Origin of the sequence: Micromonospora sp. CPCC 205546 (genome assembly GCF_036902715.1) — a bacterium.
Classification (GTDB): Bacteria; Actinomycetota; Actinomycetes; order Mycobacteriales; family Micromonosporaceae; genus Micromonospora.
Genome location: NZ_JBAKHL010000019.1, coordinates 1 through 57,249 on the forward strand (window position 1 = coordinate 1; position 57,249 = coordinate 57,249).

The following is a 57,249-nucleotide window of genomic DNA, read 5'->3' on the forward strand; positions in this document are numbered from 1 at the left end:
CCCCGCGCCCGGGCCGCCGACCCCCCGGGCCCGGGGGGTGGCGGCATCCCCCCCCCCCTGGCCGGCCGGGCGGCGAGCCTGGCGCGGTCCCGGTCGCGTGGCCGACGGCGTCGAGCGGCTGGCCGGTCGGCCCGTGACATGATGGCGCCCATGGGGAAACAGCAGGACGTCGGCGGGCCCGACCGTCACAGTGGGTCGGACGCCGCCGCGGACGGTGCGACGGGTGGCAGCGTCGACGCGCGGCTCGCCGTCGCGCAGGACCCCACCACGGCACAGATGACGCTCATCGACCTGGCGTCCGATCCGTCGGCCGTGGTCCGCAAGGCCGTCGCGACCCGCGCCGACGCGCCCGCGCAGGCGTTGCGACCGCTGACCCGCGACCATGATCGTAATGTCCGCGAGGCCGTGGCGAGGAACCCCTCGACCTCGATCGGTAATCTCCTGCTGCTGGTCAAGGACGCCGACCGATGGGTCCGCTGGGCGGTCGCCGGCAACCCGGCCTGCAACGAGTCGGTCCGCCGGGTGATGGCGGAGGCTCCCGACAAGGAGCTTCGCGGCCTCCTCGCGGAGACGCGCGACCTGGAGCCCGAGCTGGCCGCGCGGTTGGCCGACGACGTCTCACCCGAGGTGCGGGAACGTCTCGCCACCCACACCCACCACCCCGATGTGATCACCGCACTGCTGGCCGACCGCACCGCCCGCGTACGCAAGGGGCTCGCCCGGAACCCGCGGACCACCGCCGCCCAGCGCAGCGCGCTCGCCCAGGATCCCGTGGTGGACGTCCGCGCCGCGTTGGTGCTCGCGGTCGAGCTGGACGAGGCGGATCTGCGACGCCTGGTCGACGACCGCTCGGTGCAGGTGCGGATGGCGTTGGCGACGTCGGAGCTGGTTCCGCCGCACATCCGGCAGGCGCTGGAGAGTGATCCCGACGAGATGGTCGCCGGCGCGGCGCGGGACTTCCGCCCCGGGGCGGGAAACGCCCAGGTGGTACGCGCTCCGCGCATCGGTCACCGGGCCGGCGGAACCGGCCGGGGTCGGCCCGGCGGCGCCCGGCGCTGAGGCCGGCGGAGCCGCCACCCACCGCGCGTCCCGACGCACTGCACGACCCCCGCGGCTGCCCCGGAGGCGCCGAGGCGCGGCTGCTGTCACCCTATGGACGATTTCTGCAAAAATCTGGACTTTTGAATCGTGCTGGATGCCCAAATAGGAGCATAATATTGAACCCGGGGCCGTTCACACGAGGTGACGGTTGACGGTCGCGACGCATTCAGTCTTATGAGCACCGTGTCTCACCGGTGGGTCGATGGTGATCAACCCGCAGACGCACTACGGTAGGCCGTCGCTTCATGTGTTCGCCTGGCGCGCACACGATTACCTAAGGAAGACTCATGACAACCGCACCCATGCGTCAGGACGAGCCCCCGGTGTCGCTCGGCAGGGTTCTCGAGGAGCCGCTGGACCGACTCTCCGCCGCGGACACCTCGCCGATCGTGCGCCGGGTGATGGCGGCTCACCTCGATCAGACCAGGGTCCCCGTGGCGAAGTTCTCGTCGTTCATCTGATCCGCGATGTCCCCCGGGCCGGCCCGTGCGGCGCTGACCGAGTTCGTCCTCAAGGTCCACTCCAGGTGTGATCTGGCGTGTGACCACTGCTACGTCTACGAACACGCCGACCAGAGCTGGCGTCGGCGCCCGACGTGGATGACGCCCGAGGTGCTGCGGGCCGCGGCGGACCGGATCGCCGAACACGCCACCGCGCACCGCCTGTCGAGCGTCTCCGTCGTTCTCCACGGCGGGGAACCGCTTTTGCTGGGTCCCGAGCGGATGCGCCGGACCGTCGCCGATCTCCGGCGCGTCATCGACCCGGTCACCCGGCTGCGGATCGGCATGCAGACCAACGGGGTGCTGCTCTCCGAACGGTTCTGCGACCTGCTCGCCGAATACGACGTCGCGGTCGGCGTCTCGCTGGACGGCGCTCGCGCCGCCAACGACCTGCATCGGAGGTTCCGGAACGGGGCCAGCAGTTACGACCAGGTGCTGCGGGCCCTCGCCCTGCTCCGCCGCCCGGCCTACCGACGGCTCTGGTCCGGCCTGCTGTGCACGGTGGACGTCCGCAACGACCCGGTCGGAGTGTACGAGTCGCTGCTCGCCCAGGAACCGCCCCGGATCGACTTCCTGCTTCCCCACGCCACCTGGGACGCCCCGCCGTGGCGGCCGGGGACCGGCGGCACCGCGTACGCCGACTGGCTCCGCGCCGTCTACGACCGCTGGCGCGCCGACGGCCGTCCGGTTCCGGTGCGCCTCTTCGACTCGCTCCTGTCCACCGCCCGGGGCGGCCCCAGCGGCACCGAGTGGCTCGGTCTCGACCCGATCGACCTGGCCGTGGTCGAGACGGACGGCGAGTGGGAGCAGGCGGACTCGCTCAAGACCGCGTACGACGGCGCGCCGGCCACCGGCATGACCGTCTTCTCCCACCCGGTCGACGACGTCGCCGCCAGCCCGGAACTGGCTCGCCGCCGCTCGGGCCGCGCCGGGCTCAGCGGTGAGTGCCGGCGGTGCGCGGTGGTCGACCAGTGCGGCGGCGGCCTCTTCGCCCACCGGTACGGCGCCGGGCACTTCGACCATCCGAGCGTCTACTGCGCCGATCTGAAGGAACTGGTCGTGCACGTGAACGAGAACCTGCCGGCGCCCGTGCCGGTGCGGCTCGACGCCGACCTGTCCGACGGCCTCGTCGACCGCGTCGCGGCCTCCACCGGTGACGGTGACGGGGACGCCATCCGCCAGCTCGTCGAGGCGCAGACCGCCATCGTCCGCGCGCTGCTGCGCGAGGTGGCCGGCGGCCTGCCCGACGGGGGACTCGGAGCGGACGGCTGGGCCGCGCTGACCGAACTCGACCGGCGCGCGCCGGGATCCGTCGCCCGCGTCGCGGCGCACCCGTACGTGCGCACGTGGGCGGTCGACTGCCTGGCCGGCACGGGCACCGGCGCCCGGCACGGGCCCGGCTACCTGGGCGCGATCGCCGCCGCCGTCGCGAGCGACGCCGGCGTGCCGGTACGCGTGACGGTGCCGGTACGGGCCGGCCGCCTGCACCTGCCGACCGTCGGCACCGTGCTGCTGCCCGAGGTCGGCGACGGCACGGCGCAGGTCGACGTCGGCCCGGGCTCCCTGAAGGTGAGCGCCGGGGACGTGACGGTGGCGGTCCGCACCGACGCGGGCGAGGACACGCCCCGGTGGCAGCCGACCCGGACCCTGGTCGCGGACGACATGACGGTGCTGCTGGAGGACGGGGATCCGCACCGGGACTGCCACCGGCTGCCCGTCGGTGAGCGGCTGGACGACGCGGGCGCCACCCGCTGGGCCGCCACCTTCGCGGCGGCCTGGGGGATCGTCACGGACGAGGTGCCGGGCCACGCCGAGGAACTGCGGGCCGGCCTGCGGGCCCTGGTGCCGTTGCGGCGCAGCGGCGACGGCGTGAGCGAGGCATCGACCGGGCGGCAGGCATTCGGCGGTGTCGCGGCGACGGAGACGGACGCCGGGTCCCTGGCGGTGCTGCTCGTGCACGAGTTCCAGCACAGCAAGATGAACGCCCTGCTCGACATCTGCGACCTGGTCGACCGCACCCGGACGACCGACATCGTGGTCGGCTGGCGGCCCGACCCGCGCCCCGTGGAGGCCGTCCTGCACGGCATCTACGCGCACGCGGCGGTCGCCGACATCTGGCGGATCCGCGCCGACCGCCAGCTCGACGGGGCGCAGGCCGTCTACCGGCGCTACCGCGACTGGACGGCCGAGGCGATCGGTGCCCTCGAAACGGCGGACGCGCTCACCCCGGCGGGCTCGCGGCTGCTCCGGCTGGTCGCCCGATCGATGGCCGGGTGGCCGTCGTGACCACCGCCGTCTGGACCGGACACCGGCTGGGTACCCTCACCGCCGAGCTGCGCTCGCTGGGGCTCGGCCCCGGCGACGTCGTGCTCGTGCACTGCGCGATGCGCGCCGTCGGGCCGGTCGTCGGTGGCGTGGACACCCTGGCCGAGGCGCTCCGCGCGGTCGTCGGGCCGACGGGCACCGTCGTGGTGCCGGCACAGACCCCCGACAACTCGGTCAGCAGCGCGGCGTACCGTGCCGCGACCGCCGGGATGACCGACGACGAGCGCCGGGCCTACGAGGAGCGGATGCCCGGCTTCGACCCGGCCGTCACGCCGTCGTTCGGGGTGGGCGCGCTCGCCGAACACGTACGCCGGCTGCCCGGGGCGGTGCGCAGCCGGCACCCGCAGACGTCGTTCAGCGCGTGGGGCCCTCGGGCGGAGGCGCTGATGCGCGTCCACGACCTCGACTCCCACCTCGGCGACCGGTCTCCGTTGGCCGCGCTGGAGGCCGTCGGCGCCTGGACCCTCCTGCTCGGCGTCGGTTACCCGGCGTGCACCGCGTTGCACCTGGCCGAGTACCGGTTGAGCCGGCCGCCGGTGTGCCGTCCCTACCGCTGCTACGTGCTGCGCGACGGTCGCCGGGAACGGGTGGACTTCCACGCCCCGCACCTGGACGCGGCCCCGTTCGCCGCGATCGGCGAGGAACTCGACCGGGCGGACTTCACCCGCCACGCGACGGTCGGGGACGCCATCGCCCGCCTGCTGCCGATACCCGCGGCGGTACGTACCGCGGTCACCTGGATGGACCACCACGCCGTACGGTGAGGCCCTGGTCACCGGCGGGCAACATCTCTACTCTGATCGATACACTCCACATCGTGTCGACTGGAGAGCAGCGCGTGATCATTACCGGTTGGCGGTCGGACGCTCTTTCCGCGCTGAACGGGTCGTGTCGACGTGAGTCATGAGAGGCCCGTCCTCGCCGGCGCACGATACTTCTTCCTGAGCTACGTCCCCCCGCCGACGCACAACGACCGCACTCTCGGCGACCACTGGGTCCGCCGCTTCTACCACGATCTCAACCTGGCGATCGACGGGCGACCGGGCGCCCGGCTGCGCCGGCGGGGTTTCGCCGACTTCACCGTGCGTCCCTCGGAGGACCGGACGGAACAGAAACGCATGGCGCTCGCCGAGGCCGAGGTGTTCGTCCCGCTGTACTCACCGGACTACCTCAACCGGGACGACTCGCGCCGGGACCGGGAGTGGTTCCGGCAACGGTTGCTGCGGGCCGGTCGTCCGGCCGACGGGGACAACATCCTCCCGGTCCTGTGGACGCCGTCGCCCGCGGCCGTCCACGCGCCCGACCAGGCCCGGGCGCTGGCGATGGCCGCGGACGTGGACGCCTACGCCGTCAACGGCATGAGCGCGCTCTGCCGGCTGCAGATCTTCCAGAACGCCTACAAGGAGGTCCTGGAGCGGCTGGCCCAGCACATCGTCGACACCGCGGAGCAGACCCCGCTGCAACCGGCCGAGCCGCCGTCCGGGCCGACCGACATGCCGGCGTCCCCGACCAGCGAGGTGCCCTTCCGGGCCGTGGTCATCGCCCCCGGGCAGCCGCCGGGCCCGGGTCGGCTCAACGGGCGATCCGACACGCACGCCGGTCGGTGGCGGCCGTTCCGCGACCGGCCACCGGTCGTCGACGACGTGACCGACGCGGTCCAGCGGCTGCGGATGCCGATCGACGTCCGGGACTTCGTGCCGGACGCCGGCCTGTTCGAGGGCTGTCCGGGCGTCCTCATGGTCGACCCACGGGTGGTCGAGACCGAGGACGGCACGGAGGCCGTCCGCGCGGCCGTCGACTGCCTGCACAGCTGGGTGGGCGTCGTGGTGATCGTCGACGACTCCGTCCCCGACCGCCGCTTCCACGGCACGGTGCTGCTCGATCGGGCGGTGGCGCTGTTCCCGGCGACGGCACGCCCGCTGACGGTCACGACGTACGACGACTGGCGCGCCGGGATCCACGGCCTCGTCGACCGGATGCGACGCCGCTACCTGGACGCGAGGCCGGCCTACCCGCCGCCGGGACGGCCGATCAGCAAGCCCCGGCTCTGGGAGAGCCCGCCGCCCGACGAAGGAGTGGACAATTGACCCGAGGCGAGGGACAGGTCGTCACCTTCTATTCCTACAAGGGCGGTACCGGCCGGACCATGGCGCTGGCCAATGTCGCCTGGATCCTCGCCGCCAACGGCAAGCGGGTCCTGGCTGTCGACTGGGATCTCGAGTCTCCCGGGCTGTCGCGCTTCTTCGCGCCGTTCATCGACCGCGACGCGCTGGAGAGCACCGGCGGCGTGATCGACCTGATCCGGGAGTACGAGTGGGCGACCACCACCAAGCAGGACAAGGGCGACGAGCGCTGGCACGAGCAGTACGCCCGCGTGCACAAGTACTCGTTCTCGCTGAACTGGTCCAACTTCCCGGGTGACGGGACCCTCGACTTCCTCTCCGCCGGCCAGCAGAACAACGACTACGCCGGCGCGCTGGCCGGGATGAACTGGGACGAGTTCTACGAGCGGCAGGGCGGCGGCCACTTCTTCGACGCCCTGCGCGCCGACATGAAGCGCAACTACGACTACGTCCTGATCGACAGCCGCACCGGTTTCTCCGACGTCGCCGACATCTGCACCATCCAGCTGCCGGACGTGCTCGTCACCTGTTTCACCCTCAGCGAGCAGGGCATCACGGGGGCGGCGAAGGTGGCCCGGCTGGTCGAGCACCGCTACGGCTCCCGGCGCATCCGCGTACTGCCCGTGCCGATGCGGATCGATCCCGCGGAGAAGGTCAAGGCTGACACCGGGCGGACCGTGGCCCGCCAGCGCTTCAGCGGCCTGCCGAGCGGACTGGGCGAGGCCGCACGCGACCGGTACTGGGCCCGGATGCAGGTGCCCTACCAGGCGTTCTACGCGTACGAGGAACTGCTGGCCACCTTCGCCGACCAGCCCGGCGTCAACGGCTCGCTGCTGTCGGCGTACGAGGTCCTGGTCGGTGAGATCACCGGGGGCGAGGTGGAGTCGCTGCCCCCGATGAGCAGCGCCGTACGCGACCGGATCAACGCCCGGTTCACCCGCACCTCCACCTCGGTGGAGAACGAGATCCTGCTCCGGCACGCCCCCTACGACCGGGTGTGGGCGGAGTGGATCGGCCACCTGCTCGTCTCGGCCGACATCCGGGTGACCGACCCGTGGTTCGCCGACGACGAGGCGCCCCGCACGGCCCGGGAGCTGATCATCGTCTCCGAGGCCAACGCCACCGAGGAGGCCGTGCTCGCCGCGCCGGACCGGTCGCCCGACCAGGTGCCGCTGGTCGTCTACGTGGCGGACGTCCGGCGGCTCGCGGACGTCCCGGCGGCGCACACCGTCTCGGTGGCCGGGTTGGAGGCCCGCACGGCGGCGGTCCGGATCCTCCGCCTCGTCGGCCGGGAGGGAGCGTCGGCCGACATCGAGCTGCCGACCGCGCCCCGGTTCCCCGGCCGCGACAACACCGCCTTCGAGGTGCCGGGCCGCAACAAGCGCTTCACCGGCCGGGAGGACGACCTGCGGGAGCTGCGTACGCTGCTGCGCAGCAGCCCCAAGGTGGTGTTGGCCGGCACCGGCCCGGTGGCGTTGCAGGGCATGGGTGGCATCGGCAAGAGCCAACTGGCGCTGGAGTACGCCCACCGCTACCGCGCCGCCTACGACATGGTGTGGTGGATCGACGCCGATCAGGTGCCCTTCATCGAGTCCGCGATCGGCGACCTGGCGCCCTACCTGGGCGTGTCCTCGTCGGACTCCAACCGGGAGAACGCCCGGCTGGTGCTTCAGGCGTTGCGTCACACCGAGCTCCGGTGGCTGCTCATCATGGACAACGCAGACGAGGTCGAGGGCGTTCTGCCATACGTGCCGGACGGCAAGGGCCACGTGCTGATCACGTCGCGGAACCTGCAGTGGGTCGAGCGGGCCACCACCGTGCAGGTCGACGTGTTCAAGCGGGCGGAGAGCATCCAGCACCTCACCGGTCGGGTGCCGAACGTGCGGGCCGACCAGGCCGACAGGATCGCCTCCCTGCTGGGTGACCTGCCGATCGCGGTCACCGCCGCGGCGGCCTGGCTGGCCGACACCGGCCACTCCGTCGACAGCTACCTCGCCGAGATCGCCCGCTTCGGTCCGGGCGCGGTGATGGAGCCGCACAGCAACGTCTCGGTGGAGGCCACCTGGGAACTCTCCCTCAACCACCTGCGGACCAGGAACCCGGCGGCCTACCGGGTGCTGCAACTCTGCTCGGTGTTCGCGCCGGAGATCTCGGCCGACCTGGTCTACAGCGACGAGTTCGCCGAGGCGCTGGTCCCGTTCCATCCCCAGGCCAAGGAACGGCTGGTCCGCCAGCAGTTGGTGCAGCAGGCGAACCGGCTCGCCCTGGTCCGGGTCGACCTGCGGGCCGAGTTCCCGTCGGGCGGCGAGCGGGGCCGGGGCGGACTGGTGCTCATGCACCGCCTGCTGCAGCACGCCGTCCGGTCCCGGATGACGGAGCAGGAACTCGACGAGGCGCGCCGCCAGGTCCACCTGGTGCTGGCCGCCGCCCGGCCGGAGGGCGAGGTCGACGACCCCGAGGGGTGGCCCCGGTTCCGGGTCATCTGGCCGCACCTGGAGGCGTCGAAGGCGTCGCTGAGCCGGAAGGTGGAGGTGCGGGCCCTGATGATCGACCGGGTCCGCTACCTGCAGTTGCGGGGCGACCTGGAGACCGGCCGCAACCTCGGGGAGGAGGTCGCCCGGACCTGGGAGCAGATGCTGGCGGAGGAGACCGACGCGCGGGAGCGGGAGGACCTGCGCCGGCAGTTGCTGCACCTGCAGTTCAACCTCGCCAACATCCTCGCCTTCCTCGGGCAGTTCACGCGGTCCCGGACGCTCGACGAGCAGGTGCTCACGGCCCAGCGGGAACTGCTCGGCGAGGACCACCCGCACACCCTCATGACCGCCGGCGGGCTGGCGCGCGACCTGCGCGGCATGGGCATGTACAGCGAGGCGCTGCGCCTCGACGAGATCACCTTCAACGCCTGGAAGCGCAACTTCACCGAGGAGCACCCGCGTACCCTCGCCGCCCTCAACAACCTCGCCAGCACCCAACGCCTGATGGGCGACTTCCGGGAGGCCCGCAAGAACGACGAGATGGTGCTGGCCGGACGCCGCGCCATCCTGGGGGAGAGCCACCCGGACACGCTCGCCTCCTCCGCCTACGTCGGCATCGACATGCGCGACGCCGGCGACTACGAGCAGTCGATCGCCCGGCTGAGGAGCGTCCACCGGGACCTGCTGCACACGGCGGGGGCCGAGCATCTGATAACCCTGCGTACGCAGACGAACCTGGCGGTGTCGCTGCGGGCGGCCGGGCACGCGGTCGAGGCGGGCAAGCTCCTCGAGGCCGCCTACGAGCTGCTGACCGAGCGGTTCGGGCCGGACAATCCCGAGACCCTGACCTGCCGGCTCAGCCTGTCGATCAACCTGCTCACCGTCGACCTCTTCCAACGCGCCAGCCGGGAACTCACCGAGGTGCACCGCATCTACCAGCGCAATCTCGGCCCCGAGCACCCGTTGACCCTGGTCTGCCTGGTCAACCTGGCCATGGTCGCCCGCCGCGCCGGCGACCTCGCCGAGGCCCGGCAGCTCGCCGGCAGGTCGGCGGACGCGCTCGCCGCCGTACTGGGCGGCGACCACCCGTACGTGCTCTCCGGCGCGATGAACCTGGGCATCTGCATCGCCGAGCAGCCGGACCCGCCGGAGGGCCGGGAGGCGGCCGACCGGGAGGCGCTGAGCCTGCTGCGTCACGCCTACGACGGCCTCGCCCGCACGCTCGGTCGGGACAACCCCAACGCGCTGCGCTGCCGGGCGAACCTGGTGCTGATGCAGGAGCGGACGCAGTCCGGCCGGCGGGCAGAGGTCGAGGCGGTCACCCGCGACCTCGCCTACCGGCTGGGCGAGAACCACCCGGCGGTCGAGGCCGTGCGCCAGAACCGGCTCCAACGGCGCATCATCGACCCGCATCCGATCTGAGCGGGGCCCGCTGTGACGGGCGGGTCAGCCAGGCGAGCGTCTCCGGCAGCACCTCGACCGCGCCGAAGTGCGCGCTGCGTCGCTGCACGTGCAGCTGCGCGCCGGGAATCTGCTCGGCCAGCCACCGGGTGTGACTGGCCGGGGCGAAGTTGTCGTCGGCGCCGTGCCACAGCCGCACCGGCATCCGGATCTGCGCCAGCGTGATGCCCCAGTCGGCGCGCAGCGCGAGGACGTCGTCGATCCAGCCGTCCGGCCCTCGACGCAGCGCCTCGGCGTAGGCGTCGGTCAGTTGCCGGCGGATCGGCACGCCGGCCACCACCCGGCGGTCGGCCTCGGTCATCTGCTCGACCAGCAGCGCGAGCAGCGAACCGGGGTCGTCGATCGTCCGTTCGGCCCGCAGGCGCAACTGCTCGGCGAGGACCAGCACGTCGTGTTCGGCGGTGCCGTAGTCGCGGACGTTGGCCTGCGTCATGCCGCCGAACCAGTCCAGCCCGGCCGCGCCGGCCGGGGCGAGGCCGACCAGGACCGCGGTGCGTCGTACCCGCTCCGGCAGCAGGGCCGCGCAGGCCAGGCTGTGCGGGCCGCCACCGGAGCGGCCGACCACCGAGAACTCGTCGATGCCCAGGTCGTCCGCGATGGCCGCGACGTCGGCGGCGGCGTCGGCGACCCGGCGACCCGGCGACCGGCTGGAACCGCCGTAGCCGGGCCGGTCGTAGGAGATCAGCCGGACGCCGAGCCGGTAGAGCACACTCGAGCGCGGTCGCGGCCCGTTGCGGCTGCCCGGCGTGCCGTGCATCAGGAACACCGGCCAGCCGCGCTCGGCGCCGGCGATGTCGACGGCCAGGGTCCTCCTTCCGGCTCGGACGATGTGCTCGCGGTGCGTGGGCGGTGGGGACAATCGGGGCCTCCGGACGGGTGGTGACGGCTCGGGTGGCACCCCCGGCCGAGCGTGTGGTCAGACCGGGTCGGCGGTCGGGGCCTGGTCGGTCGCCGCCAGGGCGCGCAGCGTGTCGAGAGCGCCCGTCAACGTGACCCTCGCGGGCACCCGGCCGTGCGCCCGCAGGTAGTCGAGGAGCAGCCGGCAGAGGCCCGTCTCGTCGAGGAACTCGTCCGGCAGCCGGTGGGCGAGCAGGTCGGCCATCGTCCTGGGCGGGATCTTCCGCCACGCGAGGTCGGCGTACTCGCTCAACGCCATCAACAGCCACAGCGCGGTGCGGTTGTCGACGCGTGCGGCGGCGAACTGCTCGGCCATCTCGGCCGAGACGACGCCGTCCTCCAGGGGCAGCTCGGCGAGTCGTCCCTCGATGTCGGCGAGCACCGCCCGCACCCGGGGCACGTACCGCCGCGGCAGCCGGTCGAGCCCGTGCCGGAGGATGAGCGCGTGCAGCACGGCGTGGTCATCCGGCGTGCCGATCGAATCGAGCAGCTCGGGAAACTCGTCGATCAGGTACGGGCACGAGATGATCAGCTCGGGTGGCGCGGTCACGGACCTGGGCAGCCGGGTCAGCGCCACCCGGGTCAGCCCGCAGACCACCTCGCGGGGCAACTGCGCGCCGTCCTCGGCGAGGCACTCCAGCAACACGGTGGCACTCGTCCTGGACACCGCCTCCGGACACTCGACGGCACGATCCCACAGCCGCCGATAGCTCCGCTCGTCGTAGAGGATGAGCTGCGGCAACGACGGCACCGGCCAGCGCCGGGTGGCCAGCGACACCAGGTCGGCGTGGAACGAACCGGCCTCGAAGCTGTCCGGCTGCCGCCCGCGCCACGTCCTCGCGCCGGCCTCCAACTGGCCGTACGTCGTGATGTCGCCGAGCAGCCGGGCCTCCTCGGCGGCCACACTCGCCGTCTCCCCCCGGCGTTCGCGCCGCCGCTCGACGGTGATGCGGCTGTCGGCGTCCCGCCGCAGCCAGCTGATCATGGCCAGTTGGCCCTTCTCGTCCAGACCCGCCCGCCACAGCCTTACCGTGGAGGCCCAGGTCCCGTCGTCCATCAGATCGGTGTACGGCACGCCGTCGCCGCACACCAGCGCGGCCAGCGCGACCAGGTTGGCGGTGTAGGCGGCGAGCAGCCGCACGGGGTCGTACGGGGACGGTCGGTAACCGTCCACCCCCGCCAGGTTGCCCCGCTGTCGTGCCTCGGCCAGCAGCGCGGCGATGGTCTCGACGATGGCGCCGCGCTCCTGCGGATGCCGGGAGCTGAGTTCCTTGGCGAACCCGACCACCGCCTCCCGTTTGACCAGGGGCTGGTGGGAGAGCAGCGCGCGGAACTGGCCGGTGTCCAGCTGGTAGCCGAACCCGGCCGGGGTGCGCGTACGCCGGCGCAGCTCGGTCAGCTCCCGCAGCGACCCGACGACGTACTCGGCGATCAGGAAGTCGCCGATGGTCGCGTGCAGGAACTCGTACGTCCGGCGGGCGTCCTCGCCCTGCAGGTCGTCCGGGCCGTACACCACGAAGAAGGCGGCGGTGACCAACTGCTCCGGGCCGAGCACGTCGCCGAGCTCGAACCGGGAGCCGTCGGCGCCGGAGCCGAAGCAGTCCAGGTCGGCGCGGAGCGCGGCCCGGTTGACCAGCTCCCGGTTGCGGTTGAACATGGCGAACGCGGTGATGGCCAGGTCGCGCCGCAGCCGGTGTTCGCGGGCCTCCCGTTCGTGCTGCCCGAGGGCGCTGGGCGCCTTCTCGCCGATCTGCCGGCGGATGAAGGCGGTGAGCAGGCCGGTGAACAGGTCGGAGCGGGAGATGCCGAGGTCGGGACGCCGGTCGACGCGGTGTTCGTCGTAGTAGATCGCCAGCAGTGTCAGCAGCAGGGGCTGGCGGGCCAGCTCGCCGTGCGACAGCAGGTCCCGCGCCGACAGCCGACGGTAGCCGGAGCGGTCCTCGTTGGCGCCGTTCACGGCCGACACCCAGGTCGTCACCTGCGCGTCGGTGAGGTCCTCGAGACGGACCAGCACCGTGCCCTGGGGCACGCTGGCGCGGTCCATCACCAGCACCCGCGACGTGATGATCGGGATGACCGAGTAGCCCAGGTCCCACTGGGCCTCCTGGAACTCGGCCACGCGCTCGATGTACTGGGAGTGGGAGGTGCCGGTGACCTGGACGAGTTCGTCGAACCCGTCGAAGATCACCACGACGGTGGTGGTGCTGGTGGCCCGGCGCAGGTCCGCCCAGCGGATGCGCTCGTCCATCAGCTGCTCGATCGCGGACTCGATCTGCTCCGTCGGCGACGTGTCACCGGACATCCGGCGCAGCGGTACGACGATCGCGGTGAACCGGTTCGCCGGCAGCCGGGCCGCGATCACCCTGGTCAGCAGCGTCTTGCCGGCACCCGGCTGGCCGAGGAGGAGCAGCGGGCGGTGCAGGCTCGCCGGATCGGTCAGGTAGTCGGAGAGGAAGCCGACGAGGTCTCCGCTGCGCGGCTGCTCCTCCCACCAGCGCTCCCGCTCCGGCGCGGCGTGCTTGCCGTGCTCGGCGACCCGGAAGTCGGGGCTGATGAAGCCACGCTCCACGGTCGGCAGCCGCAGGTGGAAGTCGATGTCCTTGATCCTCAGCAGCGGCTGCCGGAACACCGCGGTCAGCGACCCGGCGAGCCGGTCGAGGGACTCGCGGAGCAGGTCGGGCCGGTCGGCCGGGGCCGGCCCGGCCAGGCCCGCCAGGTTGTGGGACAGCTTCGCCAGCGCGTCCAACCGCTGCGCGACCTCGGTGGTCAGCTTCCGGTTGTCGACCAGGCTGTGCTCGATCGCCTGCCGGATCATCCGGAACCCGAACTCCGGGAGGTCCGCGGCGAGCCGGTCGAAGCGGTCCTCGTAGTGCTCCATGCTGCGGGCGACCACGCGGGACCGCAGCGACGTGAGGTCGAGTCCGCGCCGCACCGCCGGCCAGGCGGCGAGGCCGTCGCAGAAGGCGATGGTGGCGTCGTAGAGGGTGACGTAGGCGATCTTGACGTCACGACGGGTGTCGTCCATGCCGTGGACCGAGGACGGCAGCGGGAAGTATCCGCTGTCGATCTCCTGCGGCAGGGTGTGCTGACGCCGGTCGACCGGCACCATGGCGACCTTCTCCGCGTCGGTCAGTTCCAGCCGGTCGAAGCCCGACCCCACCTCGTCGCGGAATCCGTCGAAGAACGCGGAGAGCGCCAGCACCGTGTGGCTGGCCTCCAACAGCTCGTAGTACGACTTTCCGCCGGAGGAGCGGATGCGGCCGGCCTGATTGCCGGTGGCGTCGCGGACGAGCTGCATGAGCGCGTTCTTCGGGCCGAGCAATGCGAGCGCCGCACCGTGGGAGAGCGCCCCGGCGCCCAGGATTCCCGCGCTGACGACCTTGTCGGTCTCGGTGATGCGCGCGCTGCCCGGAGCCAGCAGTCGTAGCGCATCTCGATAACTGAGGCTCGAACGGCGCGGCATGCCGCCCCTTCCGCTGCTGGCGATCGGATCCATTGAGGATACGGAACTTCAGTGACGGAAAGCCATCGGTTCCTCACCGGTCGGCAACTTGGAGACGATTCGCCGCTCGCTAATGGCATTTATCCCGGTAAATCTGCGAAAAGTGCTGAAGTTGGTCACTCCATGACTGGTCGGAAACATCCGGCCGGCCGCACGCCGGGTGCGTCGGTCGGCCGAGGACCGGGTGAGGGGCGGCGGACGGTGCTGTCAGTGGTTCCCGCCGGCGCCGGTCGAACGCGGCGACCGTTCCGGCGGCTTGCGCAACCACAGCCTGACCCCCGTCGGCAGGCCCGCCGCGCCGAGGAACGCGATCGCCGCCCCGGCCGGCTCAGGCGGCGTAGATGTACTTGTTGTTCCCCACCGCCAGTACGGCCGCCGTGGAGCCGCGGACCCCGCTGTTCAGATTGCGCCAACCGTTGTTGCTGGCCGTCTCGTGCACGTAGCCGCCGGCGACGCTGTAGACCAGCTTCGTCCCGTTGAAGTGCAGCGCGGCCAGGGCCGTGCCCTGTGCGCCGGAGACGCCGGTCCACAGGTTGCGCCAGCCCGCGTTGCTGGCCGCCTCGAAGATCCGGCCGCCGTCGAGGGTGTAGACGATCTTCGTGGTGCCCGCCGCGATCGCCGCCACCGCCGAGCCCGGAATGCCGGTGCTGATGTTGCGCCAGCCGTTCGCGCTGCTCGCCTCGTGCACGTGGCCGCCGACGATGCTGTAGATGTACTTGATCCCGCCGATCTCGATTGCCGCGATCGAGGAGGAGCTCACCCCACTGATGCCCGTGCTGATGTTGCGCCAGCCGTTGCCGCTGCTCGCCTCGTGCACGGCGCCACCGACCACGCTGTAGACGAGCTTCACGCCCTTCCAGTTCAGCGCGGCCAGCGCGGTGCCCTGTGCGCCGGAGACGCCGGTCCACAGGTTGCGCCAGCCCGCGTTGCTGGCCGCCTCGAAGATCCGACCGCCGTCGAGGGTGTAGATGATCTTCGTGGTGCTCACCCCGATCGTCGCCACCGCCGACCCGGTGACCGCGCCCTCGCTGCCGGAGACCGGTAGGGCCCGCCAACCGTTGAAGCTGGGCGCCTCGAACACCTGACGCGACCGTTGGCCCGGATTCTGCGCGATGTAGACCAGCGGGCTGATCCTGGTGCCCGACGGATCGATCATGTGCCAGTGCAGGTGCGGGCCGGTCGAACTACCCGAGCCGGGTGCGCCGGCGGCACCGCCGGACCGCCCCACCACGGTGCCCGCGCCGACGCTGGCGCCGTCGGGGAGCAGGAACTGCGACAGGTGCATGTACTGACTGCGGTAGCCGTCGCCGTGGTGGATCGTGACGGTGTGCCCGCCGGTGCCGTTGTAGGGGATGTTCTGGATGGTGCCCGCGCCGCAGGCGGGCAGCGCCGTGCCCACACCCATGCCGTAGTCGATGCCGCCGAGCGAACCGCGGCGCAGGTGGCCCTCCCAGGTGTCGGTGACCGGGTACGCGGTGAACGGGTTGTAGATCGTCGGCGCGGCGTGCGCGGTTCCGGGGATCAGCACCCCGCCCACGGTCATGGCGCCCGCGCCCCACGCCGCCGCACGCAACACGGCTCGGCGGCTGATGCCCGGTACGGCTTCGTCGCCGCCTCCGCAGCAACCGGATCCGTCGTCCTGGTTCATGGCACTCCCTCGGTGGTCACGGGTCCACGCGTCCACGACCACGGTGGGTCGACGGCGCGTGGTGCTGGTTCTGGTCTGTGGGCGCCCCCGCCCCGGGCGATGCGCGGGTCCCGGTAGACCCGCTCGGATCCTCGTGGACCGCGCGGCGCCGGAGCCGTCGGCCGATCGATCATAGTCAGTGCCATTCCCGGGGCTGACGGCGTGCCGGGCGCCGGTCGTCGCCGACCTCGACCCGACCGCCGACACCGGTGGCTGACGTTCGTCACCGCCCGCCGGTGACGGATCGGGGCGGAGGCGCCACCGGCGCCCGGCCGTCAGGTGTTTGCTATCCACATGAGCTTCCCGTCCCACCGGCAGCGTCGTCGTCGGTCGTCCCGGCGCCTGGTGGCGCGACTGGACGCCGATCGCTACATGCTGCTGATGCTGATCGGTTTCGGCGGCGCGGTCCTCGGCACCCGAGCGTTCCTGGCGCTGACCGGATATCCGCAGGTCGGGGGCGGTACGTTGCACATATCGCACGCCCTGTGGGGCGGGCTGGCGTTGTTCGTCGCCTCGCTCGTCCCGCTGCTGGTCGTCAACCGGGCCGCGCTGCTCTGGGCGGCGCTGCTGGCCGGGATCGGTGCGGGACTCTTCATCGACGAGGTCGGCAAGTTCATCACCGCCGACAACGACTACTTCTTCCCGGCGGCCGCGCCCATCGCCTACGCGGCCTTCCTCATCGCCGTGTGGCTGTACGTGCGCGCCCGGAGCACGCGGGTCGAGGGCACCCGTGCGCAACTGCACGCCGCGCTGGAACTGCTCGGGGAGGCCGTCGACGCGAGACTCGGCGAACGGGACCGGGCGCAGCTGCGCCGCCGCCTCGGCATCGCCGCCGCGAGTCCGGACGGCGACCGGCTGCAACCGCTGGCCGCGGCGCTGCTGGAGCTGACCGGGCCCGGGGTGCTGCCGCCGTACGAGCACCGGTCAGCGCGGATCGCCCGCACGGCGGTCGCCGTGCGGGCGTGGGTCGCCCGGTCGTTGACCCGGGGTCGGCTGCGCGTCGGGCTGGTCGTGGCACTCGGGCTGCTGGGCTTCGCCGCCCTCAGCGACCTCACCACGATCGTCGCCGTCGCTCTCGACCTGCGGGACGGAACCACCGGTGGGGTGCTCACCACCGCCAACGAGTTCGCCCGCGTCGACATCGAGGACCGCCGCGAGGTGCTGCTCCTGCTCGTCCGGGCGCTGCTGGACGCCTGCGTGGGAACGGCGCTCGTCGTGGCCGCCGGACTGCTGCTGCGCGGCGTGGCCCGCCGCGCCGTCGAGATCGCCCGGGCCGGTCTGGTCACCTCGCTGAGCGTGGTGAACCTGCTGGTGTTCTACCTCGACCAGTTCGCCGCCGCCGTCAGCGCGCTCGGTCAGTTGGCGGTCCTGCTCGCGGTGCAGCGCTACCAGCGGCTCTCCGAGCAGCCGGCGGACGCCGACCCCTGCGGCGGCCGCGACGGCGACTGAACGTCAACACCGCGCCGAAGGCGCTGCGGGCAGGTCACCGGGGGCGCGGGCACCGCGGCTCAGCCTCCCGACCGGTACGCCCTCACGGCCTCGCCCATGCGGGTGACGGCCTCGGTGAGGATCGCCGGCGAGGTGGCGAAGTTGAGTCGGACGAAGCCCTCCCCGCCGGTGCCGAAGACGTGCCCGGAGCTGAGGGCGACCCGTGCCCGGTCGAGGAACATCCTCGCCGGCCCGGCGACGTCGCTGACCACGCCGGCGTCGGTCGGCCGCTGCGTGGCGACGCCCAGCCCGGTGCAGTCCAACCAGGCGAGGTAGGTGCCCTCGGGACGGTGGTGCGCGACGGACGGCAGGTGCTGCGCGAGCAGCGTCGCGAGCAGCGTGCGGTTGCCGTCCAGACCGTCGAGGAGGAGGTCGAGCCACGGGCCACCGGCGCGGAACGCGGCGGTGTGTGCGACGACCCCGAGATGGCTGGGCCCGTGGCTGACCTCCTCCGGCATGCGGCGCAGGTCGGCGGCGGCCCGCGGGCCGGCGACCGCGAGCGCCGCCTTGAGGCCGGCGAGGTTCCACGCCTTCGAGGCGGAGGTCAGGGCGAACGCGTTCTCGGCGCCGGCCACCGTGAGGTACGGGGTGAAGTGCGCCCCCGGCAGGACCAGAGGGGCGTGGATCTCGTCGGAGATCACCCGTACGCCGTGTCGGTCGGCCAGTTCGGCGACGGTGCCCAGTTCGTCGCGCCGGTGCACGACGCCGGTGGGATTGTGCGGGTTGCACAGCAGGAACGCCGGCCGGCGACCGCGGGCCCGCGCCTGAGCGAAGGCCTCGTCGAGGGCGGCGGGGTCCATGCGCCGGTCGGGTCCGAGCGGGGCCTCGATCACCTGCCGGTCGGCGTGGGTGACGAAGGCGTAGAAGGGCGGGTAGACGGGGGAGCAGACCACGACCGCGTCGCCGGGGTCGGTGACGAGCCGGAGCACCTCGACGATGCCCATCATCACGTCGGGCACGACGGTGGTGTGGTCGACGCGGAAGTCGTGCCAGCCCCAGCGCCGGGCGGCGAAGTCGCCGAGCGCCTCGGCGTACGCCGTTCCGTGCGGGTAACCGGTGTCGCCGAGGTCGACGGCGCGGCGGAGCGCGTCGGCCACCGGGGGAGCGAGGGGCACGTCCATCTCCGCGACCCAGAGCGGAAGCACGTCCGGCGGGTGCATGCGCCACTTCACGCTGGTGCGCTGGCGGAGCTCCTCGAGCGTGAGCTGGGTGAGCGGGTTGCGGGGCGCCGGGGCGTCGGCGCAGGGGTCGGGGCGGGCCATGCCGCCACCATAGGACGTACGCCGACGCCACGCCCCGGTGTGTCGCGCGGTTCCGGCCCCACCGGTCGGGCCGTCAGGACCTCCCGCCGGCGGCGCCGAGGAGGGCGGCCTGCACCATGCCGGCGTACCCGACGTGACCGGCCCGGTTGGGGTGGTACGACTCGCCCAGGGGGTTCGACGTGCCGTTGAGCCATTCGGCGTCGTCGCAGACGGCGTGGCCGGTGAACGGGCCGCGGGCGTCGAGGAAGGTGAAGCCGTGGGCGACCGCCCGGGCGCGGATGGTCGTGGCGAGCAGGTCGGCGGCGGCGTTCAGCTCGGCCTGCTCACCGGGGGAGATCCTCGCGATGAGGTTGCACTCCTCGCCGTTGAACAGCCTCGGGTAGCCGATCACCGCGACCCGGGCGTTCGGGGCGAGGCTGCGGATGCGGGAGTAGAGCTGGTCCAGCCGGCCCGGAAGGGTGTTGCGGATCAGGTTCTCCGCGTTGTCGATGTGCGACCAGCAGGTGGTGGGCCAGGGCAGTGCGCACTGCAGGATCACCGAGGACCAGCCGATGTCGTTGCCGCCGGCGGTCACCGTGACGTGGTCCGTCGAGGCGTCCAGGCTGCCCAGCTGTCCGTTGAGCACCCCGGAGACCGTCGCGCCGGCGCAGGCCGGGAAGGTGAGGGTGGCGCCGATCCGCGCGGCACTCAGGACGGGGTAGGAGTGCCGGGAACGTTGGCACGAGCCGCTGTCGGAGTAGTACTCCCGGGTGCCGGTGCCCGAGGCGTACGAGTCGCCAAGGGCGGTGTAGGTCGCCGCGGCCGCCCGGGCTGGTGCGGCGGCCAGGCCGACGGTGAGCGCGGAGACCAGGAACAGGGTGGTCGCGGCGCGGGCGGACGCCGCTCGACGGAAGAACGACACGGGCGCTCCCAACATCGAAGAAGATGGATTACAGGTTGGCAGAACCCTGCGTTCCAAGGAAGTAGCCGCGTAGATTTCCTTCAACGCCGTCCCCGGCGGGTCAGTCGCCCCAGGCGTTGGCGTCCAGGAGCATGTCCCAGGTCAGGTAGGGCAGCTCGGGGTGGCGCTGGTGCAGGATCTCGCCGGGCAGGGTGGCGGCCGGGGCCTTGCGGGGGTTCGCCAGCGCCTGCGCCACGATCGCGTCGGTGACGGCCCGGGCGCCGCCGAGACGGGGATGACGGCGGTGCACGCGGTCGGCGTACCCGGGTGGCACCGGGCTGTTGTTGCCCATGAGGTCGATGCTGATTCCCGTCTGGGCGATGCCGATCTCCGGCGGTCGGCGACGCTTAAAGACGGGTGAGTCGCGGAAGCTGCGCGTGGTGTGCATGGCGATCGCGTCCCACACGGTGTCGACCCGGCGGTCGGTGACGCCCCGCTCCTCGAGGAACCGGGCGGCGAAGTCGGCGCCGTCCATCTCGAACCGCTGGTCGGAGTTGGCGCGTGCGGTCAGGCCCATGTCGTGCAGGGCGCAGATCAGGAACACGACCTCCTCGTCGTAGTCGCGGCCGGGCCGCCGACCGGCCTGTGCGGCGGCCTCGCGGGCGAACAGGAAACTACGCAGGCTGTGGTTGCGCAGGTAGGCCTCCTGCGCCTTGCCGATCAGTCGGGCCGCCTCGCGGGCCAGCCAGGTCGACGGGAAGGCCAGGTCGGCGTCCGGCGCGGTGTGGGAGGCGGCCGGGGCGGCGGGCGCCAGCCCGGTGAGCATGCCGGCGCCGGCGGCCAGGCCGGTGCCGAGGGCGGTTCGCCGCGAGAAGGAGGGCGTCACGGGTACCTCATCTTTCGGGTGTCGGGTGTGTGGAGCGGAAGCGTTGGCGGTACTCGGCCGGGGTGATGCCGGTGCCGCGCAGGAACGCGCGGCGCATGCTGTCGTCCGATCCGAAGCCGCAGGCGCGGGCGATGCGAGCCACCCCGTCGTGGGTGGCTTCGAGCAGGGTCTTCGCGGCTTCGACCCGGACCTGCTCGACGTACCGGGTGGGGGTCGTCCCGACCGTCCGGCGGAACAGGCGGGTGAGGTGCCGTTCGCTGACCGACGCGTGCGCCGCCATCGTGGCGAGCGTGTGCGGGGCGGCCGGGTCGGCGGCGACGGCGTCCAGGACCCGGCGCAGCGCGCTGCCGGGGGCGGCCGTGGTGCTGCCCCGGACGGTGAACTGGGACTGACCGCCGGGACGGTGCAGGAAGACCACGAGGTACTTGGCGGTGGTGCGGGCGCGCTCCGGCCCGTGGTCGTCCTCGACCAGCGTCAACGTCAGGTCGATGCCCGCGGTCACGCCGGCCGAGGTGAACAGCGGCCCGTCCCGCACGTAGAGGGCGTCGGGCCGGACGCGGACCGCGGGAAACCGCGACGCGAGGTCGGCGCAGGCCGCCCAGTGCGTGGTGGCCCGGCGGCCGTCGAGCAGGCGCGCCGCCGCGAGCAGGAACGCGCCGGTGCAGATGGCCGCCGTCCGGCGGGCGAGCCCGCTGACGCGGGGGAGTTCGGCGACGAGCGCCGGCGGAGGCTGCGCCGTGGCGAGGGAGAGGCCGGGCACCAGCAGCGTGTCGAACCGGTGCCGCACCTGGTGCAGGGCCAACTCGACGTCGAGGGGCACGCCCACGTCCGTGCGTACCGGGCGGCCGTCCACCGAGGCCAGCCGGACCCGGTAGCCGCCGCTGCCGTGCAACACCTGAACGGGCCCCGCCACGTCGAGCAGCACGACGCCGTCGTGCACCACCACGACCACCTCGCGGATCCGGGCGATCTCCACACGAGCAGTCTGGCCATCCTCTGTGGAGGGCCACAAGGACGGCCAGGCCGCACATCCGGACACGGGCGCCCGCCGGGCCGGCTCACCGGAGCCGGGCCGGACGTCTCGCCGTCAGCCGGCCGGCGGTGGCGCGGCGGCGACGGACCGGGCGGAGGCCGCCTCGGCGAGCGCGGTGCGGAGGATGTCCAGCAGCGGGCCGTCGGGGTGGTCGATCCAGTGCTGGATGGCGACGCGCAGGCAGGCCAGGACGGTCGCCGCCAGGACCCGGGAGCGCAGTGCCCGGTCGGGGCCGGTCAACCGGTGGGCGACGTCGTCGGCGAGTTCGCGCTCGATGGCGGTGTAGGCCGCGACTTGGTGGGCGACGAGGCCGGGGTGGCCGCGTAGCTGCCGGCGGTGGACCAGCCAGGAGGGTGGGGCGTTGCCGTACGCCTCGACGGCGAGGCGCTCGGCGGCCGCGCTCAGCGCGTCCCACGGCGGCGCGTCGGCCGGCTGGCGGCGGACCAGTTCCAGCAGCCGGCGCAGCCGTACGGCGTCACCGTGGAAGACCGCCTCCTCCTTGCTGGAGAAGTAGTTGGAGAACGTCCGGCGCGAGACGTTCGCGGCGTCGGCGACGGCCTCCACCGTGACGCGGTCGAGCCCGTGCTCGATGGCGAGGCGCAGGGCCGCCTCGTGCAGGGCGAGGCGGGTGGCCGCCTTCTTGCGTTCCCGCAGCCCGGTGGTCTCCTCCATGGGCGACAGCCTACGGGGCGGTGATTCAGTTCTCACTGCGCAAACTTGCGCGTTGGGCAAGATCGGCAGATGCTTGTGTGCGGCAACCATCTGCGGCAGGGGAGGGCGGCGTGGAGACTGACGGTCGCGAACTCGGTGCGAGGCTGTCCGAGCTGGTCCGCAGCGTACGGCTGATCAGGCGGCACCGGGCCGACGTCCGGCCGGCCGTGCCGATCGGCCTGGCCGGCCTCCTGCTGCAGATCGAGAAGCTTCCCGCCGACTGCCACGCCCGGGAGCTGGCGGCCCGCAGCGGGCTCGACCCGTCGACCGTCAGCCGCTCCGTCGCCACGCTCGTCGGCCACGGCCTGGTCGAGCGGCGCGCCGATCCCGCCGACAAGCGGGCCAGCCTGCTGACCGTCACTGCGGCCGGGAAGGCCGCCCTGAGCGACACCTACGACTGGTACGGCCGGATCCTCGACACCGCGCTCGCCGACTGGACCCCGGCGGAGGTGGCGGCGTTCGCCACCGCGATCGGCCGGTTCACCCGCGACATCGAGACCGCCCTCGGACACCACGAAACCCAGGAGGCCGCGCGATGAGCGCACCCACCACCACGGCCGGCGACGCGCCGATGACACACCGGCAGACGCTGGAAGCCCTCAGCGGCCTGCTGCTGGTGCTGTTCGTCGCGATGCTCAGCGGCACCGTCGTCTCGACGGCGCTGCCGAACATCATCGGCGCGTTGGACGGGTCGCAGACCCAGTACACCTGGGTGGTCACCGCCACCCTGCTCACGGCGACCGCGACCACCCCGATCTGGGGCAAGCTCGCCGACCTGTTCAACAAGAAGCTCCTGGTGCAGGTCGCCATCGTCGTCTTCCTGGTGGGCTCGGTGATCGCCGGCTTCGCCCAGACCGCCGGCCAGCTGATCGCCGCCCGCGCGTTCCAGGGCATCGGCGTCGGCGGCCTCCAGGCCCTCGTCCAGGTCGCCATCGCGGCGATGATCCCGCCCCGGGAGCGCGGCCGGTACAACGGCTACCTCGGCGGTGTCATGGCGGTGGCGACGGTCGGCGGCCCGCTGCTGGGCGGGCTCATCGTCGACACGTCCTGGCTCGGTTGGCGCTGGTGCTTCTTCGTCGGGGTCCCCGTCGCCGCCGTCGCGCTGGTCCTGCTGCAGTTCACCCTGCGCCTGCCGACGGTCCGTCGCGAGAACGTGAAGATCGACTACCTGGGGGCCGCCCTGATCGCCGCCGGCGTCAGCGTGCTGCTCATCTGGATCTCCTTCGTCGACGGCTCGTTCGCCTGGGCCTCCTGGCAGACCGCGGTCATGGTGGGCGCAGCGGTCGTGCTGCTCGCCCTGGCCGTCCGGGTGGAGTCCCGGGTCGACGAGCCGGTCGTCCCGCTCGACCTCGTCCGCCAGCGCACCACCGCCCTGGCCATCCTGGGCAGCCTGGCGGTCGGCATGGCGATGTTCGGCGGCGCCGTGTTCCTCGGTCAGTACTTCCAGATCGGGCGCGGCTACAGCCCCACCGAGGCCGGGCTGCTCACCATCCCGATGATGGCCGGCGTCCTCATCTCGTCGATCGTCGCCGGCCGGCTGATCACCAGGACCGGGAAGATCAAGCCGTACATCGTCTTCGGGGCGGTCGTGCTCGTCGTCGGGTTCGCCATGCTCGGCACCATCGACCACGCGACCTCGCTGGTGCTGGTCGGCGCGGCCATGTTCGCCGTCGGCGTGGGCGTCGGCATGACGATGCAGAACCTCGTCCTCGCCGTGCAGAACACCGTCTCACTGCGCGACATCGGGGCGGCCAGCTCGACCGTCGCGTTCTTCCGCTCGCTCGGCGGCACGATCGGCGTCTCGGTGCTCGGCGCGGTCCTCGCCCGGCGGGTCAGCGACCAGATCACCGCCGACCTGGCCGCCGCCGGCGTCCCCACCTCCGGCGACGCGGGAGCCGGCAGCCTCAACCTCGACGCCATGCCCGCGGCGGTCCAGCAGATCGTCCGCGCCGCGTACGGGGACGCCACCGGCCACATCTTCCTCATCTCCGCCGCGATCGCCGTGGTCGGCGTCATCGCCGCGGTCCTGCTGAAGCCGGTCGCCCTGCGCAGCAGCCTGGACCTGCCCGACCCCGCCCGGTCGGCGGCGGTGGCCGCCGACGCGGTCGACGGCGCTCCCGCGATCGACCAGGTGAGCGTGGACGCCGCCGTGCGGGAGGCGCCGGCGCGCCGCTGACGCGGGTCGCCCTGCGGGGAAACGACGTGGGGAGGGACGGTTTCCCGTCCCTCCCCACCGTCGACGGTGTCGTCGTTCAGGACAGGAACTTGTCCAGGGCGGCCTCGATGCTGCCGGAGTCCGGCGCCGCGTACGACTTCATGGTGCTCTTGTTGTACGAGATGAAGCTCGGGCAGCGCGCCGCCGGGGCGGTGACGGTGCCGCCGTCGCCGATCTTCTCGCCGGTCTTCGCGGCGTAGAAGGTCAGCGTGTAGCGCGACGAGATGTAGTCGATGATGACCTGCTTGCCCGCGCTGTCCTTGTACTGGCACTTCTTCGGCGCGCCCTCGCTGCCCTCGACGAACTTCAGGCAGCCGACCACCGACACCGTCTCGAAGTCGGCGCTCTTGGCGTAGTACGGCTTGTCCGAGGAGACCGACTTCGACGACCAGAAGGTCGGCCGGTCGGGGTTGTTCGAGAACGTGTACGCCTTGGCGCCGGACGGGCCGCTGTAGGGGGCCGCGTTCAGGATCTGGCCGCCCTCGCAGACGTTGGACAGGTCGCTGGAGTAGCGGGCGGTCACGGCGTTGTTGCTGGGCTCCTGCGTCTCCTGCTGCCCCGGGGTGGGGGAGGCGTCCGTGCCCGGAGTGCTGCTGGTGCCGCCGTCGGGGGTGGGGCCGGAGCTCGCGACCGTGGTGGGTTCGTCGTCGTCGCCGTTGACGAGGACGAGGCCGATGCCGGCGCCGCAGATGGCGAGGACGAGGACCACCGCGCCGGCGACCAGCCCGATGATCAGGCCCTTGTTCGACTTCTTCGGCGGCGGGAAGGGAGCGCCGAACTGCGGCGCCTGCGCTGGCTGCCCGTACCCCGGGTACCCGCCCTGCTGCGGAGCCGGGGGCCCGCTCCAGGGGGTGACGTTCGGGTCAGGCTGCTGCCCTCCGTACGGAGGGTAACTGTCGCTCATGTGAAGCCCTTATCGCTGTCGACGTGTGCCCAGGCACGGGATCAAGGATCAGGGTAGTGAGCGCCGCAAACCGCGACGATGGGCGCTGAACCCGAGGGGAGGCGCGGTTCACCACCGGCGGCGCCAGGTGTGACTCTGCGTGCGAGTTACGGCTCAGTACGTGTCGAGATGCCCGATCGTCCGGGGCTGCGCGGCGACGCGGATCCGGGCCGCCGGAAGGGAATTCCGTTGTATTGCCCCGGGTGTGGACCGGCGGGGGCGCCGGGTTCGGCAGTGTGACGCATTTCACTTAATTTTCTGCCGAGATGTAGCCGACATTCGGCTATCAGGGCCGCCGGATGCCGGGCCGGGCCCCGCGGGGCGCCGCCGAGGCGCGCCCGGTGCGATCGGCCCGGACGCCGCGGGCGCCCGGGCCGACCGCTTCGGTCCGGCGGGTGGGATGGCCGGATCAGGTGACCGTGCAGCTCACCGGCCCGGCGGTGGTGCCCGCGGAGCTGCTGGCGAGGAAGCCGAACGTGGCCTGCGCGCCGGGGGCGAGGGTGCCGTTCCAGTCGACGTTGCCGGCGGTGACCTCGGGCCCGCTCTGCGTCAACCGGGCGTTCCAGGACTGACTGATCCGCTGGCCGTCCGTGAACGTGAAGCGGACGGTCCATCCGGCGAGCGGTGCGGCACCGGAGTTGCCCACCGTCACCTCGCCCTGGAAGCCGCCCTGCCACCGACCCACCACCCGGTAGCTCGCGGTGCATCCGGCGGCCGGACCGGTGGGTGTCGGCGTGGGGGTCGGGCTGGCGGTGGGTGTCGGGCTGGCGGTGGGCGTCGGCGCGACGCCGTCCAGCGCCTCGGTCAGCGCCGGATACCACCGGTCGGCCATCTTCCGGTCGCCGGAGGCGTTCGGGTGCACGCCGTCGTAGGTGTCGGTGGCCGTGCTGAACCCGGTCCACTGGTCGACCACCACCACCGGCGAGCCCGGGGTGGTGATCGTCGCCGCCCAGCCGTCGATCGCCTCGTTGAGGGCCACCACCCGCTGGCCGCACTCCGGGCAGGTGGGCGGCGCCATCGGGATGATCTTCGCGACGAGGGCCTTCGTCGCCGGGTTGCTGGCCCGCATCTGCGCCACCAGCCGGCCGTACGCCGCGAGGATGGTGGCGGGCGCGACGGCGCTCCACACGTCGTTGGTGCCGAAGTGCATGAGGACGATGTCGGGCCGGGTAGCGGCGAGCCAGCCCGGCAGCAGGTCCTGGTTGGCCACGTCGGTCACCAGGTAGCCGCCGTGCCCCTCGTTGTCGCCGTCGTGGGGCTGGCCGCAGCCCTGGGGGCCGAGCGTGCCGACGAAGTCGACGTCGGTGTGGCCGGTGGACTGGAGGCGGTTCCAGAGCACGGAGCGCCAGCAGCCGGGCGAGCCGGTGATCGAGTCGCCGAGCGGCATCACCCGCACCGGCGCGGCGGGCGACGGCAGGGCGGGGGAGGGGGCGGTGAGCCCGGCGGCGAGGGCGAGGGGGACGGCCGCCAGCGCGGCGACGAGGGCGTGGAGCAGGGGCCTTCGGAGCATGGTGGAGGAACTCCTGTCACAGGTCGAGGTGTGGGGGTGTGACGGCCCGGTGCTCCCACGGACAGTCAACCAGCTGTGTCGACACACCTCAATGGAATCCCGTTTCACGCAAGGCATTCACGAATCTTTTTCCCAACATCGTCCTCACATCGTGAACATCAACAAAATTTACGATCATGAATGCGACCGCTAAGGTTTGGTCATTGTCCAGACCGCCTGCCGGGTGCGCCACCAGCCGCCCGGGGGCCACCACAGTAGGAGGACCGGGAGATGACACTCCCTCGCACTCATCGGCGTACCCTCGCCGCTGCGGCCAGCGTGTTCGCCAGCGCCGCCATGGTCACCACCATGATCGGCGCGCCGGCGGCGGCCTCGGCCACCGGCGAGATCCTCAGCGCCGGTGGCGCGACCGCCGTGGCCGACAGCTACATCGTGGTACTCAAGGACACCAGCGTCGGCGGCCGCGCCGGCACCCGGCAGGGCGCGGTGAAGAGCACCGCCGGCTCGCTCGCCGCCCGCTTCGGTGGCAGCGTCGGTCACGTCTACGGCGACGCGCTCAACGGCTTCGAGGTGAAGCTGTCCGAGCGCGCCGCCAAGCGCCTCGCCGCGCACCCCGCCGTCGACTACGTCGAGCAGAACCACACCGTGTCGCTGGCGGCCACCCAGAACAACCCGCCGTGGGGCCTGGACCGCATCGACCAGCGGCCCCTCCCGCTCAGCCGCACCTACACCTACAACAGCAGCGGCACCGGCGTGACGGCGTACATCATCGACACCGGCATCCGGACCACCCACAACGACTTCGCCGGCCAGGCCGTCGACGGCTACGACGCGATCGACAACGCGCTGCCGGCCGCCGACTGCAACGGCCACGGCACCCACGTCGCGGGCACCGTCGGTGGCAACACCTACGGCGTGGCGAAGAACGTCCGGCTGGTGGGTGTGCGGGTGCTGAACTGCCAGGGCAGCGGCAGCTGGGCGCAGGTCATCGCCGGCATCAACTGGGTGACCTCGAACCACCAGGCCGGTCAGCCGGCGGTGGCGAACATGAGCCTCGGCGGCTCCACCAACGCGTCCCTGAACACCGCGGTGGCGAACTCGATCGCCGACGGCATCACCTACGCGGTGGCCTCCGGCAACTCGAACGCCAACGCCTGCAACTTCTCGCCGGCGTCCGTGCCCACGGCGCTGACCGTCAACGCCTCGCAGAGCAACGACGCGCGGGCCTCGTTCTCCAACTGGGGCACCTGCACCGACATCTTCGCCCCGGGCGTGGGCGTCCTGTCGGCCTGGTACAACAGCAACACCGCCACCAACACCATCAGCGGCACCTCGATGGCCTCGCCGCACGTCGCCGGCGCGGCGGCCCGGGTGCTCAGCGTCAACCCGAGCTGGACGCCCGCCCAGGTGCACTCGTACATCGTCAGCCAGGCCACCACGAACGTGATCACCAACCCGGGCACCGGTTCCCCGAACCGCCTGCTCTACCTGGCTCCCACCTTCTGACCGACACCGTCGGCACACCGGCCCCGGGGCGTGGACGCCCCGGGGCCGGCGCGCGTGCGCCACGTCGACGTGCGTCCATGTTGCGGGGACCGGGGAGGCGCGCCTAGGCTGCCGTGATGGGAGCGCTCCCGGGCCTCGTGGGCAGGGTTGTCCCGCGAGCCTCCCGACCGGACGGCCCGGTTCCGGGCCGCCGGCGTACGAGCTGCCGCACCCGTCCGGGCGGACGTGGCGTCCCGCCGCCCCCGTGCTGCCGCACCCCACCACCGATCGGAAGCGAAGGCACCCCGCATGAAGCTCACACCGCGCCCGTCCCGGCACACGATGCTCATGGCCGGCGCGGTCGGCGCGCTGACCGTCGCCGCCTCGGCCGCCGTGCCGGCCGCCGACGCCCAGGCCGCCACCGGTTGCGCCGTCACCTACGCCACCAGCAGCTGGTCCGGCGGCTTCACCGCCACCATCACCCTCAAGAACCTGGGCGACGCGGTCGACGGATGGACGCTCGGCTTCGCCTTCCCCGACGCCGGCCAGCGGGTCGGCCAGGGCTGGTCGGCGACCTGGAGCCAGAGCGGCGCCGCCGTCGCGGCGCGCAGCGTGAGCTGGAACGGCGCCCTGGCGACCGGCGCGTCGACCAGCATCGGGTTCAACGGCACCTGGAGCGGCGCCAACCCCGCGCCGACCACGTTCACCCTCAACGGGACCGCCTGCACCGGCGCGAGCACGCCGACCACCCCGCCGGCCCCCACCACCCCGCCGCCCACCACCCCGCCACCGACCACCCCGCCGCCCACGACGCCGCCGCCGGGCGGTCAGACGCCGGTGGCGATCAACGGCCAGCTGCGGGTGTGCGGGGTCAACCTGTGCAACCAGTACGGCCGGGCGATCCAGCTGCGCGGCATGAGCACCCACGGGATCCAGTGGTTCGCCCGCTGCTACAACGACGCCTCACTGGACGCGCTGGCCGACGACTGGCGCGCCGACCTGCTGCGGATCGCCATGTACGTCCAGGAGGACGGCTACGAGACCGACCCGCCCGGGTTCACCAACCGGGTCAACGCCCTGGTCGACGAGGCCGAGCAGCGCGGCATGTACGCGCTGATCGACTTCCACACCCTGACCCCGGGCGACCCGACGTACAACCTCGACCGGGCGAAGACCTTCTTCGCGGCCGTCTCCGCGCGCAACGCCGCCAAGAAGAACGTCATCTACGAGATCGCCAACGAGCCCAACGGTGTCAGCTGGGCGACCATCAAGAGCTACGCCGAGCAGGTCATCCCGGTCATCCGGGCCAACGACCCGGACGCGGTGGTCGTGGTCGGCACCCGCGGCTGGTCCTCGCTGGGCGTCTCCGACGGCTCGAACGCCAACGAGGTCATCGCCAACCCGGTGAACGCGGCCAACGTCATGTACACGTTCCACTTCTACGCCGCGTCCCACAAGGACAACTACCGGGCCGAGGTGGAGCGCGCCGCCGCGCGGCTGCCGCTGTTCGTCACCGAGTTCGGCACGGTGGACTACACCGGTGACGGCGGGGTCGACGTCGCCAGCAGCAACGCCTGGCTCGACCTGCTGGACCGGCTGAAGATCAGCTACGCGAACTGGACCTACTCGGACAAGGCCGAGGGCAGCGCCGCCCTGCGGCCGGGCACCTGCGCCGGCAGCACCTACACCGGCCCGAACGTGCTCACCCAGTCGGGCGCCCTGATGCGGGACCGGATCCGTACGCCGGACAACTTCCCCACCGCCTGATCCCGTTCCCGCGAGGCCCCGCCGCACCCGGCGGGGCCTCGCCGTGCCCGTCCCGCACGACGGCCGCCAGCGCCCGCACCAACCCGCACGCGGCGATCACCAGGCTTAAGGCGGTGGCGACCTCCCGGCGGGCCCGGCCGTAGCCGGCCCACCGCAGGAATGAGGGGGAGCGCTGATCTACGTCGGCTACGGCTACCGCCGGTCGGCGCTGTCCCGGCGCAGCCCGTCCGGTCCCTCCGGCTCGTCCGGTCCGTCGGGGCGCTCCGGGCCGGCCGGGCGGTAGCCGAGGGCGGGCGGGAAGGCCAGCAGCAACGCCATCCCGAGGCCGGCGAGCACCCCGGACAGCGAGTTGAGCACGTCGGAATCGGCGCTGTTGATGGCGGTGTTGCCGGCCAGCGCCGTCAGCGGCGCGCCCGGGTTGAGCGGCAGGGTGCCGATGACCACGATCAGCAGCATCGCGTACGGGCCGAGCAGTGCCGCCAGGGCGGCGAGGGCGTGCCACCGCCAGACCGGCCGCCCGCCCGGCCAGTCCCAGGCCACCAGGGTGACCCCGGTCAGCAGCACCGCGCCGAGCAGCACTCCGGGCAGGATCCGCGAGCCGGGCGGCACCGCCCGCACCAGCAGGACGGCGGCGGCGGCCGCCGCGCCGATCCCGACCGCCAGCCGCTGCCGGGCCGGGTGCCACCTCGGGGCCGCCGCCAGCGCGCAACCGAGGGTCAGGGCGAGCAGCAGCAGGCTCGTGACGACAGCTGCCCGGTTCAGTTCCGGCTCCCGGTCGGTTGGTGACTCGATGCCCGCGGCGATCAGCACCGACACTCCGGTGACGCAGGCGGTGGCGACCAGCGCCCGCCGATCGCGGCCACCGCGATGCCGGCGTACGGCGAGGGCGGCGGCACCGGCGACGGCCGCGCAGCCGGCGACGGCGAGCAGAACGGTGAAACCCGCGCCGGTGGGGTCGACCCGGTCCACGGCCACGTCGACGGCCATCCACGCGCCGCCCAGCAGCACCGCCGGAACGCTCCACCGGCGGTTGCCGCCACCGGCCAGCACGAGCCCCGCCACCGCCCCGACGATCGCGACGAAGCGCAGGTCGCGGGCCCAGTAGGCGTTGTTGCCGCGCAGCGCCTCGGGCCACGGCCCCACCTGCTCTGTCAGCGGTTGCAGGACGGTCATCCCGAGCGCCCAGAGCACCGCAGCGACCGCAGCGAGGAGGAGTCCGGCAGGACGTACGCGCATGGCCCGCACCCTAGCCGGCCGTCCCCCGACCGGCGGCCCCGTGTCTTCGGTGACGGTCTCGATGACCGAGCGCTCGACATCGAACTGAGAATTCACGCTGGAACGCCTGCACCGCTCGATCCGCTAGTGCACGGCGGGCCCCGCACCGGCCTGGTGCGGGGGCCGCCGGCTGATCGGCCTCCGGTTCGCAGGCCCCCTCAGCGGAGTAGCTCAAGTCCGACGACTTCTTCCTGGGCGCCGAACGGGCGGTCTACGGCGTCACGGAGCGCCGCGTCAGCGAGGACTTCGTCAAGCTCGCTGCGGACCGGCGCAGCCGGCCGGTCGCAGCGCACTCTCAGGCGGGTACGGCGTGGTCCGACTCGAACCGGTCCCGGGTCAGGAACGCCAGCTGGGCCCGCTTGTCGGGCATGTCGATCTCGTCGGCGAAGGTGAAGCCCTCCCGCCGCAGCCGCTCCAGCGCGCGCTCGTTGCGCACGTCGGGCTCGACGACGATCCGCAGCCGGGTTGGGTCGGCGAACAGGAAGCGGGCGAGGGCGGGGCCGATGGCGGTGGTGAGGCCCTTCGGCGGGCGCCTGCCGGGGGCGAGCAGCAGGTGCATCCCGACGTCGCCGGGTCGCACGGTGTAACGCTCGCCGACCGGGTCCGCCTCCGGCTGGTAGGTCTGGAACAGCCCGATCGGCGCGCCGTCGAGCATGATCAGGTACGCGTGGTGGGTGTCGAGGCCGTCGACGAACTCGTAGATCTCCCGCACCTCGTCGACCGAGTGCGAACCCATGCCCCAGAACGCCGCCCGGGGCTCGGTCACCCAGCTGTGCACGAGCTCCGCGTGGGTCTCCGGGTTCAGCGCGACGAGCGACAGCTCGCCGAATCCGGGGATGCTCTCCTTGTATGTCACGGTGTCGCGTCTCCTGGTTCTCGGGTCAGTTCTCGCCAGTCGGTGACCACCGGAACCAGCTCGCCGGCGGCCCAGAGTGGCAGTTGATCGGTGAAGTGCGGGTCGCCGGGGCGCCCGGACGCGCCGAAGGGGACGATCCAGCGGCTCTGCGCGCGGTCGGTCAGGTCCCACACGTAGCGGGCCACCGGGCCCCGCCAGCACGCGTCGGACACGCCGGGCACGCTCGACGTGGCCAGCACGCAGTCGGCGTCGCCGCCCAGCGCGACCCGCTCGCGCATGCCGCGTACCGCCTCGTCGACGGCCGCCGCCACGCCGAGGTGGACGGGGTGCAGCACGTGCCGCCGGCCCCACGGCCCCGGCGGGTCGCCCGCCGCCACGTCCTCGAGCGCCCCGACCGCCACGGGGCCGATCTCGCCGCCGAGGCGGTGCAGCCCGGCGGCCACCGAGTCCAGGGCGTGGCCGATGCGCGACAGCGGGTCGGTCCACGGCGCGAAGAGGCCGTCGAACGCGCTCGGGGCGTCGCGCAGCGGGCGCAGGCACGGGTGCTCGTACAGCCGGCGGGCCAGGGCCGCGCGCCAGGCCGCCCAGGCGCCGGCGTCGGCGCTGTCGGCCCGCATGTGCCCGTCCCACGCGGTCAGCCGGTCCCGCAGACGCCGCGCCGGCGCGCTGAGCCCGCCGGGGTCGACCCGGGCCAGCACGCCCCGCAGCGTCGCGGCCTCCAGCCGGGTGTCCACGTGTACGGCCTGCGCCGGGACGCCGTGGGCGAGCAGGGCGCGGATGCGGCGGGCCCGGTCCGGCGGGGCGAAGCCGGTGCCGAGGTCCGTCACGTCGGGGCGGCGGTCGTTGGCGCAGACCGCGAAGCCGTCGACGGCGGTGCGGCGCGGCCCGGCGTAGCGGCCGTCCCAGCCGTAGCGTGGATCGTCGCCGGGCACCGGCTCCCGGCGGCACCGGTCGTCGCGCAGCGGGACGAGGCCGGCGACGAGCTGGTGCACCGCCCCGTGCCGGTCGGCGACCAGCACGCTGTTGACCGGCTCGACCCAGTCGCGCAGCGCGTCGGCGACGTCGTCGGCACTGCGGGCGCGCAGCAGCGGCAGCAGCGCCTCGAAGCCCAGGCGCTGCTCGACCCGGCTCGGGGTGCGCAGGCTGATCGCCTCGCCGGTGCCCCGGTCGTGGTCGACGACCGGCCCGCGCGGCGTCTCGATCACCTCGACGGACTCCGGCTCGCCGCCGCGGACCTCGATCCGCTCGACGTGCCGGTGCGCCGGTGCCCAGCCGTCCGCCTCGCGGACCAGGACCCGGTCGCCGTCGCGGCGCAGCTGCTCGCGGTAGAGGTCCTGGTAGTCGGCCATCGCGTTGGTGACGGCCCAGGCGACGTCGCCGGCGTGTCCGAAGTGGGGCAGGCCGGGGACCCCGGGGAAGGCGAAGCCGACCACGTCGAACTCGGGGCAGGCGAGGCGCACCTGCTGGTAGATGCCGGGCAGTTCGAGGATGCGGTGCGGGTCACCGGCGATGACCGGGGCCCGCCCGGTGCCGGGGTCGCCGGGCACCGCCCAGGCGTTGCTGCCCGACCCGCCGGGGCCCTCGGTGGCGAACAGGTCGGTCGCGGCCGGGCCGAGGGTGGCGGCGACGTGGGCGTGCCACAGCTTGTTGGGGAAGGTGGAGAAGAGCACGTGCTGGACGAGGAAGACGCCCAGCGGAGACCACGGCCGCCACCTGCCCGGGGCGCAGCCGAGCGTCGCGAACTCGGGTGTCGCGGCGGCGCCCTCGGCGAGCCCCTCGTTGACCCCGTCCACATAGGCGGTGACCCACCGCCGGGTGGCGGGAGCGAGCCGCTCGAAGCAACGCCGGGCGGTGTCGTCGAGGCGCGCCCGGCGGGCGAAGGAGTCCCAGCCCAGCTCGGCCGGGCCGACGTGCTCGGCGAGCCGGCCCTCCGAGCGCCACCGCTCCACTTCGATCTGCCAGGCGCGGTCGGTGGCGGCGACCCGCCCCTGCAACCGGGCGAGCCCGTCGACGCTGCCGGCGCGCAGGTGCGGGATCCCCCACCGGTCGCGATGGATGCCGGTCATCGTCGCGCCTCGCGGATGAGCGGCCGTCCCACCTGCCACAGGAATGTCAACTTAGGCTACCCTCCCCTAACTGAGGCCGACCTTACCTGGAGGGGTGCGTGAAGCGAAACTGGGAAGCCCTGGTGCTCAAGGCGATGGGTGGCCGCGAATTCCGGCTGACCGTGCTCGGCACCGAGGCCGTCGGCGAGCACTACCGTCGACTGCGCATGGACGGCGGCGGGCTGCTGGAGGCGTGCGGCGTGCACCCCACCATGTGGGTGCGGCTGTGGTTCGACAACGACGGCAAGCCGCACCAGCGCGCGTACACGCTCGTCGACCCGGACCCGGCGACCGGCCGGTTCGACCTGGAGTTCGCCATCCACGACGGGTGCGCCGCCCGCTGGGCCGCCGCCGCGCAGGTCGGCGACACCATCGACGCGACCGTGCAGGGCACCGAGTTCAGCCTGCCGGACCCCGCCCCGCGGCACCTCTACCTGGTCGGCGACGCCGCCTCGCTCCCGGCGGTCAACAGCCTGCTCGCCGCGGCCCCCGACACCCCGGCGACGGTGTGGCTGGAGTACGCCCACGAGGGCGAGAAGGAGCTGGCGCCGCGCGCCGCGGCCACGCACGACGTCAACTGGGTGCCGCGCCGCGACGACGGGCGGCACCTGGTCGAGACCGTCTGCGCGGCCCTGCCCGCCGCCGAGGACGCCCACTACTGGGTGGCCTGCGAGGCGGCCAGCACGCGCGGCATCACCAAGCACGTCCGGCGGACCCTGGGCGTCGGCAAGCACCAGCTCACCTCGCTGGCCTACTGGAGCGCCAGGTGAGGGGTCGGCTCGGTACGCTCACCGCGCTCTACGTCACGCAGTATCTCGGCATCGGCTTCATCACCGTCGGGCTGACCGCGATCCTGCGCGACGGCGGCACCTCCCTCGACACGCTGGCGCTGCTGCAGTTCGTCGGCCTGGTCTGGCCGATCAAGTTCCTCTGGGCGCCCGTCATCGACCGGTACGGCTCCCGGCGCCGGGGCCACTACCGGTCCTGGCTGCTGGTGCTCCAGGCCGGCCTGGTGCTGGCCCTGCTGGCCCTGCTGCCGTTCGACAGCCCCGCCGGGCAGCTCGGCCCGGTCGTCGCGATCTGCGTCGCGTACGTGTTCCTCTCCGCGACGCAGGACATCGCCGTCGACGCCGTGGCCGTACGGCTGCTCGCCGAGCGCTCGCGGGGGACCGGCAACGGCATCCAGGTCGCCGCGAGCTACGTCGGCAACCTGCTCGGCGGCGGCGCCTGCGTGGTCGTCTACGACCGGTTCGGCTGGGAGCCGGCGATCCTGCTGCTCGCCGCCCTGACCGCCGTCGGCCTGCTGGTGGTGTGGCGGTTCCGGGAACCGGAGCGCACCGACCGCGTCGCCAGCGCCGGGCAGGCGTACCGGGCGCTGCTGTCGGTGCTCGGCCAGCCCGGCTGCCGCTGGTGGACCTTCGGCGTGGTGCCGCTGGTCTACATCGGCGCCGGCGCGACGTACGCCCTCGTGACGCCGGCCCTGGTGGACGCGGGCTGGTCGCTGGCGCGCATCGGCGTGGTCACCGGCGTGGTGATCAGCCTGCCGGCCATCGTGGCCGGTCTGGTCGCGGGCGCCGCGATCGGCCGCTTCGGCCGCGCGCGCGTGCTCGTCGCCGGGGGCGTGGCGCTCGCGCTCTCCACGGTGCTGCTGCTGCCGTTGATGAACGGCCGGGCCCCGCTCGGCGCGACGGTCGCCGCGCTCTGCTGCTTCATGGCCGCCTACACGATCGCCAACGTGGTGCTCTACACGGTCAACATGGACTACTCGCGGCCCGGCACGGGCGGCACGGACTTCACGGTGCTGTCGTCGTTCGGGCTGGTCTGCTCGTTCGTGGCGGCCTCGATCGCGCTGGCCGCGGCCGACGTGTTCGGCTATCCGGCGGTGGCGGTGGCCTCCGTCGTCCTGGTGGCGCTCGGCGTGGCGCTGGGCCTCGCGCACCAGCGGCGGTTCCGGCGGCCGCCCGAGGTGGCGTCGGGCGGGCGCGAGTTGGCGAAGCTGCCCGGCTGAGCGACACCGCCCACATCGGAGCACCGATGTTGACACCCGATTAGGTTAGGGTAACCTAATCTAGCTCGATCACGGACTGCGGGCGGATGGTCACGTCCCGACGTCCCCGCCCCACCGTCCACTCCCGACCGTTGAGGACCCGCATGAGCCTGCCCGGACCCGCCGTCCAGGTGCCTTCGACCGGGGTGATCCCCGCCTCCGACGGCGCCCGCGCCCATCTCTTCACCGCCGGCACGGTGCAGGACTACCGGCGCGTGCTGGCCGAGGGGATCGGCCGGGTCGCGACCCGGATGGCCGAGGTGGACCGCCCGTTCACCGGCGTGACGCCGGACGAGCTGGCGCCGCGGATCGCCGGCATCGACCTGGACCGGCCGCTGGGCGACAGCGGGGCCGCGCTCGACGAACTGCACGACGTCTACCTGCGCGACGCCGTCTACTTCCACCACCCCCGCTACCTGGCGCACCTCAACTGCCCGGTGGTGATCCCCGCGCTGCTCGGGGAGGCGGTGCTCAGCGCCGTCAACTCCTCGCTGGACACCTGGGACCAGAGCGCCGGCGGCACCCTCATCGAACGCCGGCTCATCGACTGGACCGCCGACCGGATCGGCCTCGGACCGGCGGCCGACGGCATCTTCACCAGCGGCGGGACCCAGTCCAACCTCCAGGCGATGCTGCTCGCCCGCGAGGAGACCTGCGCCAAGCTCGTCGGCCGGGCGACCGAGCGGCAGTCCCGCCCGGAGCTGCTGTCCCGACTGCGCATCCTCACCTCGACGGCCGGCCACTTCAGCGTGCAGAAGGCGGCCAAGCTGCTCGGCCTCGGCGCCGACGCCGTCGTCACCGTGCCCACCGACGCCGACCGGCGGATGCGCACGGCCGACCTGGCCCGGGAGATCGCCCGGTGCCGGGAGGAGGGGCTGGTGGTGATGGCCGTCGTCGCCACCGGCGGCACCACCGACTTCGGCACCATCGACCCGCTGCCGCAGATCGCCGACATCTGCGCCGCCGCCGGCGTCTGGCTGCACGTCGACGCCGCGTACGGCTGCGGACTGCTGGTGTCGCCGACCCGCCGGCACCTGCTCGACGGCATCGAACGGGCCGACTCGGTCACCGTCGACTACCACAAGTCGTTCTTCCAGCCGGTCAGCTCCAGCGCGCTGCTGGTGCGCGACCGGCGCGTCCTGCGCCACGCCACCTGGCACGCCGACTACCTCAACCCGGCGCGCATGGTCGAGCAGCGCATCCCCAACCAGGTCGACAAGAGCATCCAGACCACCCGCCGCTTCGACGCCCTCAAGCTGTGGCTGACCCTGCGGATCATGGGACCGGACGCGATCGGCGCGCTCTTCGACGAGGTGGTCGACCGCGCCGCCGCCGCCTGGCAGATGCTCACCGAGGATCCGCGCTTCGAGGTGGTGACCCGGTCGCAGCTGAGCACCGTGGTCTTCCGCTACCTGCCGACCGCCGCCGGCCGGGAGGTCGTCGACGACGCCAACCTCTACGCCCGCGAGGCGCTGGCGGCCTCCGGCGCCGGCCTCGTCGCCGGAACCAAGGTCGACGGCGCGCACTATCTCAAGTTCACCCTGCTCAACCCCGAGACCACGCTGGACGACATCGCCCACGTCCTCGACCTCATCGCCGAACACGCCGGCTGGTACGCGCAGACCAGGGTCACCGCCGAGCTGTCCTGCCCCGTCGGCTGACGATCCGCCCCCCGCTCTGGAGAACCGCATGTCGACGCACGACTTCATCGCCGTCGGGCTGGGCCCGTACAACCTGGGCCTGGCCTGCCTGACCGAGCCGATCGACGAGCTCGACGGAATCTTCCTGGAGGCGCGCGACAGCTTCAGCTGGCATCCCGGGATGCTGCTGGAGTCGACCCGGCTCCAGACGCCCTTCATCGCCGACCTGGTCACGCTCGCCGACCCGACCTCGCCGTACTCCTTCCTGAGCTATCTCAAGGAATCCGGCCGGCTGTACCCGTTCTACATCCGGGAGAGCTTCTTCCCCCTGCGCAGCGAGTACGACGACTACTGCCGCTGGGCCGCCGGCAAGCTGCGCAGCGTCCGGTTCGGCCAGCACGTCACCGCCGTCGGGTTCGACCCGGCCGACGAGCACTACACCGTGCGGGCCACGGTCACGGCCACGGGGGAGTCGGTCACCTACCGGGCCCGGCACCTGGTGCTCGGCACCGGCACCCCGCCGTTCGTGCCGGACGCCTGCGCGGGGCTCGGCGGCGACGCGATCCACAACTCGCGGTACCTGGAGCACCGGACGGCGCTGCGGGCGAAGCGGAGCATCACCGTGATCGGCAGCGGGCAGAGCGCGGCCGAGATCTACCACGACCTGCTCGCCGACATCGACTCGCACGACTACCAGCTCAACTGGGTGACCCGCTCGCCCCGGTTCTTCCCCCTCGAGTACACCAAGCTCACCCTCGAGATGACCTCGCCGGACTACGTGGACTACTTCCACGCCCTGCCGGAGCCCACCCGCTACCGGCTGGAGTCCGAGCAGAAGGGGCTGTTCAAGGGCATCAACTCCGACCTGATCAACGATATCTACGACCTGCTCTACGCCAAGAGCATCCCCGGGCCGGTCCGCACCCGGCTGCTGACCAACACCGCGCTGAGCACCGCCGCCTTCGACGAGTCCAGCGGGACGTACACGCTGGGCCTGCGCCACGTCGAGCAGGAGCGCGACTTCACCCTCGACACCGAGGGGCTGGTGCTGGCCACCGGCTACCACTACCGCGTCCCGGAGTTCCTGGCGCCGGTGCGCGACCGGATCCGCTGGGACGCGCACGGGCGCTTCGACGTGGCCCGCAACTACAGCATCGACCACACCGGCCGGGGCATCTTCCTGCAGAACGCCGGCACCCACACGCACAGCGTCACCTCGCCCGACCTGGGCATGGGCCCGTACCGCAACTCGTGGATCATCCGGGAGTTGCTGGGCCGCGAGCACTACCCGATCGAGAAGGGCATCGCCTTCCAGGAGTTCGGCGTGCCGGCCGGGGCCGCGTCGTGACCGAGGTGGTCCACCGCCGCGTCGACGACCGGCTCGGCGAGTTCGCCCTGCGTACGCTCGACCCGGACGCCGACGCGCCGCTGCTGCACCGCTGGGTGACCCACCCGAAGGCCGCGTTCTGGCTCATGCAGGACGCCGACGTGGCCCGGGTCGCCGAGGAGTACCGGCGCATCGCCGCGCACCCGCACCACGGTGCGTTCCTCGGCCTGCACGAGGGCCGGCCGGCCTTCCTCGCCGAGCGGTACGACCCCGCCCACGTCGAACTCGTCGGCCTGCACGACGCGGCCGACGGCGACGTCGGGATGCACTTCCTCTGCGCGCCCGCCGAGGTGCCCGTGCACGGCTTCACCCTGGCGGTGATCACCACCGTGATGGCGTGGCTCTTCGCCGACCCGGCCACCCGGCGGGTCGTCGTGGAGCCCGACGTGCGCAACACGGCGGTGCACGCGCTCAACGCGGCCGTCGGCTTCACCGTGGTCGGCCCGATCCGCAAGCCCGAGAAGGACGCGCTGCTCAGCGTCTGCACCCGTGACCAGTTCCACGCCGCAACCCGAGGAGACGTGCCCGCGTGAACCCGCTCGCATCCGTGGCCCACCTGACGCCCGCGAACTGGGCCCAGGCCAACCGGCTGCTGGTCCGCAAGGCGCTGGCCGAGTTCGCCCATGAGCGGCTCCTCGCCCCGCAGCCCGTGCCCGCCGGGCCGGCCGGCGCGCCCTCGCCCGCCGGCGCGGCCGCCGGGGAGCGGCGCTACCAGGTGCGCGGCGACGACGGCGAGACCGTCTACCGGTTCACCGCGAGCCTGCTGGCCCTCGACCACTGGCGCATCGACGCCGACAGCGTCACCCGCCACCGGGGCGACACCGAACTGCCGCTGGATGCCCTGGAGTTCTTCCTCGATCTGCGCGGCGCGCTCGGCCTCACCGACCAGATCCTCCCCGTCTACCTGGAGGAGATCAGCTCCACGCTGGCGAGCACCGCGTACAAGCTCGGCAAGCCGGCGATCGGCGCGGCCGACCTCGTCGACGCGGACTTCCAGGACATCGAGACGCAGATGACCGAGGGCCACCCGGGCTTCGTCGCGAACAACGGCCGCATCGGCTTCGGCATCCACGAATACCACGCGTACGCCCCGGAGGCCGGCAACCGGCTGCGGCTGCTCTGGCTGGCCGCCCACCGCGACCGGACGACCTTCACCTGCGCCGCCGACCTCGACTACGACACCCTGCTGCGCACCGAGCTCGGCGACGACACCCTCGCCGGTTTCGCGGACACGCTGACCGGGCTCGGCCTCGACCCGGCCGACTACCTGCTCATCCCGGTGCACCCGTGGCAGTGGTGGAACAAGATCTCCGTCACCTTCGCCGCCGAGGTGGCGCAGCGCCGGCTGGTCTGCCTCGGACCCGGCCCCGACGAGTACCTCGCCCAGCAGTCCATCCGCACCTTCTTCAACGTCACCGACCCGTCGCGGCACTACGTGAAGACGGCGCTGTCCGTGCTGAACATGGGCTTCATGCGGGGACTGTCCGCCGCGTACATGGAGGCGACCCCGGCCATCAACGACTGGCTCGCCGACCTCATCGACGGCGACGAGGTCCTCAGGGGCACCGGACTGACGATCATCCGCGAGCGGGCCGCCGTCGGGTACCGGCACCTGGAGTACGAGGCGGCCACCGACCGGTACTCCCCGTACCGCAAGATGCTCGCCGCCCTGTGGCGGGAGAGCCCGGTGCCCACCCTGGAGCCGGGCCGGCGGCTGGCCACCATGGCGTCGCTGCTGCACACCGACCGCGACGGCCGCTCGTTCGCCGCCGCGCTGATCGCCCGCTCGGGACAGCCGCCGCAGGCCTGGCTGCGCCGCTACCTCGACGCCTACCTCACCCCGCTGCTGCACAGCTTCTACGCCCACGACCTGGCCTTCATGCCGCACGGCGAGAACGTCATCCTCGTGCTGAACGACGCGACGGTCGAGCGGGCGATCTTCAAGGACATCGCCGAGGAGATCGTGGTGATGGATCCGGACGCCGACCTGCCCCCGCAGGTCCGACGGATCAGGGCCGAGGTGCCGGAGGACATGAAGCTGCTGTCCATCTTCACCGACGTCTTCGACGGCTTCCTGCGCTACCTCAGCGCGCTCCTCGTCACCGAGGACGTCCTGGACGAGGAGACCTTCTGGCGGACGGTCGCCGAGTGCGCCGCCGACTACGCCGACAGCGTCCCGCACCTCGCCGAGCGGCTGCGGCGCTACGACCTGTTCGCCCCGGAGTTCGCCCTGTCCTGCCTGAACCGGCTCCAGCTGCGCAACAACCAGCAGATGGTCGACCTGGCCGACCCGTCGGCCGCGTTGCAGCTGGTGGGCACCCTGGCCAACCCCATCGCCCGCTTCGCCCCGGCCGGATGACGACCACGATCGAGCGGGCCGCCGGGGCACCGGCCGGCGGCGCGGACGCCCGGGTACGCGGCCGGTGGCTGATCCTCGCCGTGCTCTGCCTCGCCCAGGTCACCGTGGTGCTCGACAACACGGTGCTGACCGTCGCGATCCCCGTGCTGACGACCGAGCTGGCCGCCACCACCGCCGACGTGCAGTGGATGATCAACGCGTACGCGCTGGTCCAGTGCGGACTGCTGCTCACCGCGGGCAGTGCCGCCGACCGGTACGGCCGCCGCCGGATGCTGCTGGCCGGCCTCGTGCTGTTCGGGCTCGGCTCGCTGGCCGCGGGGCTCGCCGGGTCCAGCGGCCAGCTGATCGCGGCCCGGGCCGGCATGGGCATCGGCGGCGCGCTGCTGGTCACCGCCACCCTCGCGGTGGCGATGCAGGTCTTCGACGGCGCCGAGCGGACCCGGGCGATCGGCCTCTGGGCGGCGGCGAGCGCCCTGGGGTTCGCGGCCGGGCCGCCGTTCGGCGGGCTCGTCCTCGCGCACCTGCCGTGGGGCGCGATCTTCCTGGTCAACGTCCCGATCGTGCTGGTCTGCCTGGTGGCGGCGTGGGCGCTGGTGCCGGAGTCGCGCCAGCCGGCGCCCGGCCGCCTCGACCTGGGCGGGGTGGCGCTCTCCACGGCCGGCCTGACCGGGGTCGTCTACGCGATCATCGCCGGGCCGGAGCAGGGCTGGGGCGCCGTACCGGTGCTCGGCGCGGCGATCGTCGGGGTGCTCCTGCTCGCCGCCTTCGTGGCCTGGGAGCGGCGGGTCGCCGACCCCATGCTGGACATGCACTTCTTCCGCAACCCCCGCTTCGTGGGCGCGGTCTCCGGGGTCGTCCTGATCACCTTCGGCGCCACGGGCGCGCTGTTCCTGCTGACCCAGCACCTGCAGTTCGTACGCGGCTACCCGGCCTGGGAGGCGGGGCTGCGGATGATGCCGTTCGCGCTCTCCATCGTCCTGCTGAACGTGGGCGGGGTCGCCGCCCTGGTGATCCGCCGGCTCGGACTGGCGTGGTCGATCGCGCTCGGCATGACGCTGCTCGCCGGCGGTCTGGCCCTGATCACCCACGCCCCGACGGACGGCTACGGCGTGCTGCTGTCGGGCCTGCTGGTGATGGGTGCCGGCTGCGCCGTGGCCAACCCGGCCATCGTGGAGGCCGTGATGAGCGCGATCCCGCCGGAGAAGGCCGGGGCCGGCGCCGGGGTGGACGGCACCATGACGGAGGTCGGCAGCAGCCTCGGCATCGCCGTGCTGGGCGCGATTCTCAACGCCCGGTTCGCCGCCCTGCTGCCCGCCGCCGTGGCCGGCGCGGGGTCCTTCCCCGCCGCGCTGGCCGCCGCGCGGACGGAGTCGGAGCGCGCGCTCGTCTCCGACGCGTTCCGCTCCGCCCTGGAGACCGGCCAGACGGTCGGCGCGGTGGCCGTCTTCGCGGGTGGCTGTGTGGCCGCCGCGCTGCTGCGCCGGGCCGAGCGAATCGGCTGACGCGGGGCCGACGATCGCCGACGCCTCCGCGCGGACCGGCCGGGGGTGGGGCCGGGCGACCACCGCCCGATCGCCGAGGCCTCCGCGCGGACCGGCCGCGCCGGGCGGTGGTGGCGCGTCGGCGTCAGGCCCGGCGCAGCGTCCGCAACGCGCCGGCCCAGGCGACCACCTCGTCGAGCATGGTGCCGAGGGCCTGCTCGTGGTGCGCGGCCGGCCGGAAGTCGCGGTAGTTGACGAAGTCGGTCGTGAGGGAGAGCGCGACCTGGGACCGGACGTCGGCGACCCCGACCTGACCGAGCACCAGCCGTAGGTGCTCGGCGGCCCGGGTGCCGCCGTGCACGCCGTAGCTGACGAGACCGGCGGAGGCGTGCCGCCACTCCTGGAACAGGAAGTCGACGGCGTCCTTCAGCGCGCCGGGGATGGAGTGGTTGTACTCCGGGGTGACGAAGACGAAGCCGTCGAAACCGGCGACGGTCGAGGCCCAGCGGCGTACGGCGGGGCGTCGCGACGGCGCCATCGACGGCGGCAGCACCTCGTCGAAGTGCGGCAGGGCGTAGTCGGCGATGTCGACCAGCTCGGCCGTGGCGTCGCTCCGCCTGCCGGCGACGTCGGTCACCCAGCGGGCCACGGCGTCGGCCTTGCGCCCGGGCCGCGTGCTGCCGACGATGACACCGATCCTGACCATGGCTGATCTCCTTTGTCAGATGGGGACGGAAGGCGGGCAGACCGGCGTGCCGGTCAGGTCGCGGGCCAGCTCCACCGCGCCGTGCAGGGACGAGGACGCGCCGAGGGTGGCGGCCCGCACCGGCGGCGCCGGCCGTCCGGGCCGGCCGGCCCGGCGGGCCCGCTCGGCGGCGAGCGGCACGAATCCGGGGAGGGGGGCGGCGGAGGCGCCGCCCCCCCTCGCCCCCGCCGGGTCCAGCAGTTCGCCGAGGCTGACCACGGCCGCCGCCAGCGCGCGGCAGCTCGCGTCGACGGCCGCCACCGCCCAGGGCCGTCGCTCGTCGAGCCCCGCCCGCAGGTCGTCGAAGCTCACCTCGCCGCCGCGGCCGACGGCGGCCCGGCGCAGGGTGGCGGGCCCGGACGCGATCGACTGCAGACAACCGCGCCGGCCGCAGTCGCAACGCTCGCCGTCGAGGGCGACGACCATGTGACCGATCTCGGCGGAGGACCGGCCGGGCACCGACCGCCCGGCCAGCACCACGCCGCCGCCGATCCCGGTGCCGACGCCGAGGTAGACCACGTCGTCCGCGTCGGCGCGGCGGGCCTCGGCCAGGGCCGCGAGGTCACCGTCGTCGGCGACGGCGGTCGCCGCGTCGGGGAAGAGGCGCCGCAGTGCGCCCGCGAGGTCGAGCCCCGCCCAGCCGGGCCGCCCGGGCCAGGTGGTGACGGTGCCCGCCGCGTCGGTGGTCGCGGGCATCGCCACCCCGACCGCGCCCACCGGCCCCCACCCGTCGCGCAGCCGGTCCACCTCGGCGGAGAGAACCGCCAGGTCCGCCGCCGGGTCCGCGCCGTGCGGCCAGCGGAACGTCCGGTCGTACGGCGGGCGTCCGGGCGCCTCGGCGCGCAGCGCGACCTTGGTGCCGCCGACGTCGACGCCCAGCACACCGGCGGGTCGATGCGGACCGGACACGCGGTGGCCTCAGCCCTGCCGCACGTGCAGGTAGACGAGCGCGAGGGCGGCCACGGCGAAGATGACCGGCGTCAGGGTCATCGGGGCCGGGTCCTTCGCGCGGGCGTGGTAGACCACCGCACCCACCATCTGCAGGGCCAGACCGATCGCCGCCGCGATGCCCAGCGGCGGCCAGAGCAGGCCGAGCAGCAGCCCGGCGACCGCGGCGAGTTCCAGCACCCCGAGCAGCCGCGTCAGCCCGGGTGGGACACCGAGGTGGTCCATCCGCTCGCGCATCTGCGCCTGCCCGGTGAGCTTCGGCACGGCGGTGCCGAGGAACACCGCGGCGAGGATGAGGGTCAGGACGAGGACGGGAATGTGCACGTGAGGTCCTTGGGGGAGAGTCGGGACGTGCGGACGACCGTACCGCTGCCGGGTCGGCGCCGACGGCACCGGACGGCGGGGTGTCCGGTCGTCACCGGACGGTCGCGACGAGGGCGCGGGCGGCCAGTCGGTAGCCCAGCGACCCGAGCCCGACGATGACGCCGCTGGCCAGCGGGGCGATCACCGAGTCGTGTCGGAAGCTCTCCCGGGCCCAGACGTTGGACAGGTGCACCTCGACGAAGGGCCGGGGATAGTTGGCCAGCGCGTCGCGCAGGCTCCAGCCCGCGATCATCAGCGCGCCGGGATTGACGATGGCGCCCACCGTGTCGTAGCTGTTCTGGATCGCGCGGATCAGGGCGCCCTCGCAGTCGTGCTGCTCGGCCACCACCGTCCAGCCCCGGGCGGCGACCTCCTCGCCGACCGCGCGTTCGATGTCCTCCAGGGTGTCGGTGCCGTAGATCTCCGGTTCCCGCCGGCCGAGGATGCCCAGGTTCGGGCCGTTCAGCAGCAGCACGTCCGACACGCTTCACCTCGCGGGGCACGGCCCTGTCCCGACAAGGCCCGATGACTGGTCCACCGCAGTCTTACTACGCCCTCGGCGTCGGGCGAACCGGCGACGGCCGACGCACGGGCGGACTAAGGGGTGGCTAGGGGCTGTTAGGGGCGGTGACCGTGCGTCCGTGTCGGTTACCGTCCTCCCTGCTGAAGCGACGCCGCCGGCTCCAACGGAAGCGTCACCTACCTCGAACCGGCCATCCGGCGCCCCGGTGTGCCCGCGACCGCGCACCGGCGGTCCCGGGTCGTCCCGCCCGATGGTCCGGCGAAGCCCCTGGTCTGCCCGAGTTGGGAAGTGGGAAGTCATGAGTGGTCAGCCCTCGACGGTGTCGGAGTTCCCCGAGTGGCCGCAGTTCGGCGACGAGGAGCGGACCGGACTGATCCGCGCCCTGGAACAGGGGCAGTGGTGGCGGATGGGCGGCAGCGAGGTCGACTCCTTCGAGCGGGAGTTCGGTGACTACCACGGCACGCCCCACGCGCTGGCCGTCACGAACGGCACCCACGCCCTGGAGGTCGCCCTGGAGGTGCTCGGCGTCGGACCGGGCACCGAGGTGATCGTCCCGGCGTTCACGTTCATCTCGTCCTCGCTGGCCGCCCAGCGCCTCGGCGCGGTCGCCGTGCCGGTCGACGTCGACCTGGACACCTACTGCGTCGACCCGGCCGCCGTCGAGGCCGCGATCACGCCTCGTACCAAGGTCGTCATGCCGGTGCACATGGCCGGCCAGTTCGCCGACATGGACGCGCTGGACAAGCTCGCCGCCGACGCCGGGGTGGCGGTGCTGCAGGACGCGGCGCATGCCCACGGCGCGCAGTGGCAGGGCAAGCGGGCCGGCGCGCTCGGCTCCGTGGCCGCGTTCAGCTTCCAGAACGGCAAGCTGATGACCGCCGGCGAGGGCGGGGCGGTCGTCTTCCCCGACGAGGAGCTGCGCGAGCGGGCGTTCCTCGTGCACAGCTGCGGCCGGCCCCGCACCGACCGGGACTACCTGCACGGCACCACCGGCTCGAACTACCGGATGGGCGAGTTCACCGCCGCCGTGCTGCGTGCCCAGCTGTCCCGCCTGGACGGGCAGATCGCGCTGCGCGAGCAGCGCTGGCCGCTGCTGTCGAGCCTGCTCGCCGAGATCCCCGGCGTGGTACCGCAGACCACCGACCCGCGTACCGACCGCAACCCGCACTACATGGCGATGTTCCGGGTTCCCGGCATCACCATCGAGCGCCGCCGCGCCGTGGTGGACGCGCTCATCGCCCGGGGCGTCCCGGCGTTCGTGGCGTTCCGGGCGATCTACCGGTGCGAGGGCTTCTGGAAGGCCGGCGCCCCCGACGAGTCGGTCGAGGCGATCGCCGCCCGCTGCCCCAACGTCGAGCAGATCCACTCCGACTGCATCTGGCTGCACCACCGCACCCTGCTCGGCACGGAGCAGCAGATGCACGACATCGCCGCCGTGCTCGCCGACGTCCTCGCCGGATGACCGCCCTGCCCCCGGCCGTCGCGCCCGCCCGAGCGGTGCGGGTCGCGGTGGTCGGCCTCGGGTGGGCCGGGCGGGAGATCTGGCTGCCCCGGCTCGCCGCGCACCCGGGCTTCGAGGTGACCGCCGTGGTCGACCCGGAGTCCGGCGTACGCGACCGGGCCCGCGAGGCGCACCACGTCCCGTCCGCGTACGCCGACGTCGACGACCTGCCGGCCGGGGCGGTGGACCTGGCGGTTGTCGCCGTGCCGAACCACCTGCACGCCGCCGTCGCCGTCCGGCTGCTGCGCCGGGGCGTACCGGTGTTCCTGGAGAAGCCGGTCTGCCTGACCTCCGCCGAGGCGACCCTGCTGGCCGACGCCGAACGCGACGGTGGCGCGGTGCTGCTGGCCGGCAGCGCCGCCCGCTACCGGGCCGACATCCGGGCGCTGGCCGCCGTGGCCGACGAGCTGGGCCCGATCCGACACGTCGACGTGGCCTGGGTCCGTGCCCGGGGGGTGCCCGACGCGGGTGGTTGGTTCACCCGCCGCGACCTCTCCGGCGGGGGCGCGCTGGTGGACCTCGGCTGGCACCTGCTCGACACGGTGCTGCCGATGCTCGGCCCGAGCCTGGTCACCCACGCCATCGGCAGCGTCTCCGACGACTTCGTCAACGACAGCGCCGCCCACGCCGCCTGGCGCAGCGACGCCGGCGCCCGTGGCGGTGCCCGTGGGGACGTCGAGGACACCGCGCGGGGCTTCCTGGTCACCGCCGAGGGGGCCTCGGTCGCCCTGCACGCCTGCTGGGCCTCGCACGAGTCGCTGGACCGCACCACCGTCACCGTGCACGGCGCCGCCGGGTCGGCGACGCTGCGTTGCACGTTCGGCTTCAGCCCCAACCGCGAGCCGACGCCGGTGCTGACGCGTACCCGCGACGGCGAGACCGTCCGGTTGCCGCTGCCCGAGGAGCCGATCGGCGCCGAGTACGACCACCAGCTCGACGCCCTGCCGGGGCTGCTCGCCGACCCGACCGGTCGGGGCGCGGCCGTCGCCGAGGCGCGCCGGACCATCGACATCATCGAACGGATCTACCAGTCCGCCCGGCCCACCCGGCCGGAGCGGCAGCACGCGTTGGCGGGCCATCGCGACCGGTGAGAACCACCGTCGGCCCCACCGTCTTCCGGGAGCAGCCATGAGCCATCCTTCGCCCACCGTCGAGATGACCCCGCGGTCGCCGGAGCGCGGCCCGATCCGCGCGGTCGTGTTCGACCTCGACGGCGTCATCGTCGACAGCTCGGCCGTCATGCGCGAGGCGTTCAGCATCGCGTACGCGGAGGTGGTGGGCGACGGACCGGCGCCGTTCGAGGAGTACAACCGGCACATGGGCCGGTACTTCCCGGACATCATGCGCCTGATGGGACTGCCGCTGGAGATGGAGGAGCCGTTCGTCCGGGAGAGCTACCGGATGGCGCACCTGGTGCCGCTCTTCCCCGGCGTCCGGGAGACCCTGGAGACGCTGCACGCGCGGGGGATCCGGATGGCGATCGCCACCGGCAAGGCCGGCCCCCGGGCCCGTTCGCTGCTCGACCAGCTCGGCGTGCTGGGCCTCTTCGGTCAGGTGATCGGCTCCGACGAGGTCGCCCGTCCGAAGCCCGCCCCGGACATCGTGCTGCAGGCGCTGGGCCACCTCGACGTGTCGCCGCACCAGGCCATGATGGTGGGCGACGCGGTCATCGACCTGCTCAGCGGCCGGGACGCCGGTGCGACGGCCGTCGCCACCACCTGGCACGGCGGTGACGTGGCGGCGCTGCTCGCCGCCGGTCCCGACCTCGTCGTGCACGCCCCGACCGAGCTCCTCGCGCACTGCCCCGCGGCCCTCGTGCACTGACCCGCGCCCCGGCCGCGGGGTGCACCATGATCGGGTGAACTTTCTGCAGCTTCAGCAGCGCCTGCGCGCTGCCGGCCACGACCCGTTCCAGGCGTACGCGGGCCACTACGACACCCTGCGCGGCCAGGGCCGCGCAGTGGGCAGGTCGATGTCGATGTGCTACGGCGCGTGGAACCTGCTGATCGAGGACGGTCGGTACATCGTCACCGTCCGGGACCTGCACCGCCCCGCCCGCTTTCCCCCCGACACGCACGGCCCGGAGCCGGTCGTCTTCGACAGCGAGCAGGCCGCCTGCGAGGAGCTGTGGGCCATCGTCAGCAGGCTCGACCCGCCCGGCAGCGTCCGGGCGGTCACCGCCGACGAACTCGATCCCGTCGCGGTCGACTGGCTGCGCGAGTGCGGCTGGTGGCCGCCGGCGACGTTGTACGGCAACCCCTTCGTCGCCACCGGCGAGCGGATGTCGTACCGGATCGCCGAACGCGACGGCCGGTTCGAGCTGCACCTGCGCGACCACGGGGTGGCCAAGCTCGGCGATCCGGTGCACGCCGCCGACGACCTCGCCGACGTCACCCGGGTCCTGCTGACCGAGGTCGGCAACCGTGACGCCCCACGCCCGCAGGGCTGGCCGCGCGTGGGGTTCCGGGCCGGCTGGGCCGGCGAGGAGGACCTCTCCGCGCTGCGTGCCCTCGACCTCGCGGCGATCACCCGGGCGTACCGCACCGAGTGTCCGGGCCCGCCGCTGCGGATCCTCGCGGAGGGGCCCGACCTGTCCCTGGTCACCACGGAACTCGTGGAACTGGCGGAGCGCGGCGGCCATCCGCTGCGGCAGTTCGTGAGCACCCGCGAGTCGGTGGCGTTCGGCGTGGACGTGCGGTACGTCATCCGGCGTCACCACGAGCCGCTGCGCTACAGCGTCGACCGCTACGGCGAGCGGGAGAACCATGCCACCACCGTGTTCACCGCCGAGGACCTGGCGCCGATCCACGAGTACCTGAGGCAACGCTTCCGGCGCTGACCCCCGGGCCAGCTCCAGCAGCGCGTCGTTGCTCCGCGAACGCGGCCCGGGTGACTCCGGTGGCAGGCCGGTCGCGGCGTCTGTGGGACCTCTCAGCGCAGCCCGTCGGCGGCCTCGGGGCCGGCTTCCAGGAAGCGCAGCATGGCGGTGGCCAGCATCTCGGCGACGGGGGGCGGGACCAGATCGGTGCGGATGGTGAGGCGCAGGAGGGCGCCCGTGGCACCGGGAAGCACCTCGGCGAGGCAGGAACCCGACCACTCCCGGGCGTACGGCTCGACGACCTCCTCGGTCCGGCAGCCGGGCAGCGCCAGCGGAGGGACGAGGTTGTCCTGGTAGGCGAAGGAGGGCAGGCTGTTCGCCACCTCGCGGGACATGCCGAGGATCGGGTCGGTGGTCATCTCCACGAAGGCAACGTCCTGGGCGGCCATCAGCCCGTCCGCGGTGCGCTGGACCGCGCGGATCAGGTTCTTCTCCGGCCCGTCGAACCGGACCCGGAGGCAGTTGGAGGTGATCCTGCTCGTGAAGGTGGAGTCGAGGATCCGGCTGCCGCGCTGGGCGACGATCATCAGCAGGGCGATGTCGTCCTGCTGGTGGATGGCGCGCAGCGCGGAGGCGTAGGCGGCGGCGAAGTAGGTGGAGCGGCTGAACCGGTGTTCCCGGGTGGCCCGGTCCCAGCGGTCCAGCACCTCGGGAGGGACGGCGACGGTGTGCCCGGTCCTGGGGCCCCAGGTCGGGGTCTGCTCCAACAGCGACTGGGGCCGGCCCTCGCCCTGGCGGGCGAGTCCCCGCAACTGCTCGCGCCAGTAGTCCCGCTGCGCGTCGAGGTCGGTGGCGGTCCGCAGGCGGGTGTGCTCGTCGTGGAACTGGCGCAGCGTGGGTGCGGGGCGGTCCCACGCGGGTGCCCGGCCGGCCAGGCGGGCGGCGTAGGCGCGGCTGAGGTCCCGGACGAGCAGCCCGTGCGACCACCCGTCGAAGGCGATGTGGTGGATGCCGACGCCGAAGAGGATCCGCCCGGTCGATCTCTCGCGGACGAGCGCGGCCCGCCAGTTGCGGCCCTGGGTGTAGTCCAGCGGCTGCTGCACCGCCTCGGCGAGCTGGTCGAGCGCCTCCTGTTCGCTCGTGGCGTCGGTGAGCAGCCGGAGCGGGGGCATGCCCGGGTTCGGCGGGACGACGGCCACGGGCGGGTCCACCCGCCGGTAGCGGGCGTACAACGCCTCGTGCCGCCGGTGCACGTCGCCGAGCGCCGCCATCAGCGCGCGGAGGTCCGGTTCGCCCTCGATCCACCAGGTGGCCGGGCAGACCAGGTCGAAGGGGAGCCAGACGAACTTGCCGACCGACAGGGTCAGCGGAACGGGCCCGGTCGGGCCGGGGCGGCCGCTGACGGGCGGTTCCGGTTCGGCCGTGGGGCGGCGGGGCGCGGTGGTGAGCCAGTGCGCCAGGCCGTGCGGTGTGGGCGTGCGGTGGATCTGCGAGACGGGTACGACGACGTCGGCGGCCTCGTCGACGGCGGCGGCGACGGCGGCGGACTGCAGGGAGGTGCCGCCGAGGGCGAAGAAGCTGTCCCGCGTGCCGACCCGGTCGATACCGAGGACGGTCGCGAACACTCCGGCCACGAGACGTTCCTCGTCCGTCGCGGCTTCGACGTAGTCCACGCCGAGGTCCGGGCGCTGCGAGCCCGGTTCCGGTAGCGCCCTTCTGTCGATCTTCCCGGTGCCGCCGACGGGGAACCGGTCGAGGACCATGATCACGGCGGGGACCATGTACGGGGGCAGCACGCCCGCGGCGTGCTCCCGCAGCGCGGTCACGGCCGGGCTCCGGCCGTCGCGGCCGGTCACGTAGCCGACCAGGCGGGCGACGCCCCGGTCCTCGCGGCGGACGACCACGGCCGTGCCGACGTCCGGATGCTGTTCGAGGACGGCCTCTATCTCGCCGAGTTCGATGCGGATGCCGTTGACCTTGACCTGGTGGTCCATCCGGCCGAGGATCTCGAGTGCTCCGGTGGCGTTCCATCGGCCGAGGTCGCCGGTGCGGTAGGCGACGCCGCCGCCGTACGGGTCGGTGACGAACCGTTGGGCGGTCAGGTCGGGTCGGTTGAGGTAGCTGTCGGCGACCCCGGCACCGGTGATGAGGATTTCGCCGGGGACACCCATGGGGACGAGGCCGAGGTTGGCGTCGACGACGCGGATCTGGCGGTTGGGCATGGGCCGGCCGATCGGCACGTACGCGCCGCCCCAGCCCTCCGACGCGTCGAACCACGTGCACGCCACGGATGCCTCGGCGGGCCCGTACGCGTTGATCAGGCGGGCGCCGGCGGCCATCCACCGTCGGGCCATGCGGGGCGGGACGGGTTCCCCGGCGAGGGTCACGCACGACATGCTCGGGCAGTCGGCCGGGTCCACGGCGGCGAGGTTGGTGGGCGGGCAGAACGCGTGGGTGGTCTCCTCCTTCGCGATCAGCTCCGTCAACCGGCGGGCGTCGAGCAGGTCGTCACGGGAGCAGACGACGACGCGGGCGCCGGAGGTCAGCGCGGTGTAGATCTCGCCCAGGGCGACGTCGAAGACCGGGGCGCAGCAGTGCAGCATCCGGCTGTCCGGGCCGACCGCGCACTCGTCGCGCATCCAGGTGACGAAGGTCGTCAGCTTGTCGTGGGTCAGCACGACGCCCTTCGGCGTACCGGTCGATCCCGACGTGTAGATCACGAACGCCGGCGCGTCGGCCGGCACCACCGGCAGATCCACCGGTTCACAGTCCCGTACCACCGGCCAGTCGTCGTCCAGCGCCACCACGGACACGCCGTCGCCGCTCGGAACCCGGGGCGCCACCGCGCCGACGGTGAGCACGATCCGGGCGCCGTGGTCGGCGAGCAGCATCCGCATCCGCTCCGCCGGCCAGGACACGTCCATCGGCGTGTAGGCCGCACCCGCCCGCAGGACGCCGAGGGTGGCGATCAACGTCCACATGCTGCGGTCCAGGGCCAGCGACACCACGTCCCCGACGCCGACACCGGCTGAGCGCAGGTATGCCGCCAGCGCCCCGGAGCGGCGGTCCAGTTCCGCGTACGTGACGACCTCGCCCTCGGCGACACCCGCGACCGCGTCCGGCGTCCGGCGTGCCCACCGCAACACCAGTTCGTGCAGCGGCTCGTCCGGCACCGGACGGACCGGGCCCCGCCCCCACGCGAGCAGCCGCTCCCGCTCGGCCGTGCCCAACAACGGCAGCCCGGACAACGGGACCCCGGGTTCCCGCAGGCCGGCCGACACCAGCGTCTCGGTCTGCTCCAGCAGGCCCCGCACCCAGTCCGCGGAGAAGCCCTCCGCCGCGTGGTCCACCCGCACCGCCGACCCGTCCGCCGCGACACTCACCACGAGGTCGACGTCCACCGTCTCCGGTCCCGCCTCGGCCACCGGGGCGTCCACCAGGCCCACCGCCACCGGACCCGCCACACCCGTGATCGCCACCGGCGCGGCCCACGCCGCGGCCACCCGGCTCACCAGCTCACCGAACGCCGGATCGTCCGCCACAGCGACCCGCACCGCCGCTGCACCCGAGGACAGGCCGAGGACCACCTCCTCCTGGCCGGTGTACCGGGCCAGCACCCCGACGAGGCCCGCCAGCACCATCAGCCCGGCCGGCCCCGGGCCCGCCGGGCCGGGCAGCTCCAGCATCCGCAGTTGCGACGCCGCCCGGGCCGGCCACACCAGCGGCCGCCGCAGGTCAGCCGTCAGGTCGAGGGCCTCGAAGTCGGTACCGGCCCCGGCGACACCCGCGGTCGGGGCCCGACCACCGACGAACCCGACGGACATGGGTCAACCTCCGATCAGGACCGGCGCCACCCGCAGGAGTACGGCCGGGTCACGAAATCCGGGAACTGGTGGGCGCGCCCACGGCATGGGGAGTACGGGGTGAAGGTTCAGTCGGTGGTGACGACCGGAGCGGGCCCCGCTTCGAGGAAGCGCAGCATGTGTGCGCCCAGCTCCTCGGCGAGGGTGAACGGGATCAGGTCGGTGCGGATGGTGATGCGCAGCAGGGCGTCGGTGTCCCGGGGGATGGCCTCGACCGTCAGCCCGCTCATCACCTCCCGCGCGTACGGCTCGACGACCTCCTCGGTGCGGCAGCCGGGCAGTTCCAGCGGAAGGACCACGTTGTCCTGGTAGGCGAAGCCGGGGATGCTGGCGACCACGTCGCCGGGGAGGCCGACGGCCGGGTCGGCGGCGGTCTCCGAGAAGGGGATGTCCTGGGCGGCCATCAGCTCGTCGACGGTCTGCTGGACGTGCCGGAGCAGGTCCGTCTCCGGGCGGAACCGGACCCGGACGCAGTTCGAGTTGATCCGGGTGGTGAAGGCGGAGTCGAGGATGCGGCTGCCGCGCCGGGCCACGATCATCAGCAGGCCGATGTCGTCCTGTTGGTGGATGGCGCGCAGCGCGGAGGCGTACGCGGCGACGAAGTAGCTGGAGCGGCTGAACCGTCGTTCCCGGGCGGCCCGGTCCCAGCGCTGCATGACCTCGGGGGTGACGGTGACGATGTGCCCGGCCTTGGGGCCCCAGGCCAGCGCCTGCTCCAGGGGCGCCTGAGGTGCGCCCCGGCCCTGGCGGGGCAGGCCGCGCAGTTGCTCACGCCAGTAGGTCCGCTGCGCCTCGAGGTCGGCGGCGTCGCGCAGCCGGGTGTACTCCTCGTACGACTGGCGCAGCGTCGGCGCGGGCCGCGCCCAGACGGGGGCCGCGCCGGACAGCCGGGCGGCGTAGGCGTGGCTGAGGTCGCGCACCAGCAGCGCGTGGGACCAGCCGTCGAAGGCGATGTGGTGGATGCCCACGCCGAACAGGACCCGCCCGGTGGACTTCTCCCGGATCAGGGCGGCCCGCCAGTTGCGGCCCTGGGTGTAGTCCAGCGGCTGCTGCACGGCCTCGGCGAGCTGGTCGAGGGCTTCCTGCTCGCTGTTGGCGTCGGTGAGCAGTCGCAGCTGCGGCATGCCCGGGTTCGGCGGGACGAGCGCCACCGGCGGCTCGACGCGGCGGTAGCGGGCGTGCAGGGCCTCGTGGCGGCGGTGCACGTCGCCGAGCGCCGCCATCAGCGCGCGCAGGTCCAGCTCTCCCTCGATCCACCAGGTGGTCGGGCAGACCAGCTCGAAGGGCAGCCAGACGCACTTGGCGACCGACAGGGTCAGCGGGACGGGCTTCGACGGGCCGGGGCGGCCGGTGACGGGCGCCTCCGGTGCGGGCTTGGGGCGGCGGGGCGCGGTGGCCAGCCACTGGGCCAGCCCCCGCGGGGTGGGGGTGCGGTGGACCTGCGAGACGGGTACGACGACGTCGGCGGCCTCGTCGATGCCCGCCGCCACCGCCGCCGACTGCAGGGAGGTGCCGCCGAGGTGGAAGAAGCCGTCGTGCGCGCCGACCCGGTCCAGCCCGAGCACCGTCGCGAACACCCCCGCGACGAGACGTTCGGAGTCGGTAGCGGGTGCGACGTAGTCCACGTCGAGGTCGGGGCGCTGCGAGCCCGGTTCCGGTAGCGCCCGTCGGTTGATCTTTCCGGTGCCGCCGACGGGGAACCGGTCGAGGACCATCATGACGGCGGGGACCATGTAGGTGGGCAGTACGGCGGTGGCGTGCTCGCGTAGCTGTGCGGTGACGGGGGTGCGGCCGTCGCGTCCGGTGACGTAGGCGACGAGGCGGGCGGTGCCGTGGTCTTCGCGGCGGGTGACGATGGCGGTGGCGACGTCGGGGTGTTGTTCGAGGGTGGCTTCGATTTCGCCGAGTTCGATGCGGATGCCGTTGACTTTGACCTGGTGGTCCATGCGGCCGAGGATTTCGAGTGCGCCGGTGTTGTTCCAGCGTCCGAGGTCGCCGGTGCGGTAGGCGGTGCCGCCGTCGTAGGGGTCGGTGACGAAGCGTTGGGTGGTGAGTTCGGGGCGGTTGAGGTAGCTGTCGGCTACTCCGGCGCCGGTGATGAGGATTTCGCCGGGTACGCCCATGGGGACGAGGTTGAGGTGGGGGTCGACGACGCGGATCTGGCGGTTGGGCATGGGCCAGCCGATGGGTACGTATGGGCCGTTCCAGCCTGCTGAGGCGTCGTACCAGGTGCAGGCGACGGCGGCTTCGGCGGGGCCGTAGGCGTTGATCAGGCGGGCGCCGGCGGTCATCCATCGTTGTGCCATGCGGGGTGGGATGGGTTCTCCGGCGAGGGTGACGCAGGTCAGGCTGGGGCAGTCGGTGGGGTCGATGGCGGCGAGGTTGGTGGGTGGGCAGAAGGCGTGGGTGGTCTGCTCCTTGGCGATCAGGTCGGTGAGGCGGCGGGCGTCGAGCAGGTCGTCGCGGGAGCAGATGACGACGCGGGCGCCGGAGGTCAGGGCGGTGTAGATCTCGCCGAGGGCGACGTCGAAGACCGGGGCGCAGCAGTGCAGCATCCGGCTGTCCGGGCCGACCGCGCACTCGTCGCGCATCCAGGTGACGAAGTTCGTCAGCTTGTCGTGGGTCAACACGACGCCCTTGGGCGTACCGGTCGATCCCGACGTGTAGATGACGAACGCCGGCGCGGACGCCTCGACGGTCGGCAGGTCGCCCGGCCCGGTCGCCTCTACGGCGGGCCAGTCGTCGTCGAGGGCGAGCACCCGTACGCCGTCGGGCCGGGGGATGCGCGCGGCGACCTCGCCGACGGTGAGCACGATCCGGGCGCCGTGGTCGGCGAGCAGCATCCGCATCCGCTCGGCCGGCCAGGACACGTCCATCGGCGTGTACGCCGCACCCGCCCGCAGCACGCCGAGGGTGGCGATCAACGTCCACATGCTGCGGTCCAACGCCAGCGACACCACGTCGCCGGGGCGCACGCCCGACGACCGTAGGTACCCGGCCAGCGCCCCGGAGCGGCGGTCCAGTTCCGCGTACGTCAGCACCTCACCGCCGGCGACACCCGCGACCGCCTCCGGCGTGCGCCGCGCCC

Annotated in this window: 41 protein-coding genes; 22 read left to right on the top strand and 19 right to left on the bottom strand. The window is 73.1% G+C overall.

Going from position 1 to position 57,249, the window contains the following annotated elements; translation table 11 throughout:
* Positions 1-150: 150 nt before the first annotated feature.
* From V6U77_RS11980 to fxsT, 6 genes are all read left to right on the top strand, one after another.
* Complete coding sequence (locus tag V6U77_RS11980; protein WP_334606349.1) at positions 151-1,059, top strand: hypothetical protein; 909 nt, start codon at positions 151-153, stop codon at positions 1,057-1,059.
* A 329-nt stretch (positions 1,060-1,388) separates the two neighbouring features.
* A complete protein-coding gene (locus V6U77_RS11985; RefSeq protein ID WP_334606351.1) occupies positions 1,389-1,562 on the top strand; it encodes a hypothetical protein in 174 nt (57 codons plus the stop codon).
* 6 nt (positions 1,563-1,568) lie between these two features.
* Positions 1,569-3,887, top strand: coding sequence for an FxsB family cyclophane-forming radical SAM/SPASM peptide maturase (locus V6U77_RS11990; protein ID WP_334606352.1), 2,319 nt, complete (start codon positions 1,569-1,571; stop codon positions 3,885-3,887).
* Entirely contained in the window at positions 3,884-4,690 is an 807-nt protein-coding gene (locus tag V6U77_RS11995; protein WP_334606353.1) for an aminoglycoside N(3)-acetyltransferase, read from the top strand. Before V6U77_RS11990 ends, V6U77_RS11995 begins: the two co-directional genes overlap by 4 nt.
* Positions 4,691-4,822: 132 nt before the next feature.
* On the top strand, positions 4,823-6,013 hold the full coding sequence (locus V6U77_RS12000; protein ID WP_334606354.1) for a TIR-like protein FxsC: 1,191 nt from the start codon (positions 4,823-4,825) through the stop codon (positions 6,011-6,013).
* Entirely contained in the window at positions 6,010-9,945 is a 3,936-nt protein-coding gene (fxsT, locus tag V6U77_RS12005; protein WP_334606355.1) for an FxSxx-COOH system tetratricopeptide repeat protein, read from the top strand. The genes V6U77_RS12000 and fxsT overlap by 4 nt, the downstream gene beginning before the upstream one ends.
* On the opposite strand, the gene V6U77_RS12010 is transcribed toward fxsT, so the two are convergent.
* The 3 genes from V6U77_RS12010 to V6U77_RS12020 all read right to left on the bottom strand — a co-directional run bounded on the left by V6U77_RS12010 (position 9,923) and on the right by V6U77_RS12020 (position 16,031).
* Entirely contained in the window at positions 9,923-10,843 is a 921-nt protein-coding gene (locus V6U77_RS12010; RefSeq protein ID WP_334606356.1) for an alpha/beta fold hydrolase, read from the bottom strand. The two genes, fxsT and V6U77_RS12010, sit on opposite strands and share 23 nt — an antisense overlap.
* Positions 10,844-10,900: 57 nt before the next feature.
* Positions 10,901-14,344 carry an NACHT domain-containing protein gene (locus V6U77_RS12015; RefSeq protein WP_334606357.1) on the bottom strand — a complete coding sequence of 1,148 codons (3,444 nt, stop codon included), beginning with the start codon at positions 14,342-14,344 and terminating at the stop codon, positions 10,901-10,903.
* A 367-nt stretch (positions 14,345-14,711) separates the two neighbouring features.
* A complete protein-coding gene (locus tag V6U77_RS12020) occupies positions 14,712-16,031 on the bottom strand; it encodes a M23 family metallopeptidase (protein WP_334606358.1) in 1,320 nt (439 codons plus the stop codon).
* Between the two features lie 333 nt (positions 16,032-16,364).
* Between V6U77_RS12020 and V6U77_RS12025 the strand changes: the two genes are divergently transcribed.
* Positions 16,365-17,519: a hypothetical protein gene (locus V6U77_RS12025; RefSeq protein ID WP_334606359.1), complete on the top strand. Its 1,155-nt coding sequence runs from the start codon at positions 16,365-16,367 to the stop codon at positions 17,517-17,519.
* 59 nt (positions 17,520-17,578) lie between these two features.
* Here V6U77_RS12025 and V6U77_RS12030 read toward each other — a convergent pair whose 3' ends face one another.
* The 5 genes from V6U77_RS12030 to V6U77_RS12050 all read right to left on the bottom strand — a co-directional run bounded on the left by V6U77_RS12030 (position 17,579) and on the right by V6U77_RS12050 (position 22,291).
* Positions 17,579-18,820, bottom strand: a complete 1,242-nt coding sequence (locus tag V6U77_RS12030) for a MalY/PatB family protein (protein ID WP_334606360.1) — start codon at positions 18,818-18,820, stop codon at positions 17,579-17,581.
* Positions 18,821-18,893: 73 nt separating this feature from the next.
* Positions 18,894-19,721: an SGNH/GDSL hydrolase family protein gene (locus V6U77_RS12035; RefSeq protein ID WP_334606361.1), complete on the bottom strand. Its 828-nt coding sequence runs from the start codon at positions 19,719-19,721 to the stop codon at positions 18,894-18,896.
* 100 nt (positions 19,722-19,821) lie between these two features.
* Positions 19,822-20,586, bottom strand: coding sequence for an HD domain-containing protein (locus tag V6U77_RS12040; RefSeq protein WP_334606362.1), 765 nt, complete (start codon positions 20,584-20,586; stop codon positions 19,822-19,824).
* Positions 20,587-20,593: 7 nt separating this feature from the next.
* A complete protein-coding gene (locus tag V6U77_RS12045; RefSeq protein WP_334606363.1) occupies positions 20,594-21,562 on the bottom strand; it encodes a GlxA family transcriptional regulator in 969 nt (322 codons plus the stop codon).
* A gap of 111 nt (positions 21,563-21,673) precedes the next feature.
* Positions 21,674-22,291 carry a TetR/AcrR family transcriptional regulator gene (locus V6U77_RS12050; protein WP_334606364.1) on the bottom strand — a complete coding sequence of 206 codons (618 nt, stop codon included), beginning with the start codon at positions 22,289-22,291 and terminating at the stop codon, positions 21,674-21,676.
* Between the two features lie 110 nt (positions 22,292-22,401).
* On the opposite strand from V6U77_RS12050, the gene V6U77_RS12055 reads away from it, so the two are divergent.
* On the top strand, positions 22,402-22,869 hold the full coding sequence (locus V6U77_RS12055; RefSeq protein ID WP_334606365.1) for a MarR family winged helix-turn-helix transcriptional regulator: 468 nt from the start codon (positions 22,402-22,404) through the stop codon (positions 22,867-22,869).
* Positions 22,866-24,506: an MDR family MFS transporter gene (locus V6U77_RS12060; RefSeq protein WP_334606366.1), complete on the top strand. Its 1,641-nt coding sequence runs from the start codon at positions 22,866-22,868 to the stop codon at positions 24,504-24,506. Before V6U77_RS12055 ends, V6U77_RS12060 begins: the two co-directional genes overlap by 4 nt.
* Before the next feature lie 76 nt (positions 24,507-24,582).
* Here V6U77_RS12060 and V6U77_RS12065 read toward each other — a convergent pair whose 3' ends face one another.
* Together V6U77_RS12065 and V6U77_RS12070 are read right to left on the bottom strand one after the other, a co-directional pair.
* Positions 24,583-25,449 carry a hypothetical protein gene (locus V6U77_RS12065; protein ID WP_334606367.1) on the bottom strand — a complete coding sequence of 289 codons (867 nt, stop codon included), beginning with the start codon at positions 25,447-25,449 and terminating at the stop codon, positions 24,583-24,585.
* A 448-nt stretch (positions 25,450-25,897) separates the two neighbouring features.
* The gene (locus V6U77_RS12070; RefSeq protein ID WP_334606368.1) at positions 25,898-26,998 is read right to left on the bottom strand and encodes a cellulose binding domain-containing protein; all 1,101 of its coding nucleotides are present in this window, start codon (positions 26,996-26,998) and stop codon (positions 25,898-25,900) included.
* A 270-nt stretch (positions 26,999-27,268) separates the two neighbouring features.
* Between V6U77_RS12070 and V6U77_RS12075 the strand changes: the two genes are divergently transcribed.
* Both V6U77_RS12075 and V6U77_RS12080 read left to right on the top strand, forming a co-directional pair.
* The gene (locus tag V6U77_RS12075) at positions 27,269-28,504 is read left to right on the top strand and encodes a S8 family peptidase (RefSeq protein WP_334606369.1); all 1,236 of its coding nucleotides are present in this window, start codon (positions 27,269-27,271) and stop codon (positions 28,502-28,504) included.
* Between the two features lie 288 nt (positions 28,505-28,792).
* A complete protein-coding gene (locus V6U77_RS12080; protein ID WP_334606370.1) occupies positions 28,793-30,250 on the top strand; it encodes a cellulase family glycosylhydrolase in 1,458 nt (485 codons plus the stop codon).
* 192 nt (positions 30,251-30,442) lie between these two features.
* Here V6U77_RS12080 and V6U77_RS12085 read toward each other — a convergent pair whose 3' ends face one another.
* The 3 genes from V6U77_RS12085 to V6U77_RS12095 all read right to left on the bottom strand — a co-directional run bounded on the left by V6U77_RS12085 (position 30,443) and on the right by V6U77_RS12095 (position 34,447).
* Positions 30,443-31,486, bottom strand: coding sequence for a hypothetical protein (locus V6U77_RS12085; protein WP_334606371.1), 1,044 nt, complete (start codon positions 31,484-31,486; stop codon positions 30,443-30,445).
* Between the two features lie 334 nt (positions 31,487-31,820).
* Positions 31,821-32,381: a GNAT family N-acetyltransferase gene (locus V6U77_RS12090; RefSeq protein WP_334606372.1), complete on the bottom strand. Its 561-nt coding sequence runs from the start codon at positions 32,379-32,381 to the stop codon at positions 31,821-31,823.
* Positions 32,378-34,447 carry a penicillin acylase family protein gene (locus tag V6U77_RS12095; protein ID WP_334606373.1) on the bottom strand — a complete coding sequence of 690 codons (2,070 nt, stop codon included), beginning with the start codon at positions 34,445-34,447 and terminating at the stop codon, positions 32,378-32,380. The genes V6U77_RS12090 and V6U77_RS12095 overlap by 4 nt, the downstream gene beginning before the upstream one ends.
* A gap of 98 nt (positions 34,448-34,545) precedes the next feature.
* Here V6U77_RS12095 and V6U77_RS12100 point away from each other — a divergent pair, with 98 nt between their 5' ends.
* The 7 genes from V6U77_RS12100 to V6U77_RS12130 all read left to right on the top strand — a co-directional run bounded on the left by V6U77_RS12100 (position 34,546) and on the right by V6U77_RS12130 (position 43,421).
* Positions 34,546-35,256, top strand: a complete 711-nt coding sequence (locus V6U77_RS12100) for a siderophore-interacting protein (RefSeq protein WP_334606374.1) — start codon at positions 34,546-34,548, stop codon at positions 35,254-35,256.
* Entirely contained in the window at positions 35,253-36,494 is a 1,242-nt protein-coding gene (locus V6U77_RS12105) for an MFS transporter (protein ID WP_334606375.1), read from the top strand. The genes V6U77_RS12100 and V6U77_RS12105 overlap by 4 nt, the downstream gene beginning before the upstream one ends.
* Positions 36,495-36,637: 143 nt before the next feature.
* Entirely contained in the window at positions 36,638-38,194 is a 1,557-nt protein-coding gene (locus V6U77_RS12110) for a pyridoxal phosphate-dependent decarboxylase family protein (protein ID WP_334606376.1), read from the top strand.
* Positions 38,195-38,222: 28 nt separating this feature from the next.
* Complete coding sequence (locus V6U77_RS12115) at positions 38,223-39,521, top strand: lysine N(6)-hydroxylase/L-ornithine N(5)-oxygenase family protein (RefSeq protein ID WP_334606377.1); 1,299 nt, start codon at positions 38,223-38,225, stop codon at positions 39,519-39,521.
* Between the two features lie 5 nt (positions 39,522-39,526).
* A complete protein-coding gene (locus V6U77_RS12120; protein WP_334606390.1) occupies positions 39,527-40,093 on the top strand; it encodes a GNAT family N-acetyltransferase in 567 nt (188 codons plus the stop codon).
* Positions 40,090-41,919, top strand: coding sequence for an IucA/IucC family protein (locus V6U77_RS12125; RefSeq protein ID WP_334606378.1), 1,830 nt, complete (start codon positions 40,090-40,092; stop codon positions 41,917-41,919). Before V6U77_RS12120 ends, V6U77_RS12125 begins: the two co-directional genes overlap by 4 nt.
* Positions 41,916-43,421 (top strand): MFS transporter, encoded by a 1,506-nt coding sequence (locus V6U77_RS12130; RefSeq protein ID WP_334606379.1) that lies wholly within the window; start codon positions 41,916-41,918, stop codon positions 43,419-43,421. Before V6U77_RS12125 ends, V6U77_RS12130 begins: the two co-directional genes overlap by 4 nt.
* A 124-nt stretch (positions 43,422-43,545) precedes the next feature.
* On the opposite strand, the gene V6U77_RS12135 is transcribed toward V6U77_RS12130, so the two are convergent.
* The 4 genes from V6U77_RS12135 to V6U77_RS12150 all read right to left on the bottom strand — a co-directional run bounded on the left by V6U77_RS12135 (position 43,546) and on the right by V6U77_RS12150 (position 45,940).
* Positions 43,546-44,106, bottom strand: a complete 561-nt coding sequence (locus V6U77_RS12135) for an NADPH-dependent FMN reductase (RefSeq protein WP_334606380.1) — start codon at positions 44,104-44,106, stop codon at positions 43,546-43,548.
* 15 nt (positions 44,107-44,121) lie between these two features.
* A complete protein-coding gene (locus tag V6U77_RS12140; protein WP_334606381.1) occupies positions 44,122-45,054 on the bottom strand; it encodes an ROK family protein in 933 nt (310 codons plus the stop codon).
* A 9-nt stretch (positions 45,055-45,063) separates the two neighbouring features.
* Complete coding sequence (locus V6U77_RS12145; RefSeq protein ID WP_334606382.1) at positions 45,064-45,417, bottom strand: DoxX family protein; 354 nt, start codon at positions 45,415-45,417, stop codon at positions 45,064-45,066.
* A gap of 91 nt (positions 45,418-45,508) precedes the next feature.
* Entirely contained in the window at positions 45,509-45,940 is a 432-nt protein-coding gene (locus V6U77_RS12150) for a type II 3-dehydroquinate dehydratase (RefSeq protein ID WP_334606383.1), read from the bottom strand.
* Positions 45,941-46,277: 337 nt separating this feature from the next.
* Here V6U77_RS12150 and V6U77_RS12155 point away from each other — a divergent pair, with 337 nt between their 5' ends.
* The 4 genes from V6U77_RS12155 to V6U77_RS12170 all read left to right on the top strand — a co-directional run bounded on the left by V6U77_RS12155 (position 46,278) and on the right by V6U77_RS12170 (position 50,319).
* The gene (locus tag V6U77_RS12155; protein ID WP_334606384.1) at positions 46,278-47,441 is read left to right on the top strand and encodes a DegT/DnrJ/EryC1/StrS family aminotransferase; all 1,164 of its coding nucleotides are present in this window, start codon (positions 46,278-46,280) and stop codon (positions 47,439-47,441) included.
* Positions 47,438-48,571, top strand: coding sequence for a Gfo/Idh/MocA family protein (locus V6U77_RS12160; protein WP_334606385.1), 1,134 nt, complete (start codon positions 47,438-47,440; stop codon positions 48,569-48,571). The genes V6U77_RS12155 and V6U77_RS12160 overlap by 4 nt, the downstream gene beginning before the upstream one ends.
* A 64-nt stretch (positions 48,572-48,635) precedes the next feature.
* Positions 48,636-49,304, top strand: coding sequence for an HAD-IA family hydrolase (locus tag V6U77_RS12165; protein WP_442934420.1), 669 nt, complete (start codon positions 48,636-48,638; stop codon positions 49,302-49,304).
* A 34-nt stretch (positions 49,305-49,338) separates the two neighbouring features.
* Complete coding sequence (locus tag V6U77_RS12170) at positions 49,339-50,319, top strand: hypothetical protein (RefSeq protein ID WP_334606387.1); 981 nt, start codon at positions 49,339-49,341, stop codon at positions 50,317-50,319.
* Positions 50,320-50,411: 92 nt separating this feature from the next.
* Here V6U77_RS12170 and V6U77_RS12175 read toward each other — a convergent pair whose 3' ends face one another.
* Both V6U77_RS12175 and V6U77_RS12180 read right to left on the bottom strand, forming a co-directional pair.
* Positions 50,412-54,122, bottom strand: coding sequence for a non-ribosomal peptide synthetase (locus V6U77_RS12175; protein WP_334606388.1), 3,711 nt, complete (start codon positions 54,120-54,122; stop codon positions 50,412-50,414).
* A 107-nt stretch (positions 54,123-54,229) separates the two neighbouring features.
* A partial coding sequence (locus tag V6U77_RS12180; protein WP_334606389.1) for a non-ribosomal peptide synthetase occupies positions 54,230-57,249 on the bottom strand: 3,020 nt, incomplete at its 5' end.

What these genes read in the sequence shown, in the direction of transcription:
- V6U77_RS11980 (WP_334606349.1), top strand. Translation starts at nt 151, where the DNA reads ATGGGGAAACAGCAGGACGTCGGCGGGCCCGACCGTCACAGTGGGTCG.
- V6U77_RS11985 (WP_334606351.1), top strand. Translation starts at nt 1,389, where the DNA reads ATGACAACCGCACCCATGCGTCAGGACGAGCCCCCGGTGTCGCTCGGC.
- V6U77_RS11990 (WP_334606352.1), top strand. Translation starts at nt 1,569, where the DNA reads ATGTCCCCCGGGCCGGCCCGTGCGGCGCTGACCGAGTTCGTCCTCAAG.
- V6U77_RS12015 (WP_334606357.1), bottom strand. Translation starts at nt 14,344, where the DNA reads ATGCCGCGCCGTTCGAGCCTCAGTTATCGAGATGCGCTACGACTGCTG.
- V6U77_RS12020 (WP_334606358.1), bottom strand. Translation starts at nt 16,031, where the DNA reads ATGAACCAGGACGACGGATCCGGTTGCTGCGGAGGCGGCGACGAAGCC.
- V6U77_RS12025 (WP_334606359.1), top strand. Translation starts at nt 16,365, where the DNA reads ATGAGCTTCCCGTCCCACCGGCAGCGTCGTCGTCGGTCGTCCCGGCGC.
- V6U77_RS12030 (WP_334606360.1), bottom strand. Translation starts at nt 18,820, where the DNA reads ATGGCCCGCCCCGACCCCTGCGCCGACGCCCCGGCGCCCCGCAACCCG.
- V6U77_RS12050 (WP_334606364.1), bottom strand. Translation starts at nt 22,291, where the DNA reads ATGGAGGAGACCACCGGGCTGCGGGAACGCAAGAAGGCGGCCACCCGC.
- V6U77_RS12060 (WP_334606366.1), top strand. Translation starts at nt 22,866, where the DNA reads ATGAGCGCACCCACCACCACGGCCGGCGACGCGCCGATGACACACCGG.
- V6U77_RS12065 (WP_334606367.1), bottom strand. Translation starts at nt 25,449, where the DNA reads ATGAGCGACAGTTACCCTCCGTACGGAGGGCAGCAGCCTGACCCGAAC.
- V6U77_RS12070 (WP_334606368.1), bottom strand. Translation starts at nt 26,998, where the DNA reads ATGCTCCGAAGGCCCCTGCTCCACGCCCTCGTCGCCGCGCTGGCGGCC.
- V6U77_RS12075 (WP_334606369.1), top strand. Translation starts at nt 27,269, where the DNA reads ATGACACTCCCTCGCACTCATCGGCGTACCCTCGCCGCTGCGGCCAGC.
- V6U77_RS12080 (WP_334606370.1), top strand. Translation starts at nt 28,793, where the DNA reads ATGAAGCTCACACCGCGCCCGTCCCGGCACACGATGCTCATGGCCGGC.
- V6U77_RS12085 (WP_334606371.1), bottom strand. Translation starts at nt 31,486, where the DNA reads ATGCGCGTACGTCCTGCCGGACTCCTCCTCGCTGCGGTCGCTGCGGTG.
- V6U77_RS12095 (WP_334606373.1), bottom strand. Translation starts at nt 34,447, where the DNA reads ATGACCGGCATCCATCGCGACCGGTGGGGGATCCCGCACCTGCGCGCC.
- V6U77_RS12110 (WP_334606376.1), top strand. Translation starts at nt 36,638, where the DNA reads ATGAGCCTGCCCGGACCCGCCGTCCAGGTGCCTTCGACCGGGGTGATC.
- V6U77_RS12115 (WP_334606377.1), top strand. Translation starts at nt 38,223, where the DNA reads ATGTCGACGCACGACTTCATCGCCGTCGGGCTGGGCCCGTACAACCTG.
- V6U77_RS12130 (WP_334606379.1), top strand. Translation starts at nt 41,916, where the DNA reads ATGACGACCACGATCGAGCGGGCCGCCGGGGCACCGGCCGGCGGCGCG.
- V6U77_RS12135 (WP_334606380.1), bottom strand. Translation starts at nt 44,106, where the DNA reads ATGGTCAGGATCGGTGTCATCGTCGGCAGCACGCGGCCCGGGCGCAAG.
- V6U77_RS12155 (WP_334606384.1), top strand. Translation starts at nt 46,278, where the DNA reads ATGAGTGGTCAGCCCTCGACGGTGTCGGAGTTCCCCGAGTGGCCGCAG.
- V6U77_RS12160 (WP_334606385.1), top strand. Translation starts at nt 47,438, where the DNA reads ATGACCGCCCTGCCCCCGGCCGTCGCGCCCGCCCGAGCGGTGCGGGTC.
- V6U77_RS12165 (WP_442934420.1), top strand. Translation starts at nt 48,636, where the DNA reads ATGACCCCGCGGTCGCCGGAGCGCGGCCCGATCCGCGCGGTCGTGTTC.
- V6U77_RS12175 (WP_334606388.1), bottom strand. Translation starts at nt 54,122, where the DNA reads ATGTCCGTCGGGTTCGTCGGTGGTCGGGCCCCGACCGCGGGTGTCGCC.